This is a genomic window from Kitasatospora sp. NPDC097643, assembly GCF_040302625.1.
Classification (GTDB): domain Bacteria; phylum Actinomycetota; class Actinomycetes; order Streptomycetales; family Streptomycetaceae; genus Kitasatospora.
In genome coordinates, this window is record NZ_JBEOSA010000077.1 from 1 (window position 1) to 42,547 (window position 42,547).

The window sequence follows — 42,547 nt, forward strand, 5'->3', positions numbered from 1 at the left end:
TCCTTCACCGCCGCCGGGTCGAGGTCGAGGACGGCGACCCGCGCGCCGCGCTCGGCGAGCAGCGACGCGGCGGCCAGGCCGATCCCGGACGCGCCGCCGGTGACCAGGGCGGTCAGGCCGTGGAGGTCGGTGGTCATCGCTGCTCCTCCCTCGTGGCGGCGGAAAGGTCGGCGGAACGGTCGCCGGCCAGGTCGGCGGCCCAGAACGCGCCGTCGGGGTAACGGTAGCTGTCGATGCTCGCCCGGTGCATGGCGGCGGAGAACCCGGGCGCGGTGGGTGCCAGGTAGTGGCCGTCCCCGATCCTCACCGGGTCGAGGAAGTGCTGGTGCAGGTGGTCGACGTACTCGATGACGCGGTTCTCGGTGGTCCCGGAGAGCGCGACGTAGTCGAACATCGACAGGTGCTGCACCAGCTCGCACAGCCCCACCCCGCCCGCGTGCGGGCAGACCGGCACGCCGAACTTCGCGGCGAGCAGCAGGATCGCCAGGTTCTCGTTGACCCCGGCCACCCGCGCGGAGTCCAACTGGAGGACGTCGATGGCGCCGGCCTGGAGCAGCTGCTTGAAGACGATCCGGTTCTGCACGTGCTCGCCGGTGGCGACCTTGACCGGGTGGACGCCGCGGCGGACGGCGGCGTGCCCGAGGATGTCGTCCGGGCTGGTGGGCTCCTCGATCCAGTACGGGTCGAACTCCGCGAGCGCCTTCGTCCACTCGATCGCCTCGGCGACGTCCCAGCGCTGGTTGCTGTCGATCGCGATCCGGATGTCCGGCCCGACGGCCGCGCGGGCGGCCCGGCAGCGGCGGATGTCGTCGGCCAGGTCCGCGCCGACCTTGAGCTTGATCTGGGTGAAGCCCTCGGCCACCGCCTCCTTCGCCAGGCGGGTGAGCTTCTCGTCGGAGTAGCCGAGCCACCCGGGCGAGGTCGTGTAGGCCGGGTAGCCGCGCTGCATCAGCCGGGCGGCCCGGTCGTCGGCCCCCTGCTTGCCCTGGCGCAGCAGCTCCAGCGCCTCCTCGGGGGTCAGCGCGTCGCTGAGGTAGCGGAAGTCGACCTGGGAGACGAGCCATGCGGGGTCGGCGTCGGCGAGCAGCTGCCACAGCGGCTTGCCCTCGCGCTTGGCCGCCAGGTCCCAGACGGCGTTGACGACGGCACCGATGGCCATGTGCATCACGCCCTTCTCCGGCCCGAGCCAGCGCAGCTGGCTGTCGCCGATCAGGTCGCGGTAGAGCGAGCCCGGGTCCGCGCACAGCTCGGCGACCGGCCGTCCGACGACGTGCTCGCGCAGCGCGTCGATGGCGGCCACCTGGACGTCGTTGCCGCGCCCGATGGTGAAGGTGAAGCCATGGCCCTCGGGCCCGCCCGCCGAGGTGCGCAGCACGACGTAGGCGGCGGAGTAGTCGGGGTCCGGGTTCATCGCGTCGGAGCCGTCCAGCTCCCGCGAGGTGGGGAAGCGGATGTCGTAGGTGTCGATGGCGGTGATCCGCGCCGTGGTGGTGGACAACTCGTTCCCTCTCAGGCGTTGACGAAGGTCTGGCGCTGGACGCCGAGGCGGTCGATGGACAGCTCGACGGTGTCGCCTTCGCGCAGGTAGGGGGTGCCGGGCAGGCCGAGGGCCACTCCGGCGGGGGTGCCGGTGTTGATCACGTCACCCGGGCGCAGCACCATGTACTGGCTCAGGTACCAGACCAGGTGGTGGACGTCGAAGATCATGTTCTTGGTGTCGCCGTCCTGCCGGACCTCGCCGTTGACGGCCAGTTGCAGGCCCAGCGCCTGCGGGTCCCCGGCCTCGTCGGGCGTCACCAGCCAGGGCCCGAGCGGGTTGAAGCTCTCGCAGGACTTGCCCAGGTCCCACTGCGCGGAGTACTCCAGCTGGAACTCCCGCTCGGAGACGTCGTTGCTGATCGCGTAGCCGGCGATGTGTGCGGCCGCCTCGGCCGGGCTGTCCAGGTAGCGGGCCTCGCACCCGATGACGACGGCGAGCTCCACCTCCCAGTCGGTCTTCGTCGAACCGCGCGGGATCAGCACCTGGTCGTACGGCCCCACCACGGTGGACGGGTCCTTCATGAAGACCACCGGCCGCTCGGGGACGGCCGCGCCGGTCTCCGCCGCGTGGTCGCGGTAGTTGAGGCCGATGCACACCACCTTCCCCGGCCGCGCGACCGGAGCCCCCACCCGCAGGCCGTCGACCTCCACCACGGACAGCGCCCCGCTCGCGAGCGCCTCCCGCACCCGCTCGATCCCGCCCGAGGCCAGGAACGCCCCGTCGATCTCCTCGGTCACCCCCGACAGCCCGTACGCCCGCCCGTCCTCGGCGAGCACGACGGGGATCTCCGCCCCGGGCTCGCCGATCCGCATCAGCTTCATGTCCACCTCCGGTCGATGAGCACCGACTCCAGCACCGATGACCTCAGACATCGGATGAATCGATTGCGCCCCTGACCATACGGTCCGGCGCCACCGCAGCACAAGAAGTCATCCGATGCCCTCTCCCCGCGCCAGAGCTCCTGGCACTTGTCGAGAGCCCGAAGCAACCCTATGCTTCACAGCGACCAGTCATCCGATGTTTCCCCGACCGGGATGTACTGGTTCCCCGGCAGGTGTCGGCGGCCACCAGGGCTGAGGGTCCCTACCGGCCGCCGACACCGAGCCGCCGCGGCAGCTCTCGTCCGGAGGGTCGGCGGCCCCTCCGGACGGGGTGTCCGGAAGGGCCCCCGAGGTCAGGGGGTCATAACGTCAGCGGGTCAGCGGGTCAGCCGATCGACCACTGCTGCAACGGCGAGCCGGTGTCGGGCTGCTGCGTCACCAGGGCGCCCTCGGCCGTCGACGCCGTGGAGAGCAGGAGTCCGCTCGCGGCCGAGGCGACGGTGTAGGAGCCGTTGGCCAGCAGCTTGACGTTCCACCGCTGGTTGGTGCCCCCGCTGCACGGCCACTGGATCACCGCTGCGCCGGCGGTGGTGGATCCGCCGCTGACGTCGGCGCACATACCGGACTTGCCGTTGACGAGGGTGTAGGAGCCGTCCGGCTGCCGGAGGAACTGCCACAGCTGGTTGCTGCTGCCGCTGGCGGTCCAGGTGATCATCTGGTTCCCGGCGTCCACGCTGCCGTTGGCGTCGTCGAGCGCCTTGCCGCCGGTGATCAGCGAGTGGCTCCCGCTGAAGGCCGGGGTGACCGTCCAGGTGAGGGTGGCCGAGCTGGTCGCGGTCCCGGACGAGGCGGTGAGGGTGACCTTGCCGATCCCACCGGTGGTGGGAGTGCCGGAGACCAGGCCGGAGGCGCTGATCGACAGTCCGGCGGGCAGGCCGGTCGCCGAGAACGTCAGCGGCTTGCCGGCGTTGTCGGTCGCGGTCAGCTGGAGGGAGACCGCCGCGCCGGTGGTGCCGGCCTGGTCGCCGGGGCTGGTGAGGACGACGGTCTCGGGGGCGGTACCGGTCGGGGTGAAGCTCAGGGTCTGCTCGGCGGCGGTGCGTCCGCCGCCGACCGTGCCGCCGCCGGTGTCGGTCCAGGTCCGGCCGGGCGTGGTCTCGGCCAGCCGGCCGGAGGTGGCGGACATGCCGATCGCCAGGCCGCTGTAGCGGTTGACCAGCCGGAAGGTGCCCGGGGTGGAGGTGTTGGGGAGGATCCACCACTGCTGTCCGACGCTCGCGCCGCCGCTGCCGACCGTTGTGACGGTGGGGCTGGTGCCCCACGCCCGGTTGGCGGTGGAGGTCGAGTCGACGCCCAGCAGCCGGCCGCTGGCGGAGTTGACGATGCGGTAGGAGCCGTCGCCGTTGGCCAGGAACGTCCACGACTCCCGGGCCGAGCCGGTGGGGGATGCCGTCGAGGTGGTCGCCGAGCTGTTGGGGGCCGCCTGGGTCAGGACCCGGCCGTTGCCGTTGCCGATCCGGTACGTCCTGGTGAGGTCGAGCGGCGCGGCGGGGGTCGTCGAGTCCACGGTGACGTTGGCGTACTCGCCGCCGGAGGACGCGCACGCGATCGAGCAGTAGGACCGGAAGGTCCTGCCGACGACGGTGGAGTCGGTGCGGTTGCCGTTGTCCAGGAACCAGCGGTACCAGGAGCCGGAGGTGTAGCTGCCGGTGTCACCGGCCAGGGTCCACTTCTGGGTGGCGAGGTCGTCGGTGACGTAGAAGCGCTGCGGTGCGGTGCCGGAGACGACCTCGGGTTCGCCGATGTACTTGCCCAGGTGGGCGTCGTAGGCAATGTTCATGATGAACAGGTCGGACTTGGCGGGGAGTTTTCCTGCGGCGACCTGCTGGTCGACGGTGCCGGTGTTGGCCGGGTCGTAGTCGTCGGCGATCGGGGTCCAGCCGTTGGGGTTGGTCGACGTGGCCGGCACCATGTTGCTCTCCAAACCGCCGACGCCGGGCTGGGTCCAGGTGCCGCCGTACCACTTCTGCCACGAGTTGCCGGCCATCTTGGCGGAGATCGGGGCCCGTGCGACGTGCGCCAGACCGCCGTTGCTGCCTCCCACGCCGCCCTTGGGGATGATCCGGGAGCCGTAGTAGACGTAGAAGTAGCCGGAGGCGGTGTCGACGAACAGCCGGGGGTCGCCGTCGCCGTAGTCGTACGTCTGGTTGGGGAAGGCGGTGCTGTCGCCGCGGGTGGTGCTGTAGGGCGACGTGATCGCGTGGCCCTGGATGGTCCAGGTCCGGCCCTGGTCGGTGGAGACGGCGTAGTCGATCGCGTCGTAGTGCAGGCCGTCGCCGAAGGGTTGCGGGGTGAACTCGTTGTGGACCAGGCCGTACCAGTTGCCGGTGTCGGGGTCGACCCAGGTGCCGACCAGGTCGCAGAAGTTCTTCTGCGAGTAGCCGGAGCCGGCGGGTGCGGCGGTGGCCGCCAGGCCGGTGGGGCTGTTGTTGCAGCGCCAGGTGGTGTCGTTGTTCCGGTCGCTGCCGTTGGCCGGGTTGACCGCGTCGCTGACCGGCGACCTGGTGGCGGAGTCGAGGTCGGTGCCGGAGTAGAAGGACCAGGTCCGCGACTCGGTCGCGCCGTACAGGGCGACCGACTGCTGGAACCAGAACGTTCCGTCCTTGTCGATGTACGTGGCGGCCGGGGTGTCGGTCGGGTACGCGTAGGAGCCGGTCGACCCGACGGACACGGTGTAGGTGGGGGTGACGGCCGAGGCCGGCGGGGACACCAGCGCCGGACCGGCAACGGTGACGAGCGCGGCGGCCAGCAGCGCTGCGGTGGATCTTCTTCCAGGAGCTGACACGAGTACTCCTCATGGGGTGGGGGCCGAGGTGCGCGTCCCGCGCACCTCGGATGGTCGGCCCCCCGGAGTGGGGTCCGGGGGGCCGGGTCTCAGCCTTCCGACATGCGGAAGTCGTAGTGGGGCGGTACGGGTTGGCCCGGGTGGACGGCCAGCCACAGGGTGTCGAGCGAGACCTCGCCCTCGCGCATGTTGTCCACCCGGATCCCCTCGGCCAGGAGCTGCCGGACGCGGTCGTCGTCACCGAGCGCGTGCGCGGCCTTCGCCTCGGACAGTCGGATCCGGCCGTTGCCGCGGACCGCGGCGGGCAGCGCCTCGACGACGGCGAGGGCGTCCTTCGAGCGGTCGGCCCGCAGGAGCGCGTCGAGCACCTCGGTGGTCAACTCCCGCAGGTCGGGGCGCAGGAGGTGGGCCTCGGCCATCAGGTCCGCCGCTTGGTGCGGCGTGTCGGCCAGGAAGGCCAGCGCCCGCAGGGCCCACGGTGACCGCTGCTCGGCGAGCGAGCGCTGCCACGCCCGGCGTGCCGCGTCGGGTTCGCCGTCCGCGAGCCGGATCAGGCCGAGGTGGTAGAGGGCGTGCCAGTCGCTCGCGCTCTCCTCCAGCAGCGCGCGCCAGTGTGCGCCGGTGACGGGGGCGGCCGGCGGATCGCTGATCGGCAGGCTGCCGGTGGCGAGCAGGTGCTGCCAGGGCTCCTGTTCGGCGCCGGGCGCGCCGAACGGCAGCAGGGGCGACGGGGCGAACCGGCCCGCCTCGATCTCCAGGGCGGCCCAGCCGCTCCCCTGCGCCAGGACCTGCTCCGGTGCGCCGAACTCGCCGGCCAGGGCCAGCGCGCGGTCCAGCTGCTCGGCCGGGACCAGCAGGTCGAGGGCGTCGGCGGCGGCCGACCGGGCTTCGTCCCAGGGACCGTGCACGGCAGCGGGATCGGCTTCGAGCATCCCGTAGGCCTCGACCCAGGACCAGGTCGCACCGGCGGGCATGGGGAGGTGCTCCAGCTGGGTGCGGGCGAGTCCGGCCTGGATCTCCAGGTACGCGGAGTCCGGGCCGGACAGCCACTCCTGCCAGTGCTTCCCGCCGGTGCCCGTGCCCCAGCAGAAGAGCTTGCGCCCGCGCAACCGGTCGGTGGACGTCTGGACCAGGCCGGTGCCGGTCCCGTCCAGGGCCGCAATCCAGCGGCGCTCGCCGGCCGGGACGTCGAGGAAGTAGTCGGCGGCGCCGGCGGCCCGGCCGGGGTAGCTGCGGTCGTCGCCCTCGACGACCGGGAACTCCACCCGCTTCAGGTCGCTGACGTAGTCGCAGTGGAAGGCGTGGTCGGCCGGGGCGAGCACCCGTACCTGCGCGTGCTCCGGCGCGGCGATGTTCGACCACCAGTAGACCGGGGTCTCCTCGGCCGACGGATTGTGGATGCCGACGTGGACGTACAGCACCGGGGAGCCGGCGGGCAGCCAGGTGTCCATCCGCAGGACCAGGCCGCGCAGGCGCTCGTAGGCGAACATCCGCAGCACCGGGGTGCCGTCCGGCGCGCTCGCCCGCACCGCGTGGAGCGGCTCGCAGGTCAGCGGCCAGTGGCCGGTGGTGCCGAGGTTCCACTCCACACCGCCGGCCAGCCAGGCGTCGCGCAGCGCGAGGTTGGCCGGTTGCAGGATTGGGTTGCGGTGGAGCAGTTCACGGCCGGTCGGCCGGTGGACCAGCGACCAGAGGCGGCCGCCGTACCCGGGCAGGAAGGTGGCGGTGAGGACGTCGTTCTCCAGCACCTCGGTGGGCAGTTCGCGCTCCGTGCGGGTGCGGTCGTAGTCGTCCTGCCGGGTGTAGGGCAGCAGCGAGTGCGGCGCCCCGTAGGAGAGGTTGCGACGCATCTCGTCGTCGATGCCGACGCCGTCCGCGGTGTACAGGGAGATGCCGTGCAGGATGGGAAGGGTGCCGACCGGGTCGGCGGCTCCCTCGATCCGCAGGACGTCGGTGCGCAGTGTCGAGGTCATTTGCCGATTCCCACGGTCATGCCCTGGATGATCCGCGTTCCCAGCCAGGAGAAGAGCGCGATCATCGGGGCGAGGATGATGCAGACTCCGGCGAACATCGTGCCGTAGTCCATTCCGTTGAGCTGCGCGGCGGCGACGAACTGGGAGAGTGCCACCGGCAGGGTGATCTGGTCCTGGCTGTGCGTCAGGACCAGGGCGAACAGCGTCTCGTTCCAGGAGCTGATGAACTGCAGCAGGAACGCGGTGATCAGCCCGCCGCGGGCGACCGGGAGCACGACCTGCACGAAGGTCCGGAAGGGCCCGGCGCCGTCCAGGGCCGCGGCCTCCTCCAGCACCGTCGGGATCCCGCTGAAGAATCCCGTCAGCATGAAGACGGTGAAGGGCATGGCCAGTCCGATGTAGACCAGGATCAGGCCGAACTGACTGTCCGTCAGGTTCGCCTGGGCCAGACCCACGAACAGCGGCACCACCAGTACCTGCCCGGGGACGCCGAGGCCCATCGCGAAGGACACCGTCAGCGCGGAGGAGACCCGCGAGCGGCGGCGTGCCAGCGCGTAGGCGCAGGGTGCCGCGACGGCGACGGCGAGGAGGGAGGAGACCACCGCGACGACGACGCTGTTGAGCGCCGCGGGCCCGAATCCGCCGTCGTCGAAGGCCCTGGCGTAGTTGTCGAACCGGGGCGGTGCCGGCAGCGCGAACGCCTGCTTGAGGATGTCCGAGCTGCCGCGCAGCGACGTCAGCGCGATCCAGAGGATCAGCAGGAGGTCCGCGGCCACCACGCACCAGACCAGCGTCGTGGCGATCAGTCTCACCGGGCCGGCCGACCCGCGTTGGGTTTGCACGAGCTGTGACCTTTCTCAGTACTCGAGGGGCTCGCGGCGCATCAGCCGGCGCAGCACCAGCGTCACCACGGTGACCATCAGCAGGCTGACGATCGCGGCCGCCGTGGCCATCCCGAGCCGCGGCGTCGTGGCCTGGGGGAACGCCTCCGTGTACACGTACAGGGCGGTGTTCCAGCTGTCGGCCGGCGGGTAGGTGCTGCTGGTGCCGCCGAACAGCAGGATCAGCTCGAAGATCTTCACCGAGCTGACCGTCCACAGCACCGCGCACACCGAGATGACGTCCCACGCGCAGGGCAGGGTCACGTGGCGGAAGCGCTGGAAGGCGTTCGCGCCGTCGAGTTCGGCCGCCTCGTAGAGGTACTGCGGGATCTGGTCGACGGCGGCCATGATGATGGAGGTGTAGTAGCCGGTCGCCGTCCAGATCAGCGTGGACAGGATCATCGGCAGCAGGTTGTCCGTCGACAGCCACTTCGGCGGCGTGGTGACCCCGAGCAGGTGCAGCGCCTGGTTGACCGGTCCGGTCGGCGAGAACAGGAAGCCCGCCGCGATGCCGAAGACCATGCCGTTGACCAGGCAGGGGAAGAACAGCACGGACCTGGCGAACAGCCTGGCCCGCATCTCGCGCAGCACCAGGGTCAGCGCGAAGCTGATGGCGAAGGTGACCGCGCCGCCGATGACCATCAGTTTCAGGGTGTTGACCAGCGCGGTCCGGAAGAACGGGTCCTGGAAGAGCAGTTGGTAGTTGCGCAGGCCGCGCCACTGCATCGGCCCCATGCCGTCCCACTTGTAGAGGCTGGTCCAGATCGCGTATCCGACCGGGGCGAGGAACAGCACACCGTAGGCGAGGAGGGCGGGGGCGGCGAACGGCCAGAACATCCGGCGCTGCCGGGCCTGCGGACCGGCGCCGCGGCGGGCCGAGGCCCGCGCGGCTGCCCGGACCGGGTCCGTCCGCGGGCTGTCACGGAGCAGAGCGGGCACGGCTCAGCCCTGGGTCTTCCAGTAGGTGGCCTGGTCGGCCTTGCACTTCGCGACGAACTGCTCGGCGCTGGTCTTGCCGTGCCACAGGTCCAGGTAGTTCTTGTAGAGGACCTTCGGCGACCAGTCGCCGGCCACCCCATCGAAGGCCAGGCGGACGGTCGCGCCGCTCAACGCCTTCTGGGCGTCGGCGAGTTCGGCCGGGGCCGGGACGTCCTCGCGCGGGGTGATGTTGAGCGCGGTGGTCGCGATGCCGGAGATCTGCTTCTTCTGCAGGAAGAAGGCGATGAATTTCTCGGCCGCCTCCGCGTGCTTGGCCTTCTTCGGGATCGAGAAGCCGAACAGCGCGGCGTCCGGGGTCTTCGCGCCGGGCGGCAGGATCGAGCCGAACTTCCAGCCGGCCGGGATCTGCTTGGCGACCTCGGAGGTGACCCAGCTGCCGTTCATGTAGAACGCCGCCTTGCCGGCCGTCCAGTTGGTCTCCTGCGCCGGGTACTTGGTCGCGTCGTAGCCGGGGATGAGGTAGCCGCCCTTGACCAGCTGCTCGACCTGCTGCGCCGCCTTCAGCACCGCGGGGTCGTCCCACAGCGCACCGGACGTGTCCGCGGAGAGCTTGCGGACGTCGATGCCGCCCGCGTTCAGCAGGTAGTCGAAGTACAGGCTGTTGGTCCAGGGGTCCTCGCCCTCGGAGGCGACACAGGGCTTGTTCCTGGCCTTGAGCGCGTCACAGACCTTGAGCAGGCCCGCCCAGTCGGCGGGGGCCTCGGGCAGTGCGGCGGCGACGTCCGGGTCGGCCGCGTTGTAGTAGATACCGGTGGTGGCGACCTCGTAGGGGATGACGTAGTGGTTGGACCCGGCCGGGTCCTTCGGCAGCATCTCGAAGTACTTGGCCGGGATGACCTGGGAGACCGGGACGTTCTCACCGGGGACCTGCATGGACAGCACCGAGGACAGATCGCGGGCCTGGCCGGCCGAGGCGACGGCACCGAAGATCGCGTCGTTGGCCTGGTCCCAGACGTCGGGCGCCTGGTTCGCGGCGATCGCCGGGCCGATCTTCTTCGAGACGTCGCGGCCGGCCCAGGTGACCTCGACCTTGGTGCCGGTCGAGGCGGTGAAGTCGGCGATCGCGGCCTTCAGCACCTGCGCCTGCGGCTCGTCGGCCCGCCACATCGACCAGTAGGTGAAGCTCGCCCCGGCCTTGGCGTCGCCGCCGGAGCCGCTGCTGCACGCGCTGACCCCGAGGGCGAGCGCGGTGGCGGCTGCGGCTCCCACGACGCGGGTGACGGCGGGCACGGTGGATCTACGCATGGGGGTGTTGTCCTCTCGGGGGGCGCGACGGCCGCACGGACTCACGGCGGACGTCGGGGAGGAGGCAGCGAGGCTCCGGACCTGGACCCGCTGGATGGTTGGGAACCGTATAGCCCACTTGACCGGTAAAACAAGGGACCGGGCAAACATTCGTGGATCGATCGAGGTTTGACCCGCCGCCTCCGACTCCTAGCTGCAAGTCACTGCCGATCAGAACGGCTTGACTCCCCCGGGCCTCGAGTCTTACGTTCGAGACATCATTATTGACCGGTCAAATTCGGGGGCACTGATGGTGACGATGCAGGACGTGGCCGAACGGGCCGGCGTCACGAAGCAGACGGTCTCGAACGTCATCAGCGGCCGGGTGGCGGTCCGTCCCGCGACCGCGGCCCGGGTCCGCGCCGCGATCGCGGAACTCGGGTACACGCCCAACCTGGTGGCCCGCTCGCTGGCGACCGGCAGCACCAGGACGGTGGGGCTGTTCGTGCCCACCGTGGCCGGGGAGTTCTACTCCGGGGTCGTCGAGGCGGTGGAGGACGTCCTGGAGGAGCACGGCTACCACCTGTTGCTGTGCACCACCCGCCTGGACGGTGAGCGCGCCCGCCGGCACCTCGCCAGTCTCACCAGCCGCGCGGTCGACGCACTGCTGATCGCCGGGGACCGCGACCTGATCGACCACCTGCCGCTGCTGGCCGACGCCCGGTTCCCAGTCGCCCTGTGCGCCTGGGAGAGCGATGCGCCGGACGCCTTCCCGGTGGTCACCATCGACTACGAGCACGCGGGCTTCCTGGCCGGACGCCACCTGCGCGAGCTCGGCCACGAGCGGGTGGCCGTCCTGGCCAGCCCCGCCCACGCCCCCCGTCTGGCCGGGTTCCGGCGGGCCTTCGCCGCCGACGGTCTGACCGTCCCCAACAGCGCGGTCCACCTGGCGACCGAGCCGACCGCCGCGGGCGGCTTCGCCGCGGCGAACCAGGCGTTCGCCGCGGACCCCGGGCTGACCGCGGTCTTCGCCACCCACGACATCCTCGCCCTCGGCGCCCTGGAGGCGGCCCGGGCCACCGGCCGCTCCGTGCCGGGGGACCTGTCCATCGTCGGCCACGACGACAACCCCGAGGTCCGGCTCACCCGGCCGCCGCTCACCAGCGTCGCCATCCCCAAGCAGGAGATGGCCCGCCTGGCGGTCGAACTGCTGCTGCGCGCCGTCGCCAAGTCGGGCACCGTGGTCAACTCGCTCCAGCTGCTGCGGCCCGAGCTGGTCGTCCGGGACAGCACCTGCCCGCCCGGGACGACCGCGGTCTGACCCGTCGCAACTCCCCACAGCGCGGCATCCGTTCGTTCCGAAAGGACACCCCAGTTGTCGATCGACCACGCCCCCGCCCCGGACCGCCTGTGGTACCGGCAACCGGCCGCCTCCTTCCTGGAGGCGCTGCCGCTGGGCAACGGGCGGCTCGGCGCGATGTTCCACGGTGGCGGAGCCGACGGACGTGCGGGAGAAACCGTCCACCTCAACGCCGACACCCTGTGGTCCGGCGGCCCCGGTCCGCACGACCGCGCGGGCTCGGCCGCCCACCTGGAGGCGCTGCGCGCGGCCGTCCTCACCGATCGCGACTACGCCGCCGCGGAGGAACTGGCCCGGCGCATGCAGGGCCCCTACCTGGAGGCCTACCAGCCGCTCGCCACGCTCGACCTGGCCTTCGCCGACAGCCGGGCGAACGACTACATGCGCGCGCTGGACCTGGACAGCGCGATCCACCGGGTCGTGCACCGGACCGGAGGGACGGAGATCGTCCGCGAGTCCTTCCTGTCGGCGCCGGCGGGCGTGCTCGTCACCCGGATCACCTCCACCGGCGGCGGGCCGATCGACCTCAGCGCGCGGCTGCACACACCGCACCCGGACGCCCGACACACCGGCACGGCCCCGGGCCGGTGCGTGCTCTCGGGCCGAGCACCCGCACACGTCGCCTTCGGCGAGGCGAACCCCGCGCGCTACAGCCCGGACGAGGGCATGGGCTTCGCGGCCGGGCTCCGCGTGCTCGCCACCGGCGGCGAACTCCGGTACGCCGACGGCACGGTGACGGTCACCGGGGCCGACGAGGTGCTCCTCCTCCTCGCGGCCGAAACCGGCTACCGCGGCCACGCCGAACACCCCGTCGGCCCGGAGGACGGACCGATCGCCGAGGTCCACCGAGTGCTGGACGCCGCCGCGGCCCAGCCCTACGAGCGGCTGCTCGCCGACCACGTCGCCGATCACCGGCAGCTGTACCGCAGCGCGGGACTGCGCCTGGGACACCACGGGCCCGCAGCGGACCTGCCCACCGACGAACGGCTCGCCGCGGTGCGGGCCGGCCAGGACGACCCGGCACTCGCGGCCCTCCTGTTCGCCTACGGCCGCTACCTGCTGATCTCCTCCTCCCGTCCGGGCAGCCAGCCCGCCAACCTGCAAGGCATCTGGAACACCGAGGTCGCCCCGCCGTGGCACTCCAACTGGACGACCAACATCAACCTGCAGATGAACTACTGGCACGCCGAGACCACCGGCCTCGCCTCCTGCCACGAACCGCTCCTCGACCTGATCGCGGACCTCGCGGAGACCGGCGCCCACACGGCGGCCACCTACTACGGCACCCACGGCTGGACCGTCCACCACAACGTCGACCTGTGGCGCAGCACCAACCCGGTGGCCGGTTCACCGGTCTGGGCGAACTGGCCGATGGCGGGCGTCTGGCTGTGCGCGCACCTGTGGGAGCGACACCTCTTCGACGGCGACCCCGCCTTCCTGGCCGAGCGCGCCTACCCGCTGATGCGGGGTGCGGCCCGGTTCCTGCTCGACTTCCTCACCGAGGACGGTGAGCGCCGACTGGTCACCTGCCCGTCCACCTCGCCCGAGCACCGTTTCCGGCTGCCCGACGGCGATCTGGTCGCGGTGTCCGCCGGCGCCACCATGGACTACTGGCTCGCCGCCGAACTCTTCGCCCACACCGCCGCGGCCGCCCGTCTCCTGGGGGTCGACCGCACCTTCGCCGACACCCTCGACGCGGCCCGCGCCCGGCTGCGCCCGCCGCGCACCGACGATCGGGGGCGCCTGCTCGAATGGTGGGAGGACCTCCCCGAGGAGGACCCCGGCCACCGGCACCTGTCCCACCTCTACGGCCTGTACCCCGGCTGCGCCATCGACCCGCTCACCGCACCCGCACTCACCGGACCGGCGCGGCTGGCCCTCGCCCGCCGGCTGGAGCACGGCGGCGGAAGCACCGGCTGGAGCCGGGCCTGGGTCTGCGCACTCGCCGCCCGGCTGGGCGACGCGGACCTCGCCCACGACAGCGTCCGGGCGTCGCTGGCGGAGTTCACCGCACCCAATCTCCTCGGCCTGCACCCGCCGGACATCTTCCAGATCGACGGGAACTTCGGGATCACGGCCGCGATCACCGAGATGCTGATGCAGAGCCACAACGGAATCCTGCGCCTGCTGCCCGCGCTGCCGTCGTCCTGGCCCACCGGCTCGGTCACGGGTCTTCGCGCCAGGGGCGGCGTCGGCGTCGACCTCACCTGGGACGCCGGACTCCTGGTCGAAGCCGAGCTGGCCGTGACCCGCACTCGCACCCTCACCGTTCAGCTACCGGCCGGCACCTCGGGACCGGCGGTGACCGACCACTCCGGGACCGCCGTCGAGGCCACGCTCGTCCAGACCGGGCCCGGACCGCAGCTGAGGATCAAGGCCCGGGCGGGTACGACGTACCGCCTGACCGCCGTTCGTTGACCGCCATCGGCTGACCGCCATCCGCTGACTCGGCCGGGAGCGCCGGGCTACTGTCTCCCCATGCGACCTCCGCTGCTGCACCGGCGCTGTCCCGAACTGGCCGACTCGCTGCCGTTCCTGCGGCTGGGCGGGGCACCCACGCCGGTGCGGGCGCTACCCGGGCTGGGCACCCGGGCCGAGCTGTGGCTCAAGGACGAGAGCGGGTACGGCGACGGCGGTTGGGGCGGCAACAAGGTCCGCAAGCTGGAGTGGCTGCTGCCGGAGGCCCGCCGCCGCGGCGCGAGGACCGTCCTCACCGTCGGCGGCCTCGGCACCAACTGGGGCCTCGCCGCCGCCTGTTACGCACGGGAGCACGGGCTGGACGTCGCCCTCGGCCTGATCGACCACCCGGTCGACGAGCACGTGCGGGCCCAGCTGGAACGGCTGCACGCCTCCGGCGCGACCCTGCACTTCCTGCACACCAGGACCAGGCTGATCCTGGCCGCACCCTGGCTCTTCGCCCGGCACACCCACGGCCGCACCCCGCCGTACTACCTCCCGGCCGGCGGCTCCTCGCCACTCGGCGCGCTCGGCGCCGTCGAGATCGCCCTGGAGCTGGGCGGACAGGTCGAAGCCGGGGAACTGCCGGAACCGGCGTGGCTGGTGACCGCCGTCGGCTCCGGCGGCACGGCCGCGGGGCTGGCCCTCGGGCTGCGCCTCGCCGGGCTGCGCACCCGCGTCCTCGGCGTCGTGGTCAACGACACCCTGCGGCTGGACACCCGCTCCCTCCTCGCACTGGCCCGCCGCTCCGCCGCCCTGCTCCGGGCCCGGGGCGCCGACCTGAGCGGCGCCGAGCCCGCCCCCGACGCGATCCGCGTCGAGACGGCCTGGCTGGGGGACGGCTACGCCCACCCCACCCGGGCCGGCGACCGGGCCCTCGCACGCGCCACCGCGCAGGCCGACCTGACCCTGGAACGCACCTACACCGCCAAGGCGCTCGCCGCCCTGCTCGACCTGGACGCGACCGGCCGCCTGGACGGCGGCCCGGTGGTCTTCCTGCACACCCACGGACCGCGCTGACGCGGCCTCACGGCGCAGGCCGGGTCGGCTTCCTGCGCCACCACGGAGCAGCGGGGAGCACGGGGAGTGTCATCGCCGCCGCGCGGACGCGGCCGTCACAACCCCGGCCGGGTCAGCGACGCAGACAGGCGGAGGTTCCAGCGGGCGGCGCGGCCGGTCAGTTCGGTGGTGGAGAGCGGCGGTACGTCGAGCCGCCAGAAGGCCTGTTCGGGCGCGCCGAGGGCGTGCAGGGCGGCGGCCCGGATCACGTCCGGCTCGGCGACGACGAGCAGACGTCCGGTCAGTTCGGCGGCGCCGTCCAGCCATTCAGCCACCCGGGCGCACAACTGCCGTACGGATTCGCCACCGTGCGGGGCGGCGGCCGGGTCGGTGAGCCAGGCCAGCACCGCCTCGGGTTCCTCGGCGGACACCTCGTCGAGCGTCCGGCCGCGCCAGCGGCCCATCGCGCAGCCGCGCAGCGCGGGGGCCTCCTCGGCGGCGGCGAGCCCGAGGGCGTCGGCGGTCTGGCGGCAGCGGGTGGACGGCGAGACGAGGGCACGGTCGGCGGCCGGAAGGGCCGGTGCGGCCGCCTGGGCGGAGCGCAGGCCGCCCTCGTCCAGCGGGCCGTCATCGTCGAAGCGGGCCTGCCGCAGGGCGGCCCCGATCGCCGGAGAGATGAAGATCACCCGAACCGTCACACACATCCCCTTCGCACACTCGCCATCCCCTTGCCCGTTCGGCCCACGGCCCGAAGGCCTGCCGAGGACGCGCCCGTCCCGCCCCGCCCCGAGCCGATCCACCGGCGCACACCCTCGGCTGAGTCCACCCACGGCGAGACGGAAGTCCGGTGGGAATCCGGCACGGTCGCGCCACTGTATGCCGACAACCGGCCGCCTCGTGCGGCGGCGGGCAGGTCGGCAGGTCAGACCCGATGGCCGGCCGCGCTGCTGTGGGGCTTCCGGCTCGCCTCGGTCGGCATCCAGGCCGCGCTCTGGACGGCCTTCGGGCAGGTCTTCGGCGCTCTGGCCCAGCGGCTCCTGGTCCCGCCGACCGCAGCCGTCGACACCGCGACTGCCGAGGAGCCGGCCCCGGCCGCCACGGTCTGATCCCCGCTCAGCACCGGTTCGACCCCGCCGCAGGCGCGCCGGCGGGGTCGACTGCTGTCCCGGCCCGGCCCGGCGATCGTCCGGCCTCTGGTTCAGCAAGTCCGGCGGGCGTACGGTGAGGACATGGCCGTGGACCCTCCGGGCCCGCCCGGCACCGCCGGGACAGGCGAGGTGCCACCGCGTCCGGGCGGCGAGTCAGGCCGCGTCCCCCACGTGCCCGGTGCGGGCCGCGTGGTGGGCTCGGCCGGAGTGGGCGGCGGGGTCGGTGTGGACGGTCGCGGCGGTCAGCCGGGGGACGGCGTGGACGAGGGCGTGTTCGGCGTCGACGGCGATGTCGTGGGCCTGGCCGACGGTGAGGGTGTCGTCGACGACGACGTCGGCCTCGGCGCGCAGGCGGTGGCCGATCCAGCGCATGCGGACCTGCCCGACCTCCAGGACGCCGTCCACCGCCCGGAGTCCGGCTTCGGCCGCATCGACGAGGACGGGGTCGACCGAGTCCATGATGCGCCGGTAGACCTCGCGGGCCGCGTCGCGCAGGACGGCCAGGATCGCGACGGTGATCAGCAGGCCGACGATCGGGTCGGCCAGCTGCCAGCCGAGCGCGGCTCCGCCCGCGCCGAGCAGGACGGCGAGCGAGGTGAAGCCGTCGGTGCGGGCGTGCAGGCCGTCGGCGGCCAGGGCGGCGGAGCCGATCCGGCGGCCGGTGGTGATGCGGTAGCGGGCGACCCACTCGTTGCCGAGGAAGCCGACGACGGCCGCCCCGGCGACCGCCCACAGGTGGGTGACGTCGCGCGGGTCGACCAGCCGTTGGACGGCCTCGTAGGCGGCCAGCGCCGCGGAGGCGGCGATGGTGAGGACGATGGCGATGCCGGCCAGGTCCTCTGCCCGGCCGTAGCCGTAGGTGTAGCGGCGGGAGGCGGCCCGGCGGCCGAGGACGAAGGCGATGCCCAGCGGGACGGCGGTCAGGGCGTCGGCGAAGTTGTGGATGGTGTCGCCGAGCAGGGCGATCGAGCCGGAGAGCGCGACCACCGCGAGCTGGATCAGGGCCGTCCCGCCGAGGATCGCCAGCGAGATCCACAGGGTCCGGATGCCCTCGGCGGTGGCCTCCATGGCGGAGTCGACCTTGTCGCCGCTGTCGTGCGAGTGCGGGGTGAGCAGGTGCGGGAGCCGGTGGCGCCACCGCGACGCCCGGGTGTCCGCGTGACCGTGCGGAGGGCCGTGGTCGTGTCCGTGGTCGAGCTCGCCCATGGCTGCCTCCCGGTGGTTCGGCGCGGCGGGCGGCCTACCACCACAACGTATCGTCGCGCGCCTGCTTGCGCACTGAACGAGCGGCCGATGCTGCCGGGCCTAGGATGTCGCCATGGCGAAAGGCGCAGAGGTTCCAGTTGCGACCAGTGGGCATCAGCGCTCCCCCGGCGAGAGCCAGCTGGCCGCAGCCGCGACGGTCTTCGCCCTGCTCGCCGACCCCACCCGACTGCATCTGTTGTGGCAGCTCACCCAGGGCGAGGCCGACGTGACCGCGCTGGCGAGCGCCTGCGGGGCGGCCCGCCCCGCGGTGAGCCAGCACCTGGCGAAGCTCCGCCTGGCCGGGCTGGTCGACACCCGACGGGACGGACGGCACGTGGTCTACGCCCTGCGGGACGGACACCTGCGCCGCCTGGTCACCGAGGCGCTGAGCCACGCCGACCACCTGGTCACCGGCGAGCCCTGGCACGCCTGACCCCTGCCGCGGCCCGGCTTGCGGGCCGCGGGAACAGCACGCCCTCACCCCGACCCGGGACCGGTCTCCGCGCAGCGCGTGCCGGGGGCCGGGCGTCATCCGGACATCCCACCATCAAACGTGTGCGCATGTGCGCACACGTCCGCTAGCCTGAGCGTGCTCCCGCCTCCGACCTCGAGGACGCGCCCGCATGCTCGCCGTACTGCGCAACCGCACCTACCGGCACCTGTTCACCGCCCAGGTCGTGGCCCTGGTCGGCACCGGCCTGGCCACCGTGGCGCTGAGCCTGCTCGCGTACAAGATCGCCGGCGACGACGCCTCCGCCGTCCTCGGCACCGCGCTGGCGATCAAGATGATCGCCTACGTCGGCATCGCCCCCGTGCTGGGCGCCGTAGCCGACCGAATACCGCGCCGGGCGGTCATGGTGGCGATGGACCTCGCCCGCGCCGGGGTCGCGCTCACCCTGCCGTTCGTCACCCAGGTGTGGCAGATCTACGTCCTGATCTTCCTGCTCCAGTCCGCCTCGGCCGCGTTCACCCCGACCTTAACCGCGACCGTCCCCGAGGTGCTCCCGGACGAACGCGACTACACCCAGGCCCTGTCGATGACCCGCATCGCCTACGACCTGGAAAGCCTGTTCAGTCCGGCCCTCGCCGCCGCCCTGCTGACCGTCGTCTCCTACCACTGGCTGTTCACCGGCACCGCGATCGGCTTCCTGGCCTCCGCCGCCCTGGTCGTCTCGGTCGTCCTGCCCAGGGCCAAGCCCGTCGAGCGCACCGGCGGCGTCTACGCCAAGGCCGCCTTCGGCACCCGCCTCTACTGGGCCACCCCGCGCCTGCTCGCCCTGCTCGCCCTGGACCTCGCGGTGGCCGCCGCCGGGGCCATCGTCTTCGTCGACACCGTCGTCATCGTCCAGGGGCACTTCCACAGGGCCGCCGGGTACGTCTCGCTCGCCCTCGGCGCCTACGGCGTCGGCTCCGTCCTGGCCGCCCTCGCCCTGCCCCGGCTGCTGCGCAGGCTCGGCGACCGCGCCGTCATGCTGCCCGCCGCCTACGCCCTGCCGCTGATCCTGGCCGGCGTCGCGGGCGTCACCGCCGCCTCGGCCGGCACCTGGACGTGGGTCGGGCTCCTGGTGGCCTGGGCCGCGATCGGTGCCGCCTGCTCCGCCGTCCTCACCCCCGGCGGGCGGGTGATCCGCCGCTCGGCCGCCGACGCCGACCTGCCCGCCGCCTTCGCCGCCCAGTTCTCCCTCTCGCACAGCTGCTGGCTGCTCACCTACCCGCTCGCCGGCTGGCTCGCCGCCGGCGCCGGACTGCCCGTCACCGCCGTCGTCCTCGGCGGTATCGCACTGGCCGCGACCCTCGCCGCCACCGCGATCTGGCCCCGCCGCGACCCGGCCCACCTCGGCCACGTCCACCACGACCTGCCCGCGGGCCACCCGCACCTCGCCGACGCCCACCGCACCCCGGACGGCTGGAACCACGGCCACGACTTCGTCATCGACCACCTGCACAACCACTGGCCCCGCCCGGTCGCGCGGGCCTGAGCCGCGGGCGGGCGGGGCACCGGCGCTGATCCGACCCACCGCCCCGATCACCGATCGCATCGGCGATGATGTGTCCGCCATGAGTCCCCAGCCCGCCGCCGGCGCCGAGCCCGGCCGAGCGCCGCAGCCGCGACCGCTGCCGGCCGGCCGCGCCGCACTGTTCGCCGGCGCCGGGACGGCCCTGGGGACGGCCGGGCACCACCTGGCCACCGACGCGCCGTTCCGCGCCGGGCCGGTGCTGCTCGGCGCGACCCTGCTGTTCGCCGCCGCGCTGCCCGCCGCCCGCCGGCCGCGGTCCCAGCCGTTCTGGCTGGCCTGGACGCTGGCCGCGCAGGGGCTCCTCCACCTCCTCCTGCCGGCGGCCCCGGCCGTGCACACCGCCGCCGGCCACGTCCACCACCTGGCCGCCGCCGGGACGCGACCGGCCGGCGGGCCGCACGGCGGGACGGCGATGACCGCCGCCCACCTGCTCGGCGCGCTGCTGGTCGCCGTCCTGGTCCACCGGGCCGACCGCGTCTGGTGGACCCTCCCGGCCACCCTCGCCCGCGCCGCCCGGCGGCTCTGCCACCGCACCGTCCGCCCCCTGAGCGCACTGCGGCCGGTCAGCGCGAAGCGGCGCCGGCCACACTTCGGCCCGCCGCCTGCCCTGCCGCGCGGCCGACTGCTCCTCGACGCCCTCCCCCGCAGGGGCCCTCCGGCCGGTCACGCCTTCGCCTGACCGTCCACGTCCCCGCTCCGTACGGCGCCGCCCTCGGCCCCGCCGGCGGACACCCCTGCTCCGGGAGCACTCATGAACCGCACCCGCACCGCCCTGCGTGCCGCCGTCGGCACCACCGTCCTGGCCGGCGCGCTCGCGCTCGCCACCCCGGCCTTCGCCCACGTCGAGGTCAAGGCCGACAACGCGCAGGCGCTCGCCACCAACGTCACCCTCGACTTCAGCGCCGAGGCCGAGTCCACCACCGCGGGCATCACCTCGGTGCGCGTCGTCCTCCCCGCCGGCATCGCCCCGGCCGACGTCGCCCTCGCCGAGGGCCCGGCCGGCTGGAAGCTCACCCCCGGCGAGGACGGCTACACGCTGGCCGGCCCCGCCCTCGCGACCGGCAAGGACCTCGACTACAAGATCACCGTCAAGCAGCTGCCGGACGCCAAGGAACTCGCCTTCAAGACCCTCGAGTCCTACAGCGACAACCACACCGACCGCTGGATCGAGATCCCCGAGAACGGCGCCAAGCCCGACAAACCCGCCCCGGTGCTCGCCCTCAAGCCCGCCGCCCCCGGCGCGACCCCGCTCGCCCCCAGCACCGCGCCCAGCACCGCGCCCACCACCGCGCCCACCACCCCGGCCGCCCCGGCCACCGCGACGGCCACGCCCTCGGTTGCCGCCACCACCTCGGCCGCCGCCCCGGCACCGGCCCCGACCACCACCGCCCCGGCCCAGGCCGCCGCCAAGAGCAGCGACGACAACTCCTCCACCACCCCGATCGTGGTCGGCGTCGTCGCCGTCCTCGCCCTCGCGGCCGGCGGCGCCCTGTGGTGGCGCCGCCGCAACACCGGCAACTGACCCCGGACAGACCGAGGCCCCGGCGGGCCACGTACTCCGTGGCCCGCCGGGGCCGTCCCGTCCCGTCGTCGGCAGGTCAGGCGGCTCCCGCGCTCAGCCGACCAGCCCCAGGCCCAGCAGGGCGCCGACCGCGCCCAGGGCCATGAAGACCGGCGTCAGCACCTTGATCTCGACCCAGCTGCCGGCCCGGAAGCGCATCGCCTTCGGCGGGCCGATCGGGTACCAGCGCTTGCGGCCGATCGGGATCGGCCACAGGATCGGGCAACCCGAGACGGTCAGCGCGTCGCCGACGCAGTGCACCAGCGCACCCAGGGCGATCGGCAGCCCGATCCACAGGTAGGACTGTCCCGGCTGGTCGAACAGCCACTGCGAGCCGTTGCCCGGCCGGTCGAGGACGTCCGCCAGCATCCAGGCGCTGGTCGCTCCCAGCAGCCAGACCAGCACGTCGCTGGAGACCCGGGCGTGCCGCCACAGCAGCCCCTCGATGGCCAGCACCATGTGCACGAACAGCACCGCCAGCACGCCCCAGCGCCCGCCGTACACCGCGATGCCCGCGGCCAGTGCCCCGCACATCACCGCCCACAGCCAGGTGTGGGTCAGCGTCCGGTGCCCGCCGGAGCGACGTGCGTCGCCCTTGCCGCGCGTCGACTTGTAGACGGCGTACGAGAGCTTGTCGATCACCTCGCACATCCAGCGCGACACCGGCCCGAAGGCCCGCGATATCGTCGCCGCCTTGTGGTCCAGATCCGGGGCGAGCGCCGCGCCCGCACAGATCAGGGCACCTGCCACCAGCACCGGCCACGGCATCGGCTCCCCCATGCCGGCCGCGACCGCACCGACCCCCAGCCACGCCGCCGCACCCGACAGCGCGTGCGCCGGTCCCATCATGACGATCCCGCCCTCCTGCTCGGATCAGGGCCGGACGGCACCTGACGGGAAGGCAGCATATCCAGCGATGATCATCATCCGACCAGGTGCACCGGCAGCACCGCTGGTCAGCCGGCCGGTGCCGGTCGGTGAGCGGCGCGGGGCGGGTGTGGGTCCCGGCCCACCCCCGTTCGGATCCGATCCCAGGGTGCGGACCCGAACGGACCGGGGTCAGGCCGGGCCGGGGCCGGGCGGGACGGGCATGGTGCGCCAGGTGTCCGCGGTGATCTCCATGGTCACCAGGCGCATGGTGGTGTCGGCCTCGGAGAAGTAGCGCTCGGTCTCACCGGTGGGGGCGAAGCCGAAGCGGGTGATCGCGCGGATCGCGTCGGTGTTCTCCAGGGACGCCATGCTCCACACCCGGGTGAGGCCGAGTTCGGCGAAGGCGAGCTTGAGCATCAGCCAGCCGATGTCGGGGGCGCACCCGGAGCCGCGGAGGTGCCGGGCCATGGTGAAGACACCGGAGTACCCGGTGGTGTCGTCCTCGACGTCCAGGCGGATGCCGCCGACGGGGCGGTCGTCGCCCTGGAGGCAGGCGGCCAGCTGGTAGTGCCGGCGCGGCACCTCCGCGGCGGTCGCCACCGCCTCGTCGAGCCTGCGCCGGATCCGGGTGTCGTCCATGACGCCGGTCGAGAGGTGGCGCATCCCGGCGGCATCGCCCCAGACCAGGCGCATGGCCGCCAGGTCATCGGCTCGGTGGTCCCGCAGTCGGACGTTGCCGGTCTCCAGGACCGGCAACGTCGCGGGCGGATGTACGGACGTGCGATCCATGCCGATCCAGGCATCGACGGACGCCACGTCGACCACTGCTCGCTTGCCCACTGTTGGTCCTCCAGAGGTCTCGAAGGGGTCAGCGCGTGCAGTAGATCAGCCGTGAGTAGACGTCCGATCAACGTCGACCGTGGTGGGCGTCCACCCGACCCCGTCGCACACACACCGCCGACCCGGGTTTGGCGGCGCGGAACCCGGCAAGCCGCCCGGTATGAACACTTCTGCTCTGCACACCTCGGCCCTGCACACCTCGGCTCTGCACACCCGCCCGTGGTCCCGACGCCTGCGCGGTCTGCTGGACGCACCGGCGCACTGGCAGTTCCTCGACACCCCGGCCGAACCGCTGAGCGACGCGGTGGAAGCCCTCCCGCTCGGGCCGTACCGCGACGCCCTGCACGGCGTGTGGCTCGGCCACCCGCTCCACCCGGCGCTGGTCCAACTGCCGCTCGGTTGCTGGACCTCGGCAGGCCTGCTCGACTTCGCCCCGGGCGGTGAGCGGTCTGCCGACACCCTCGTGGCGGCCGGTCTGCTGACCGCCGGGCCCGCCGCGCTCGCGGGCTGGGTGGACTGGGCCCGGCTCGACCCGCCCCGGAAGCGCACCGGCCTGGTGCACGCGCTCGCCAACACCACCGGTGTGCTGCTGTACGCCGGCTCGCTGCTGGCCCGTAGCCGCGGGCGCCGAGCCGGGGGCCGGCTGCTCGGCCTGGCCGGGCTGACCGCCGTGTCGGCCGGCGCCGCGCTCGGCGGGCATCTGACCTACCGGCTGGCCGCCGGACCGGACCGGGCCGCTGCCGTGCCACGGCTGGCCCCGACGGACTGGGTGGGGCTCGGCCCGGTCGACGACTTCCCGCCCGGGCAGCCCGTCCGCAGGACGGCCGGCGAACTGTCCGTGGTCGTGGTCCGCACCGGCGAGCGCTGCCACGTGCTCGCCGAGCGCTGCGCCCACCTGTCCGGTCCGCTCTCCGAGGGCACCGTGGTGGACGGCTGCCTGCGCTGCCCCTGGCACGGCAGCGAGTACCGGCTGCGGGACGGCGAGGTGACCCACGGCCCGGCCACCGCGCCGCAGCCGGTGTTCGAGACCCGGGTGCTCTCGGGGCACCTGGAGGTACGACTGCCCGAAGCGGGCTGACGGCGAGGACCACCGGGGGCCGCTTTCCGCGAAATGCGATATTCAGGACGTGTTCGGGATGGTTCCTGCTCATTTCCGGGTACACGCGATCAGGCCACGACCGACCCATGACCGGCCCATCACCTCCGACGAAGGTGCCACCATGACGATTCCGACACCCCCGGACCCGGACACCGAACCGTTCCCCCACCCGAATCCGGCGCCACGCCCCGGCGAGGGCCCCGATCCGGTGCCGCCACCGATTCCGCCGTTCCCGACTCCGGTGCCGTTTCCGGACCCCGATCCGGCACCGCCCCCGGAGCCGCATCCCGGGCAGCCGTGAGGCCCGCCCGTCGTAGCCCCGGCCGACGCCGGGGAGGCGTCGCGTGCGCGTGAACGGCACCGGACCGGGCCGACGGCACCGGCCGCTCGGCAGCCGTCGGCCCAGGGTGACGCCGCCCCGGGCCCGCCCCGGCGCAGGCACGGACCGGGTTCCGCCGGGGCTGCGGACCGCCGCCGGGTACACCTGGCGGCTGGTCCTGCTCGGCGTGGCCGCCTACCTGGTGGTCGCGGTCCTGGACCGGCTCCAACTGCCGGTCGTCGCCGTGTTCGTGGCGCTGGTCATCACCTCGGTCCTGCGGCCCTTCGTCGACCTGCTCGACCGGGCGCTGCCGCGCTCGCTCGCCGTCCTGATCGCCCTCCTCTGCGCCATCGCGCTCGTCGGCGGGATCCTGGCGCTGGTCGGGACGACGGTGGCCGACGAGTGGAGCCGACTCGGCACGGAACTGCGCGGCGGCCTCGGCCGGATCGACCACTGGCTCACCGGCAGCCCCTTCCACCTGCGGCCCGGCACCGCCACCGACCTGCGGGCGAAGATCGGCGAGTTCGTCGCCGCCCACCGCTCCGCGCTGCTCAGCACCGCGCTCAGCGGCGCGAGCCGGGCCGTGGAACTGCTCACCGCGCTGGCGCTGGCCGTGTTCTGCTCGGTGTTCTTCCTGCACTCCGGTGACCGGATGTGGCACTGGGCGCGGCGCCAGCTGCCCGCCCGGGCCAGGCCCGTCTGGAGCCGCGCCGGCCGCGCCGCATGGCACACCTTCGCGGGCTACACCCGCGGTGTGCTGATCGTGGCAGCGACCAACGCCGTCCTGGTGGGCATCGCGCTGGCCGTACTGCGGGTGCCGCTGGTCCTGCCACTGATGGTGCTGGAGTTCGTCGCCGCGCTCGTCCCGCTGATCGGCTCGCCGATCGCGCTGGCGATCGCCTCGCTGGTCGCCCTGGCCGCCCGTGGCCCGGTGGTCGCCCTGCTCGTACTCGGGCTGATCGTGGTCATCGGCCAGATCGAGGGGCATCTGCTGCACCCGCTGGTGCTGGGTTGGTCGGTGCGGATCCACCCGGTGGCGGTGGCCCTGTCGGTGACCGGCGGCGCCGTCCTGGCCGGCGTCCTGGGCGCGGTCGTCGCCGTGCCGGTGGTGTCCGTGGCCTGGGCCGTGATCACCGAACTGCGCGACCACGGCCCGGCACCGGAGGATTCCGGCTGACGAACCCGAACGGACCCGACCGTCGAGGGGCGGCCCGGACGGGCCGCCCCTCGACGTGGGTGGTGCGTGGGCCGGTGTGGATCAGGAGTAGCTTTCGACGGCCTCGGCCTCCGTGTCGAAGACCTCGAAGATCGTGATCAGCCGGGTGATCGTCAGCAGGTCGCGCGTCTTCATCGAAGGCTTGAGCAGCTTGAGCTTGCCGCCCTGCTGGCTGGTGGCGGTGTAGGAGGCGACCATCTCGCCGATTCCGCTGCTGTCGACGGAGGTGACCTGCTCCAGGTTGAGCACGATGTTCTTAGAGCCGTCCGAGAGTGCGCGGCGCACGTTCTCGCGCAGGACGACGTCGCCGTCGCCGATGGTGAGCCGGCCGGTGATGTCGAGGATGGTCACTTCCCCGTCGTAGCGGGTGTCGATCTTCGCCATGCGGTATCAGTCCTCACTTGATCAGCTTGAGCACCAGGGCCAGATCGGTCCCCGGCGGGTCGTCGCGGCGCACGATCTGGTAGCCGTCGGTGAGCCGGTCGATCATGACCAGGCCGCGGCCGGAGGGCTTCAGGCTGGGCCCGTCGGACGGCTCCGGGGGCGTGAAGCCCTCGCCCTCGTCGCCGACCGTCACGTACAGCCGGCCGGCCCGTCGCTCCCAGCTCAGCCGGACGCGCTTGGCCGGGTCCTGCCGGTTGCCGTGGAGGACGGCATTGACAACGGCCTCGTGCACGGCGAGCCCGAGCCGGTACTGCTCGCCCTCGCCCAGCCCGCAGGCCTCGCACACCTCCGCCACCCACGCCTCGGCGGCCGCCACGCTCGCCACCTCGGACGGTAACTCCACTGCCTCCGGCACGACTTGACCCCCACGCATCCGTACACCGTCAACGACCTCGGCGAGCGTATGGCGGTGACGTGAAGATCCCGCGGATGGCACGACCCCCTTCACTCGATCGAATGAAGGGGGTCGTGCGGATGTTCAGTTCACGGTCTGCGGCACGGAGACGGCCCGGTCACCCGGTCGTGTGAGTTTCCGGGCGAAGCTGACCCGGAGTGAGTGGCGGTGACACGGCGGCCAGCCCGTGATCACTAGCTTCCGGTGTGCCCGACACCCGGTTCCGTCAGGGTTCGATCGCCGGCGGACGGCGATGGCAGGACGACGTCACGGCACCGCGGGGGCCGGCCCGGCCGGGCAGGGACCCGCGGGCCGTCACCCGCCGCTGTCGGCTGGAACCTCGTCACAGGAGGTATGTGCATGGCGCTCATGGACACCCGGCCCGCTGCGCCGGGCTCGCTGCCGCTGCCGCCGAAGGTGCGGGCCCACACCTGGAGGGGGTACCACTGCGAGTCCCGGCTGGTGCGCACCACCGCCCCGGAGCTGCCGCCGCTGCTGGTGATCGGGGGTGCCTTCCAGAGCAAGGAGAGCTGGGGCCGGCTCGAACGGGAGGCCCTGCGGCGGATGGACGTGGTCACCGTCGATCCGCCCGGCTGGGGCGCCGGCAGCGTGCTGCCGCCGCACCACGGGGCCGACCTGCTCGCGGACGCGATCTGCCACATGCTCTCGGAGATCGGCATCGACCGGGTCAACATCGCCGGCGGGTCCTACGGCACCGCACTCGCGTACCGCATCGCCCAGACCCACCCGGAGCGGGTCGGCCGGATGGTGCTCTGCGGAACGATGACCTCGATCCCCGTCCACGCCCGGGCCGGCATCCGCAGCGCGCTCGACCACCTGCGGGCCGGCCGGGCGGAGGAGTTCACCGAGGAGACCCTCGCCATCCTGATGAACGGGGAGCAGCAGGACCAGGTGGTCACGGGCGCCCGGGTCCGGCGCTTCCTGCGCCGGCGGCTGAGCGGCCTCTCCGCGACGGAACGCGAGCAGGCCCTCACCAACACCGAGCGCCTGCTCGCCCACGACACGCTGGACCTCACCCAGCCGCCGGCCGCGCCGACGCTGGCCGTGACCGGTGAGCACGACACCTTCACCCCGCCGGAGCGCTGCCGCCAGCTGGCCGGGACCTGCCTGGACGGCCACTTCGCCGTCGTGGCCGGCGCCGACCACATGCTCCTGCTCGAACGCCCGGTGGAGATGGCCGACTTGACGACGCGCTTCCTGGCCGGGGAAGCCCTGGACGGGCTCGACTACCTCAAGCACGTCGAACGCGTCCGCACCCCGGAGGCGGACGGCGGCGCCGGACCGGCGCGCCACCCCGTCCACCAGCGCGGTCCGTTCGGCGGCGCCCTGCCGCAGGCGAACGAGGCACCGGCCCCGGCGCGGCGCTGACGGGGTCGGTCATCCGACGGTTCACGGCAGGAACGCGACCTCGGGGAAGGCGCGGGACGGGCCGTCGAGCAGGTGGCCCCCGCGGTGGCGCAGGTGCAGGTCGAAGAAGGCCGGCGGGTACGCCTGCTGGATGCGCACCGCGCGGGCCGGGTCGAGGGTGCCGATCCAGCCGCGGAGGTCCTCGTCGCTCATGCCGGTCAGCGTCGCCAGCTGCGGGAGCAGGGCCTGGTGGTCGCCGTACGAGACGTGGACCGCGCCGGCGGCCTGGACGTCGAGTCGCCAGCCCCGCAGGTGCGACCAGAACTGGGCGACGGCGGGCGCCTGGGCCCGGGTGAACTCGGCGGTCATCATCATGAACGGCCGGTCCAGGTCGGTGGTGATCAGCGGCTCCATCGGGGCGTCGAGGCTCAGCCCGGCCCGGATCCGCCGGTCCGCGATCATGGCGTGGGCGGTGGCCGTCCCGCCCTTGGACCAGCCGAACGCGCCGATGCGGTCCGGGTCGAGGGCGCCGCAGAGGCCGTCCGGCAGCGGCCGCCGGTCGGCGTCGGGGTTGCGCCCGGCGGCGAGGTCCTCGATGCGGTCGAGCACGAAGCGGATGTCCGCGGCGAAGTCCACCGGCGTCAGCCCGTACTGCGGGTCCCGGAGCGGGGTGATGATCCGGCCGTCGGGGAACCGGCTGAACGCGTCCTGGGTGTGGTCCACGGTGATCACCACGTAGCCGTGGCTGGCGAGCTCCTGGACCATGATCGTGTGGTCGCCGCGGTGGCTGTGCGCGCCGTGCGAGTACACCAGGACGGGCAGCCGCCGGCCCGTCCGCCGCACCGGGGCACCCTCGTGGCCGGCCGTGAGCGGGGCCGCCGCGGTGTCGGCGCCGAACCCGGTGGCGGTGAGGAAGACCCGCGCGAGGTCGGCGGGCATCCACGGCACCAGGGGGTACCGGTCGCCGTCCGGCGGGACGTCCCGGGCCGGGTACCAGACGCCGACCATCAGCTCGCGCTGGTGTCCCGGGCCCGCCACGGGATCCGGGCGGGAGGCGTCGACCAGGCGCAGCGGCACGGTGCCCACCGGGTGCGGACCGGTCGGCCCGGGCAGGGTGAGCCGTGGCGGGGCCGACGGGGTGTCCGCGGCCGGGGTGGCCCGTGCCGGGCGGGCGAGGCCGAGCGGGAGGACGGCCCCGGCCGCCAGCGCGGTGCCCAGTAACCGGCGGCGCGTCATCGCGTCACGCCTGGTGAACGGGGTGCTCGGTGTCATGGGCCCTCCCTGGGTCTCCGGCCTGAGCCGGTCGCCGCCCGTGTGCGGCGCCTGGACGGAACGCTGTCACCCGGCGGATCCGGGCCGCATCCCACCACCGGATGACTCGCGGCCCGGGTCGGCCCACGGGTGTACATCCACGGGCTGACCCGGCCCGGCGGCCCGGCTCCGGCGTTCGGCGCCGCCGCCCGGCGGAGCGGGCCGTTGCGTGGAACCCTGGAGGTGATGATCTCGGCCGGTCGGGCCGGCCCGCGTCGTCTGCGAGTCGGCGGTGGCACCGGGGTCGGCAAAGGAGAAATGCATGTCGGACGAAGCATTGATGGGCGACCAGGTGTACCAACCCGATGGATCGGAGGTCCAGGACGACATCGGGCCTCTGGAACCGGAGGACACCCTGGAGGACCGCGGTCTCGACTCGGCGCTCGACGAGGGCTACGCACCCCCGGAGCGCCCGCTCGCCGTGCAACGCCACGGGGTCACCGCGGCGGAGCAGCGGACCCGGCAGAGCCTCGCGCAGCGCCTGGCCGAGGAGCTGCCGGAGGTCGCCGAGCCCGAGGGGGACGGGATCGGCGACACCTGGGGCACCGACGGGGAGCCGATCGACACCGAGGCGGGCGAGACCCGCACGGGCCGGCTGACCGCGTCCTCCGGGACGCGCAGCGGCGTGTTCGCCGAGGACGTCGGCATCTCCGGCGGCGCCGCGTCGGCGGAGGAGGCGGCCATGCACACCACCGACGACCCCGAGGCGCTCATCGAGTGAGGGTGACGGCGTCCGGCCCGCGCGGCCGGACGCGAGCCGACCGGCCGGGGCGCCGCGGGCGTCGGCGGCGGGCGGGTCGGGTTCGCGCCGGTGGCCGCCCAGCCGGGGCGACCGCGGGGGTCAACCCTGCGGCCACCGGCGCGAGTTCACGGGGTGGCGGGTCCTGATTCGGCAGGATCCGCCGGGCGGCTACCGGCGGCTGACCGTGATGGTGTCGGTCAGCGGGCCCCGCTGGCGGATGTCGATCCGGACGCCGGTGTCGGGGTCGGTGAAGGACTGGCCGGGCCGGTACGCCGCCAGGTCGAGCGGCCGGCAGCCCTCGGGTGCGGTGGCAGTGGGGTTGCCGTTGACGACCCGGACCGGGCCGTAGCCGGTCTGGACGGAGGTGTCGACGCGGTAGATCAGCACACCGGTCGAGCACGCGGACGCGTCGCCGCCGACGGCGCGGCGGGACTCGGCGACGTACGCGGTGGTCTCGCCGGTGCGGATCACCGCGATCTTGGTGCCGCCGGGGCGTTCGATCGCGTCCAGCCGGACGGTGCGGCTGCCGGTGGTGGGCAGACAGGCGACCTGACGGTCGTCGATCCAGCCCAGCTTCCAGCGCTCCCACCCGAGGTGCTGCGGCGCCGGGCCCGAGATGAGGCCCATCACGTCCCAGCCGCCCACGTGGCGGTGGGTGTCCGGGCCGTCGAAGGCGTAGAGGTCGGGCAGGCCGAAGGTGTGCGAGGTCTCGTGGTCGGCCACCTTGGGGCCCCAGCGGTACATGTCCTGGCCGAAGGTGACCGCCCACTTGATCCGGGTGCCGCCCGCCACGATGCCGGTGGCGGCCGGGTCGTACAGGTAGGTGGGCGAGAAGCTGATGGCGGAGGCGTTCCTGGTCGGGACGATGTAGAGCAGGTCGTACCGGGAGAAGTCGACGTCCGGGCCGGCGGCCTCGACGGCCTGCCGGACGTACGCCTCGTGCTGTTCGAAGCTGATGCCGCGCTGGAAGCCGTAGGAGCCGGAGTCCTGCGGCAGGTGGAGCCAGCGGTCGAGCGGGGTGATGTCGAGGCGGGTGCGCCCGTAGGAGTCCTGCCGCATCCAGTCGGCGGCCGGGGCGAGCTGGTCGTAGTAGTCGGCGAGGTCGCCGGTGCCGGGGGCGTCGGGGAAGTCGACGAAGAGCATCAGGACGTGCTTGGTGCCCAGCGGCTGCTGGAACTGGGTGGTGTCGGTGGTGTGGCCCTCGTCGGTCCAGCCGGTCCGGCCGGGCAGCGCGCAGGCGGAGGCCGAGGCAGACGCGGAGGCGGACGACGGCTCGGCGACGGAGGCCGGGACCGGGCCGGCGAGCAGCAACGGGAGGGCCAGGGCGGTCGCGCCGGCGAGGAGGCGGGGGTTCAGGGTGCGGGGGTTCAGGGTGCGGGGGTTCAGGGTGTGGGGGTTCAACGGGTTTCTCCTTTCGGGGGGGATGGTCAGGACCGGCCGGCGGCCAGGTCCATCAGCCGGGCGAGGACCCGCCCGCCGGAGGCGGTGACTCCGTCGTGCTCCCACTCGTTGGTGACCCAGGCCCGCAGGCCGCCCACCGCGCGGGCGGTGCGCAGCGAGAGGCCGGCGTCCACGTACATGTCGTCGTGGTAGACGGCGGCGGCCACCGGGACCTGGTTGGCGGCGAGCCGGGCCGGGTCGTACAGGGCGGGCCAGTCGGCGCGGGCGGCGAGCAGCTCGGCGGCCTCGGCGAACGGGCGCAGGCCGGTGATCTCCCGGAACATCCAGGGGTAGATCATCTCGCCGGTCAGCAGCAGCGGGTCGGCGTCCTCGGCGAACGCGGGGTGGGCCGCGAGGGCGCGTTCGGCGGCCCAGCCGGTGGCGCTGCCGGCGTGGCCGTAGATGGACTCCTGGAGGACGGCGAAGAGCGGGTTGTCGGTGAACGAGGTGAGCTGCACGACCTGCTGGAGGAAGGTGGCGGTGGGTGCGCCGTCGGCGCCGAGGGCCTCGTCGAGCAGCCAGTGCAGGCGGGCGGAGCCGTCGCCCATGCCGAGCATCAGGCCGAGGGTGCGCAGCCGCCGTACGGTGAGTCGGTCGCCGTCCGGGAGGTGCACCGGGTGGCGGTCGAGCAGGTCCGCGAGGCGGCGCAGCAGCGCCCGGTCGCCGGGGTGGCGGTGGTAGTGGGCGGTGACCCGCTCGTGCACCCGGGGGTAGGTGGCGGCGTAGACCTCGTCCGCGGTGGCGTCGAGGCCGGGCAGGCCGCCCGTGACGTAGCAGGCGCGCAGCCCCTCGGGGGCGAAGGAGAGGTAGCTGAGGGTGACGAAGCCGCCGTAGCTCTGGCCGAGCGTCTCCCATGGTTCGACACCGCAGAGTTGACGGCGGATCAGTTCGGCGTCGGCGACGATCGAGTCGGCCCGGTGCAGGGCCAGGTGGTCGGCCAGTCGGCGGGCCGGGCCGAGGCGGGCCGCCGCGCGGGCGGTGACGGGGGTGGAGCGGCCGGTGCCGCGCTGATCGAGCAGCAGCACCCGGTGGGTCTTCAGGGCGTGGCCGAGCCAGCCGCCGGTGTTCAGCGGGCGCGGTGACTTCCCGCCCGGTCCGCCCTGGAGGTAGAGCAGCCAGGGCAGTTGGGCCCGGTCGGCGCGGGCCGGGTCGGCGAGTTCCCGGGCGAAGAGCTGGATGGTGGCGCCGGCGGGCCGGGCGTGGTCGAGCGGGACGGTGAACTCGTGGTCGGTCACCGCGAGTCCGGGCAGGCGGTAGCTGGTGCGGATCACGCGGCTCCCTCCGCGCGGCGGTCCTGGTACGGAAGGTGCGGGAAGTGGCAGGCGACCTCGTGCCCGGGGGCGATCGCCCGCAGGGCGGGCCGTTCGGCGGCGCAGCGGTCGGCCGCCCCGGGGCAGCGGGTGCGGAAGCGGCAGCCGCTGGGCGGGTCGAGCGGGCTGGGCAGGTCGCCGCCGAGCACGATCCTCGCGCGGCCGCGTTCGGCGTCCGGGTCGGGCAGCGGCACCGCGGACAGCAGGGCGCGGGTGTAAGGGTGAGCAGGTGCGGTGAAGAGGGTGTCGCGGTCGGTGGTCTCGACGACGGCGCCGAGGTACATGACGGCGATCCGGGTGCTGATCTGCCGGACGGCGCCGAGGTCGTGGGCGATGAAGAGGTAGGCGAGGCCGTACTCGTCCTGGAGGTCCTTGAGCAGGTTGAGGATCTGGGCCTGCACCGAGACGTCGAGGGCGGAGACCGGCTCGTCGCACACCACCAGCTTCGGTCGCAGGGCCAACGCCCGGGCGATGCCGAGGCGTTGGGCCTGGCCGCCGGAGAACTCGTGCGGGTGGCGGTCGGCGTGTTCGGCTTTCAGCCCGACCCGTTCCAGCAGCCGCTCCACCGGTTCGTCGGGGGCCAGCCCCTGGTAGGCGAAGGGCGAGGCGAGCAGCCGGCGGACGGTCTGGCGGGGGTTGAGCGAGGAGAACGGGTCCTGGAAGACCATCTGGAGGTCGCGGCGGACCGGGCGCAGCCGGGTCTCGTCGAGGTCCGTGAGGTCCTGCCCGGCGAAGTGGACGGTGCCGGAGGTCGGCCGCTCCAGCCGGGTGAGCAGGCGGGCCACCGTGGACTTGCCGCAACCGGACTCGCCCACCAGGCCGAGGGTTTCGCCCGGGTCGACCCGGAGCGAGACGCCGTCGACGGCGGTGACGTGTCCGGCCAGGCGCCGGGTGAGGCCGTGCCGGACCGGGAAGCGCTTCACCAGGTCGCGGGTTTCGAGCAGCGCGGTCATGAACCCGCCTCCAGGGTGGGCAGCCGGTGGGGCAGCGGCCCGTCGATGCGTGGCACGCAGGCGAGCAGGCCCCGGGTGTAGGCCTCCTGCGGGCGGTGGAAGACGTCGTGGACGGTGCCGCGTTCGACCGCCCGGCCGTCGCGCATCACGACGACCCGGTCGGCGAGTCCGGCGACCACGCCCATGTCGTGGGTGATCAGCATGATCGCGGTGCCGGCCTGCCGGCGCAGCTCGCGCAGCAGGTCGAGGATCTGGGCCTGGACGGTGACGTCGAGCGCGGTGGTCGGCTCGTCCGCGATCAGCAGGTCGGGCTCCAGGCACAGTGCCATCGCGATCATCACCCGCTGCCGCATCCCGCCGGAGAACTCGTGCGGGTAGCAGCGGGCGCGCCGTTCGGGCTCGGGGATGCCGACCCGTTCCAGCATCCGCACGGCGATCCGGTGGGCCGCCTTCCGGCCGGCCCGGTGGTGGGCCCGGTAGGCCTCGGCGATCTGGAAGGCCACCGGGTAGTAGGGGTTGAGGCAGGACAGCGGGTCCTGGAAGACCATGGCGATCCGGTTGCCGCGCAGGCGGCGCAGCGAGCGCTGGTCCAGGGCGGTCAACTCGCGCCCGTCGAAGTGGATTTCGCCGCCGACCCGGGCCTCGCGGGGCAGCAGCCCGAGCACCGCGAGGCTGGTGACGGACTTGCCGCTGCCGGACTCACCGACCACGCCGAGCACCTGTCCGGCGGCCAGGTCGAGGTCGAGCCCGGAGACAGCGGGGGCGGGGGCGCCGAAGTCGACGGTGAGACCGCGTACGGAAAGCAAGGTCATCCGACGGCCCTCACTCTCGGGTCGAGGACGGCGTAGACGAGGTCGACCACCAGGTTGGCGAGCACCACGAAGCCGGCGGCGAACAGCGTCACGCCGAGGATCACCGGCTGGTCGGCGCCCGCGATCGCGTCCGCGGCGAGCTTGCCGACACCGGGCAGGCCGAAGACCGACTCGGTGATGAGCGCGCCGCCGAGCAGGGCACCGAGGTCCATCCCGAAGATCGTCACGATCGGCATCAGAGCGGGCCGCAACGCGTGCCGGCGTACCACGGTGACCTCGGCCAGGCCCTTGGCGCGCGCGGTGCGGACGTAGTTCCGGCCGAGGCTCTCCAGCAGTTCGCCGCGGGTGACCCGGGCGTACACGCCGGCGTAGAGCATGGCCAGGGTGATCCAGGGCATCACCATCGACTGCGCCCAGCCGACCGGGTCCTCGGTGAGGGGGACGGCGGTGGGGTAGGGCAGCAGGTTGAGCTTGACCACCAGGAGGTACTGGAGCACCAGCGCGGTGAAGTAGACCGGCAGCGAGACCCCGCCGAGGGCGGCCGTCATCGCGGCGCGGTCCCAGAGGCTGCCGCGCCGCAGCGCGGACACCACGCCCGCCGCCACGCCGACGGCCAGCCAGAGCACGGCCGCGCCGACGGCGATGGACAGACTGACCGGCAGTCGGCTGGTGAGCATCCCCCAGACCGGCCGGTTCGTCTGGAAGCTGAAGCCCAGGCAGGGGAACGGGCACTGGACGGCCTGGGCGCCGGTGCCGTAGGTGCGGCCGGTGAGCACACCGCCCAGGTAGTCCCCGAACTGGGCGAACGGGGAGCGGTCCAGTCCGAGGGTGGCGCGGATGCCGGCCAGCCGTTCCGGGGTGCAGGCCTTGCCGCAGGCGCCCTGGGCGGGGTCGGCGGGCATCAGGTAGAAGATCGCGAAAGTGGCGGCGCAGATCACCAGCAGGATGAGCGCGGTGACGGCCAGTCTTCGCAGCAGGTAGAGGATCATCGCGGTTTGCTCCGGGGGTCGAGCGCGTCGCGCACGGCGTCGCCCAGCACGTTGAAGGCGAGCACGGTGACGAACAGGAGGACGCCGGGGACGAGGAAGTAGGCCGGGTCGGCGGCGTACCAGGGCACGGCGGTGGCGATCATCTGCCCCCAGGAGGGCGTCGGCGGCTGGACGCCGACGCCGAGGAAGGACAGTCCGGCCTCGGTGGCGATGCAGGCCGGGATCGACATCGTCGCCACCACCAGCACCGGCCCGGTCAGGTTGGGCAGGACCTCGCGCAGCAGCAACGTCCGCCGGGACGCGCCGAGCAACCGGGCCGCCGCCACGAACTCGCCGCGGGCCAGCACCATGGCCTGCCCGCGCACGATCCGCCCGACGTACGGCCAGCCGAAGAAGCCGAGCACGACGACCAGGAGCAGCCGGCGGTCGGCCCCGGGCGCGGCCGAGATCAGGGCGATCATGAAGATCAGGCTGGGGAAGGACATCAGCAGGTCCATCAGCCGGCCGATGACGGTGTCGGTCCAGCCGCCGACGAAGCCGGCGAGCAGGCCGAGCGCGGTGCCGAGAAGCACCGACACCGCGGTGGCCAGGACGGCGATCAGCAGCGAGACCCGCGCCCCGTACACCACCCGGGCGAGCACGTCCCGGCCGTTGACCGGCTCCACGCCCAGCCAGTGCTCGGCGCTCATCCCGCCCGCCGCCCCGCGCGGCAGACCGCCGAGGGCCGGGTCCACCGCCTCGCCGTGGAAGGCGGTCGGGGAGCTGCCGGTCAGCCAGGTGATCAGCGGGGCGGCGAGTGCGGTGAGCACCAGCAGGGCGATGGCGGCCAGCGCCAGGGCGGCGGCGCGCCGGGCCGCCAGGGCGCGCAGCAGGCTCCGCGCGCCCGGGCCGCTCGTTTCGCTCCGGCCGCTCGGGCCCCTCCGGGCGCTCGGGTCGCCCGGGCCGCTCGTTTCGCTCCGGCCGCTCGGGTCGCTCCGGGCGCCGGTGGTCCGGGGTCGGCGCGCCGTGGCGCTCACTTCCGCAGCCCCAGCGAGACGAGGTCCAGCCGGCCGACGAAGGCGGTGTGCCCGTACGCGCCGGCCACGTTCGGCCCGACCAGGACGGCGGCCCGGTCCCAGAGGAACGGCACGACCGGGGCGTCGCGCATGATGCGTTTGGCGAGCTCGCCGTAGGCCTGCTGCGCGGCGGCCGGGTCGCTCACGGCGGCGGTCTCGTCCAGCCGCGCGTCGACCTCGGGAGAGTCGTACTGGGCGCGGTTGTTGTTGCCCTCGGGGGTGATCAGCCGGCCGTCGAACAGGATCGGCAGGTAGGTGGAGGCGCCCGGCCAGTCCGGGGTCCAGCCGTCGATCACCAGGTCGTGCTGTCGGGCCGGGCTGCCGACGGTGCTGTAGAAGGCGGAGGAGCTGATCTCGTTGATCTTCACGGTGATACCGGCCCGGGCGAGCGAGGCCTGCACGGCCTCCCCCTGGGCCTTGCCGCCGGCGGTGGCCGGGGTGTCCAGGGTGAGCTCCAGGCCGGTGGCGTGACCGGCCTCGGCGAGCAGGGCCCTGGCCCTGTCCGGGTCGCCCTTGCCGTCCTTGCTCGGGTACGGGTCCTCGGGGGCGGCACCGGGCAGGGTCGGCGGCAGCAGGGTGGTGGCGAGGTCGCCCGCGATCGGACCGCCGCGGGTGGTGCGCAGGGCGTCCTTGTCGAGCGCGTACGCGACGGCCTGCCGCACCCGGACGTCGTCCAGCGGCCGGTGCCGGGTGTTCAGGCTGAGGAAGCGGGTGTTGATGGACTCTCCGGTGACCAGGCGCTTCTTGAGCTGCGGGTCGTTCACCACCCGCCCGACCGAGGCCGGTCCGATCGGCTCGAGCGCGACGGCGTCCGCGTCCTCGCCCTGACCGGCGATCAGCCGCTGGTCGACCACCGCCGGGTCCAGGTTGAGGTCGATGACGACCTTGTCCGGCAGCCCCTTGCGGACGGTGTCGGTGGCCCGGTCCCAGTGGGGGTTGCGCACCAGGGTGAGCTGCTTCCTGGGCTCGAAGGCGTCGATCCGGTACGGGCCGGAGGAGAACGGGCGGTTGTCGTAGCCCACGCCGGTGTCCTTGTCCTGCGGCACCGGGGCGAACATCGGCAGGGACACCGCGGAGCCGAAGTCGGCCACCGGGCGATTGAGCCGGAAGACCACCGTCCGCTCGTCCGGGGTCTCGATCGACGCGAGCCCGGCCTTGTCCTGGTACGGCCCCTTGTACGCCTCACCGCCCGCCAGCCAGAGCCGGGCGTACGGCGGGCCCTCGGGCAGTTCGGCGGCGAAGGTGCGCTCGACGCCGTACTTGACGTCCTTGCTGGTGACGGGGCGTCCGTCCTCGAACTTCACGCCGTCCTTGAGGGTGAAGGTCCAGGTCCGCGCGCCGTCGGAGGGGCGGCCGGTATCGGTGGCCAGGTCCGGGACGATCTGCCCGCCGGCCGGGCCGGGGGCGGGCGCGAAGGTGGTGAGCGTCCGGTAGATCAGCCGGCCGACGTCCTGGGTGGAGGTGACGTAGGCGCGGGCCGGGTCCAGGTGCTCCAGGTCGATGCTGGACAGGACGTGCAGGGTGCCGCCCGCGGCCGGGGTGGCGTCCGCGGTGGAGCGGCCGCTGTCCGGCCCGCCGCAGGCCGCCGCCGACAGCAGACCGAGGGTCGCGACCAGCGCGCAGGCGGCTCTTCGGGTCCTCATTCGTCCCCCTTCTATGCGATATGACATTTCACATGTGGGACAAGATTGGGCGGCACCGACCCCTTCCGGGAGCTCTCAGCTGCTCATAACATCCGGTTATGGAGCTCGAGATACGGCACCTCCGGATGATCTGCGCCATCGCCGAAACCGGCAGCCTGACCCGGGCCGCCGCCTCGCTCCGACTCACCCAACCCGGCCTCAGCGCCCAACTCCGCAGGATCGAGAGCCTGTTGGGCGGCCCGTTGTTCGAGCGCGGGCGCACCGGCGCCGTCCCGACCGCCTTCGGCGAGACCGTGCTCACCCGCGCCCGCGCCGTCCTGCCCACCGTCGACGAGCTGCTGAGCACCTCCGCCCTGGCCGCCCACGCCGGCAGCCCGACGCCCCGCTTCCGGCTCGGCTCCGTCAACGCCCCGCTGCTCGGCGGGCTGATCACCGCGCTGCGCGCCCATCACCCGGAGGCGCGGATCGTCTCCCGTGCCCAGGGCTCATCCGTCCCCCTGGTCGACGACCTCACCCACGGGCGGCTCGACGCCGCGGTGGTTGGCGACTGCCCCGGCTACGAGCTGCCCGCGCGCCCGGGCGTGGTGCTGCGACCGGTCGTCACCGAGCCGGTGTTCGTCGCCCTGCCGGCCGGGCACCGGCTCGCCGCCCGGGCGGAGGTCCGGCTGGACGACCTGGAGGACGAGGACTGGGTCTCACCGCGCCCCGACGACGACCGGGTCCGCGAGTACTGGTCCACCACCTTCCACGCGACCGGCCACCGGATGCGGACCGTCCACGAGGCGGAGGGGCGGCTGCTGCTGGAACTGGTCCGCGACGGGCACGCGGTCAGCCTGTGCCAGGCCACGTTCGAGGAGGTCCCGGGCATCGCCGTACGGCCCATCGCCGGCGACCCGCTCTGGTACCGGCACCTGGTCGCCTGGCACCAGGCGGGTCGGCTGGCGGCCCTGGGGGCGGCGCTGGTCGAGCACGCCCGTACGGCCCACCGGGCCGCGGCCGGGCGCAGCCCCGCGTACCAGCGGTGGCTGCGCGCAGGCGGGGGGCGGCGCGGGGACGGGGACGGGCTCGGGGAGCAGCGCGGGGAGGTGCGCACGATCGAGCCTTGACTCCGGCCGGTGAGCGATGGACCCTGGGTGACACGTGTCATCGCCTGATTTGCACGTTCTGTCCGGATCCCTCCACGCCCCACCGGGAGCCCGACCTTGTGCGTCGTCCCTCTCCTCGCCACTCCCCCGCCCCGCCCCTCTCCCTCGCCCGCTTCCCCGGCCTCGCCCCCGGCCTCGCCCCCGACCGACCAGCACCCCGGCCCGCGGTGCGCCGAGGTCTACCGGCTGGTCTGGTGGACGCTCGACCCGGCCGCGGCCGCCGTCCCCGAGGTCCGTCGCCTGCTCGCCGAGGTGCTGCCGACCTGGCGCATCGCCGCCGAGCTCGCGGACACCCTCCTGCTGGCCGCCAGCGAACTGGTCACCAACGCGGTGACCCACGCCGCGGGCGTGACCGCGCAGATCGGGGTCACGCTCGGCCTCGGCCGCGGCCGCCTCCAGCTGGAGGTCAGCGACAGCCACCCGCACTGCCCACCGCTCCCGCCCCGGGGCGGCACCCACGCGCTCGACGACGCCGAGGCGGAGGGCGGCCGCGGGCTGTGGATCGTCCACACCGCGGTGACCGCCGCCGACGGCCGGCTGGACGTCCTGCCCGGGCGGGTCGGCAAGACCCTCCGGATCCGCGTGCCCGTCTGAGCACGGACGCTCAGGACGACTCCCGCACCACCACCTCGAACCGCACCGGCGGCAGCGGCTCCGCAGCGCCCGTCGTCACCAGCGCGTGCAGGGTCTCGGCCAGCACGCCGGGGGCCGGCGGGTGGAAGCGGACGGTGGTCAGCCTCGGCCGGACCACCCGGCCGAGCAGCAGGTCGTCCGCCCCCGCGACGGCGATCTGCCCGGGCACCGCCACGCCCAGGTCGCCCAGGGCCGCACAGAGCAGCGCCGCGTACTCGTCGTTGCAGCCGAACACCGCGTCCAGCCCCAGCTCCCGGCAGAGCACCGCCAGCGCGGCCGCCGCCTCCTCGGAGCAGCGCATCGGCAGCTGGACGATCTCCGCCCCGTACGCCGCGGCCGCGCGCCGGGCGCCGGCCAGGCGCGGCTCGGCGAACGTGGCCAGGCCGCGCTCGGTCGGCATCACCACGCCGATCGTCCGGCAGCCCCGCTCCAGAAGGTGGCGGACGGCGGCCTCCCCGAGCTCGGCGTGGTCCACGATGAGCGTGTAGACGCCCTCGACCGGCGCGGGCGCCGAGGCGATCACCGCGCGTACCCCGGCCCGGTGCAGCACCCGCGCGGCATCGGCGGTCAGCCTGGGGTCGTCCGACGCCACCACGGCCGCCGGGCGCAGCCGCGCCCAGGCCCGGGCGGCCGCCAGCGGCTCCGGCACCCGGTCGCCGTGCAGCACGACCGTGTAGCCGAGCTCGCCGACCGCGCTCTCGAAGCGGTCGACCCACTCGGCGGCCAGCCCGCCGATCGCGGCCACCGCGAACGGCAGCAGGACCAGGTCGCTCTGCCCGGCCCGCAACGAGCGGGCCGCCGCGTGCGGGACGTACCCGAGCTGTTCGGCCGCCGCGCGCACCCGCTCGCGCGTCCGTTCGCTGATCCGCGCGGACGGCGTGTCGTTGAGCACCAGGGAGACCGTCGTGCGCGACACCTTCGCGGCGCGGGCCACGTCGGCGCTGGTCACCTGATGCGCGGGGCCCTGCTGCGCAGGATCGGGGGACTCCGACGACTCCGATGACATGGCACCACCTCCCGCCGAACCGTGACCGTGACAGCGCGCTCACTCCCCATGGTGGCACCGATGGTGACACGAGTCAGCTCGGCGCTGCCGGACAGGGAACGGCCCCGGCCCGTGCGGGCCGGGGCCGCCGTCCGCCCGGTGGCGGCGTCACGGTCGCGGCGGCAGCGGCACCGCGTAGAGGCACGGGTGCTGCGGGCCGCTCGCGGGGGCGGCCAGGACGGTGGCCACCTCGCCGGTGATCTCCACTTGCAGATCGCCCTCGGCGTTCTCCCAGACCAGGCTCCCGCCTGGTCCGACGACCTCGGTGACGCGGACCACGACCACCTGCGGAGGGCGGTGCGCGCCGATCGGCCCGGGCAGGGTCACCGCGTAGCGGCGGTTGAGGCTCCTCATAGCCAGCCTCCTCGTTGTCAATCCCTCCCCGTGCGGCCGATTCTCCTCCCGGCCCGGGCGCTTGTACACAAGCCTCCGATGGGCCCGGGGCGAGCTCGGCCCCGACAACCGGCGGCTTCCCCCGGAGCCGGGGCGGAAACGCCGTCGGCGGCCTTCGGTGCCCCACTCGGGTAGGCCAACCCGGGTACCCCACCGCCCGTTCCGCCGCGGGCGGTTGCCGGGCCGCTCACCGGGTAGCGGCCGGGTAGGAACCGGGGGCGCGGCCCGGCCCGTGAGCGGCCGGTGACGGCGCTCCGCAGCCCGGGCTGGAGAGGAGGCCCGCGATGACACGCGCGGTGGGCATCGACCTGGGAACGACGAACTCGGTGGTCTCCGTCCTGGAGGGCGGTGAACCGACGGTGGTCGTCAACACCGAGGGGGCGCGGACGACGCCGTCGGTGGTGGCGTTCGCCAAGGGCGGCGAGGTGCTGGTCGGCGAGGTGGCCAAGCGGCAGGCGGTCACCAACGTGGACCGCACCGCCCGCTCGGTGAAACGGCACATCGGCGAGCCGGACTGGCGGTTCCCCGAGCGGGGGGAGGTCGAGGGGAAGCGGTTCACCGCACAGGAGATCTCGTCCCGGATCCTGCAGAAGCTGAAGCGGGACGCCGAGGCCTACCTGGGCGAGACCGTGACGGACGCCGTCATCACCGTCCCCGCGTACTTCAACGACTCCCAGCGGACCGCCACCAAGGAGGCGGGCGAGATCGCCGGTCTCAAGGTGCTGCGGATCGTCAACGAGCCGACCTCCGCCGCCCTGGCCTACGGGCTGGACAAGGAGGCCGAGCAGACGGTGCTGGTCTTCGACCTCGGCGGCGGCACCTTCGACGTGTCCCTGCTGGACATCGGAGAGGGCGTGGTGGAGGTGCGGTCGACCTCGGGCGACACCCACCTCGGCGGCGACGACTGGGACCAGCGCATCGTGGAGCACCTGATCAAGCGGTTCAAGGCCGGCTACGGGGTGGACCTCGGCCAGGACAAGATGGCGCTGCAACGCCTGCGCGAGGCCGCGGAGAAGGCGAAGATCGAGCTGTCCGCCGCCAGCGAGACGACGATCAACCTGCCGTACGTCAGCGCCTCCGCCGAGGGCCCGCTGCACCTGGACGAGAAGCTCACCCGGGCCCAGTTCCAACAGCTCACCGCCGACCTGCTGGAGCGCTGCGAGGGCCCGTTCCACCAGGCGGTGCGGGACGCGAAGATCGAGGTCTCCGCCATCGACCACGTCGTCCTGGTCGGCGGCTCCACCCGGATGCCGGCGGTGACGGAGCTGGTCCGCGAGCTCACCGGCAAGGACCCGCACAAGGGCGTCAACCCGGACGAGGTCGTCGCCATCGGTGCCTCGCTCCAGGCCGGCGTGCTCCGGGGCGAGGTCAAGGACGTCCTGCTGCTCGACGTCACCCCGCTGTCCCTCGGCATCGAGACCAAGGGCGGCATCATGACCAAGCTGATCGAGCGCA

General features: G+C 73.6%; 39 protein-coding genes. 15 read left to right on the plus strand and 24 right to left on the minus strand.

Going from position 1 to position 42,547, the window contains the following annotated elements:
* The 8 genes from ABTY15_RS34050 to ABTY15_RS34085 all read right to left on the minus strand — a co-directional run.
* On the minus strand, nucleotides 1–137 hold a 137-nt coding region (locus ABTY15_RS34050), incomplete at its 3' end, for an SDR family NAD(P)-dependent oxidoreductase (protein ID WP_350604518.1).
* Entirely contained in the window at nucleotides 134–1,498 is a 1,365-nt protein-coding gene (locus ABTY15_RS34055; protein ID WP_350604453.1) for an L-fuconate dehydratase, read from the minus strand. The genes ABTY15_RS34050 and ABTY15_RS34055, both read right to left, overlap by 4 nt.
* 11 nt (nucleotides 1,499–1,509) lie before the next feature.
* Entirely contained in the window at nucleotides 1,510–2,361 is an 852-nt protein-coding gene (locus tag ABTY15_RS34060; RefSeq protein WP_350604456.1) for a fumarylacetoacetate hydrolase family protein, read from the minus strand.
* 385 nt (nucleotides 2,362–2,746) lie between these two features.
* Complete coding sequence (locus tag ABTY15_RS34065; protein WP_350604458.1) at nucleotides 2,747–5,206, minus strand: RICIN domain-containing protein; 2,460 nt, start codon at nucleotides 5,204–5,206, stop codon at nucleotides 2,747–2,749.
* A gap of 89 nt (nucleotides 5,207–5,295) precedes the next feature.
* Complete coding sequence (locus tag ABTY15_RS34070; RefSeq protein WP_350604460.1) at nucleotides 5,296–7,179, minus strand: DUF5107 domain-containing protein; 1,884 nt, start codon at nucleotides 7,177–7,179, stop codon at nucleotides 5,296–5,298.
* Nucleotides 7,176–8,021 (minus strand): carbohydrate ABC transporter permease, encoded by an 846-nt coding sequence (locus tag ABTY15_RS34075; RefSeq protein WP_350604462.1) that lies wholly within the window; start codon nucleotides 8,019–8,021, stop codon nucleotides 7,176–7,178. The genes ABTY15_RS34070 and ABTY15_RS34075 overlap by 4 nt, the downstream gene beginning before the upstream one ends.
* Nucleotides 8,022–8,036: 15 nt before the next feature.
* A complete protein-coding gene (locus tag ABTY15_RS34080) occupies nucleotides 8,037–8,999 on the minus strand; it encodes a carbohydrate ABC transporter permease (RefSeq protein ID WP_350604464.1) in 963 nt (320 codons plus the stop codon).
* A 3-nt stretch (nucleotides 9,000–9,002) separates the two neighbouring features.
* A complete protein-coding gene (locus tag ABTY15_RS34085; RefSeq protein WP_350604466.1) occupies nucleotides 9,003–10,304 on the minus strand; it encodes an ABC transporter substrate-binding protein in 1,302 nt (433 codons plus the stop codon).
* A gap of 289 nt (nucleotides 10,305–10,593) precedes the next feature.
* On the opposite strand from ABTY15_RS34085, the gene ABTY15_RS34090 reads away from it, so the two are divergent.
* From ABTY15_RS34090 to ABTY15_RS34100, 3 genes are read left to right on the plus strand one after another with little or no spacing between them, the layout of a single operon-like run.
* Nucleotides 10,594–11,604, plus strand: coding sequence for a LacI family DNA-binding transcriptional regulator (locus tag ABTY15_RS34090; protein ID WP_350604467.1), 1,011 nt, complete (start codon nucleotides 10,594–10,596; stop codon nucleotides 11,602–11,604).
* A 54-nt stretch (nucleotides 11,605–11,658) separates the two neighbouring features.
* The gene (locus ABTY15_RS34095; protein WP_350604469.1) at nucleotides 11,659–14,061 is read left to right on the plus strand and encodes a glycoside hydrolase family 95 protein; all 2,403 of its coding nucleotides are present in this window, start codon (nucleotides 11,659–11,661) and stop codon (nucleotides 14,059–14,061) included.
* Nucleotides 14,062–14,121: 60 nt separating this feature from the next.
* Nucleotides 14,122–15,120, plus strand: a complete 999-nt coding sequence (locus ABTY15_RS34100; protein ID WP_350604471.1) for a 1-aminocyclopropane-1-carboxylate deaminase/D-cysteine desulfhydrase — start codon at nucleotides 14,122–14,124, stop codon at nucleotides 15,118–15,120.
* A gap of 95 nt (nucleotides 15,121–15,215) precedes the next feature.
* Here the strand turns inward: ABTY15_RS34100 and ABTY15_RS34105 are convergent, their stop codons facing one another.
* A complete protein-coding gene (locus ABTY15_RS34105) occupies nucleotides 15,216–15,797 on the minus strand; it encodes a histidine phosphatase family protein (RefSeq protein WP_350604472.1) in 582 nt (193 codons plus the stop codon).
* 30 nt (nucleotides 15,798–15,827) lie between these two features.
* Between ABTY15_RS34105 and ABTY15_RS39915 the strand changes: the two genes are divergently transcribed.
* Nucleotides 15,828–16,205 (plus strand): CbtA family protein, encoded by a 378-nt coding sequence (locus ABTY15_RS39915; RefSeq protein WP_502893655.1) that lies wholly within the window; start codon nucleotides 15,828–15,830, stop codon nucleotides 16,203–16,205.
* Between the two features lie 195 nt (nucleotides 16,206–16,400).
* Here the strand turns inward: ABTY15_RS39915 and ABTY15_RS34110 are convergent, their stop codons facing one another.
* Nucleotides 16,401–17,453, minus strand: a complete 1,053-nt coding sequence (locus tag ABTY15_RS34110; RefSeq protein WP_350604474.1) for a cation diffusion facilitator family transporter — start codon at nucleotides 17,451–17,453, stop codon at nucleotides 16,401–16,403.
* 112 nt (nucleotides 17,454–17,565) lie between these two features.
* Here ABTY15_RS34110 and ABTY15_RS34115 point away from each other — a divergent pair, with 112 nt between their 5' ends.
* From ABTY15_RS34115 to ABTY15_RS34130, 4 genes are all read left to right on the plus strand, one after another.
* Nucleotides 17,566–17,925 carry an ArsR/SmtB family transcription factor gene (locus tag ABTY15_RS34115; RefSeq protein ID WP_350604475.1) on the plus strand — a complete coding sequence of 120 codons (360 nt, stop codon included), beginning with the start codon at nucleotides 17,566–17,568 and terminating at the stop codon, nucleotides 17,923–17,925.
* 190 nt (nucleotides 17,926–18,115) lie between these two features.
* Nucleotides 18,116–19,471 carry an MFS transporter gene (locus ABTY15_RS34120; protein ID WP_350604477.1) on the plus strand — a complete coding sequence of 452 codons (1,356 nt, stop codon included), beginning with the start codon at nucleotides 18,116–18,118 and terminating at the stop codon, nucleotides 19,469–19,471.
* Between the two features lie 79 nt (nucleotides 19,472–19,550).
* Nucleotides 19,551–20,189 carry a hypothetical protein gene (locus tag ABTY15_RS34125; RefSeq protein WP_350604480.1) on the plus strand — a complete coding sequence of 213 codons (639 nt, stop codon included), beginning with the start codon at nucleotides 19,551–19,553 and terminating at the stop codon, nucleotides 20,187–20,189.
* 72 nt (nucleotides 20,190–20,261) lie between these two features.
* Complete coding sequence (locus ABTY15_RS34130) at nucleotides 20,262–21,032, plus strand: DUF1775 domain-containing protein (RefSeq protein ID WP_350604482.1); 771 nt, start codon at nucleotides 20,262–20,264, stop codon at nucleotides 21,030–21,032.
* 93 nt (nucleotides 21,033–21,125) lie between these two features.
* Here ABTY15_RS34130 and ABTY15_RS34135 read toward each other — a convergent pair whose 3' ends face one another.
* Nucleotides 21,126–21,920: a metal-dependent hydrolase gene (locus tag ABTY15_RS34135; RefSeq protein WP_350604485.1), complete on the minus strand. Its 795-nt coding sequence runs from the start codon at nucleotides 21,918–21,920 to the stop codon at nucleotides 21,126–21,128.
* A gap of 210 nt (nucleotides 21,921–22,130) precedes the next feature.
* Nucleotides 22,131–22,781, minus strand: coding sequence for a GNAT family N-acetyltransferase (locus ABTY15_RS34140; RefSeq protein ID WP_350604488.1), 651 nt, complete (start codon nucleotides 22,779–22,781; stop codon nucleotides 22,131–22,133).
* Between the two features lie 160 nt (nucleotides 22,782–22,941).
* Between ABTY15_RS34140 and ABTY15_RS34145 the strand changes: the two genes are divergently transcribed.
* Both ABTY15_RS34145 and ABTY15_RS34150 read left to right on the plus strand, forming a co-directional pair.
* Nucleotides 22,942–23,859: a Rieske (2Fe-2S) protein gene (locus ABTY15_RS34145; protein WP_350604490.1), complete on the plus strand. Its 918-nt coding sequence runs from the start codon at nucleotides 22,942–22,944 to the stop codon at nucleotides 23,857–23,859.
* A 371-nt stretch (nucleotides 23,860–24,230) separates the two neighbouring features.
* Complete coding sequence (locus ABTY15_RS34150) at nucleotides 24,231–25,376, plus strand: AI-2E family transporter (protein WP_502893657.1); 1,146 nt, start codon at nucleotides 24,231–24,233, stop codon at nucleotides 25,374–25,376.
* A gap of 81 nt (nucleotides 25,377–25,457) precedes the next feature.
* Here ABTY15_RS34150 and ABTY15_RS34155 read toward each other — a convergent pair whose 3' ends face one another.
* Together ABTY15_RS34155 and ABTY15_RS34160 are read right to left on the minus strand one after the other, a co-directional pair.
* Entirely contained in the window at nucleotides 25,458–25,799 is a 342-nt protein-coding gene (locus tag ABTY15_RS34155; RefSeq protein ID WP_350604492.1) for an STAS domain-containing protein, read from the minus strand.
* A 13-nt stretch (nucleotides 25,800–25,812) separates the two neighbouring features.
* Entirely contained in the window at nucleotides 25,813–26,202 is a 390-nt protein-coding gene (locus ABTY15_RS34160; RefSeq protein ID WP_350604493.1) for an ATP-binding protein, read from the minus strand.
* Nucleotides 26,203–26,613: 411 nt separating this feature from the next.
* On the opposite strand from ABTY15_RS34160, the gene ABTY15_RS34165 reads away from it, so the two are divergent.
* The gene (locus tag ABTY15_RS34165; RefSeq protein WP_350604495.1) at nucleotides 26,614–27,642 is read left to right on the plus strand and encodes an alpha/beta fold hydrolase; all 1,029 of its coding nucleotides are present in this window, start codon (nucleotides 26,614–26,616) and stop codon (nucleotides 27,640–27,642) included.
* Nucleotides 27,643–27,663: 21 nt separating this feature from the next.
* Here the strand turns inward: ABTY15_RS34165 and ABTY15_RS34170 are convergent, their stop codons facing one another.
* Nucleotides 27,664–28,893, minus strand: coding sequence for an alpha/beta hydrolase family protein (locus ABTY15_RS34170; protein ID WP_350604496.1), 1,230 nt, complete (start codon nucleotides 28,891–28,893; stop codon nucleotides 27,664–27,666).
* 301 nt (nucleotides 28,894–29,194) lie between these two features.
* On the opposite strand from ABTY15_RS34170, the gene ABTY15_RS34175 reads away from it, so the two are divergent.
* On the plus strand, nucleotides 29,195–29,653 hold the full coding sequence (locus ABTY15_RS34175; RefSeq protein ID WP_350604498.1) for a DUF5709 domain-containing protein: 459 nt from the start codon (nucleotides 29,195–29,197) through the stop codon (nucleotides 29,651–29,653).
* 189 nt (nucleotides 29,654–29,842) lie between these two features.
* Here the strand turns inward: ABTY15_RS34175 and ABTY15_RS34180 are convergent, their stop codons facing one another.
* From ABTY15_RS34180 to ABTY15_RS34210, 7 genes are read right to left on the minus strand one after another with little or no spacing between them, the layout of a single operon-like run.
* Nucleotides 29,843–31,075, minus strand: a complete 1,233-nt coding sequence (locus ABTY15_RS34180) for a M6 family metalloprotease domain-containing protein (protein WP_350604500.1) — start codon at nucleotides 31,073–31,075, stop codon at nucleotides 29,843–29,845.
* Between the two features lie 26 nt (nucleotides 31,076–31,101).
* Nucleotides 31,102–32,382, minus strand: coding sequence for an alpha/beta fold hydrolase (locus ABTY15_RS34185; RefSeq protein ID WP_350604523.1), 1,281 nt, complete (start codon nucleotides 32,380–32,382; stop codon nucleotides 31,102–31,104).
* Nucleotides 32,382–33,377, minus strand: a complete 996-nt coding sequence (locus ABTY15_RS34190) for an ABC transporter ATP-binding protein (protein WP_350604501.1) — start codon at nucleotides 33,375–33,377, stop codon at nucleotides 32,382–32,384. Before ABTY15_RS34190 ends, ABTY15_RS34185 begins: the two co-directional genes overlap by 1 nt.
* On the minus strand, nucleotides 33,374–34,189 hold the full coding sequence (locus ABTY15_RS34195) for an ABC transporter ATP-binding protein (protein ID WP_502893656.1): 816 nt from the start codon (nucleotides 34,187–34,189) through the stop codon (nucleotides 33,374–33,376). The genes ABTY15_RS34190 and ABTY15_RS34195 overlap by 4 nt, the downstream gene beginning before the upstream one ends.
* Nucleotides 34,186–35,178: an ABC transporter permease gene (locus tag ABTY15_RS34200; RefSeq protein WP_350604503.1), complete on the minus strand. Its 993-nt coding sequence runs from the start codon at nucleotides 35,176–35,178 to the stop codon at nucleotides 34,186–34,188. The genes ABTY15_RS34195 and ABTY15_RS34200 overlap by 4 nt, the downstream gene beginning before the upstream one ends.
* Nucleotides 35,175–36,194, minus strand: coding sequence for an ABC transporter permease (locus ABTY15_RS34205; RefSeq protein ID WP_350604505.1), 1,020 nt, complete (start codon nucleotides 36,192–36,194; stop codon nucleotides 35,175–35,177). The genes ABTY15_RS34200 and ABTY15_RS34205 overlap by 4 nt, the downstream gene beginning before the upstream one ends.
* Nucleotides 36,191–37,876 carry an ABC transporter substrate-binding protein gene (locus ABTY15_RS34210; RefSeq protein WP_350604506.1) on the minus strand — a complete coding sequence of 562 codons (1,686 nt, stop codon included), beginning with the start codon at nucleotides 37,874–37,876 and terminating at the stop codon, nucleotides 36,191–36,193. Before ABTY15_RS34210 ends, ABTY15_RS34205 begins: the two co-directional genes overlap by 4 nt.
* A gap of 98 nt (nucleotides 37,877–37,974) precedes the next feature.
* Here ABTY15_RS34210 and ABTY15_RS34215 point away from each other — a divergent pair, with 98 nt between their 5' ends.
* Nucleotides 37,975–38,982 (plus strand): LysR family transcriptional regulator, encoded by a 1,008-nt coding sequence (locus ABTY15_RS34215; RefSeq protein WP_350604507.1) that lies wholly within the window; start codon nucleotides 37,975–37,977, stop codon nucleotides 38,980–38,982.
* Nucleotides 38,983–39,078: 96 nt separating this feature from the next.
* The gene (locus ABTY15_RS34220) at nucleotides 39,079–39,615 is read left to right on the plus strand and encodes an ATP-binding protein (RefSeq protein ID WP_350604508.1); all 537 of its coding nucleotides are present in this window, start codon (nucleotides 39,079–39,081) and stop codon (nucleotides 39,613–39,615) included.
* A 10-nt stretch (nucleotides 39,616–39,625) separates the two neighbouring features.
* Here the strand turns inward: ABTY15_RS34220 and ABTY15_RS34225 are convergent, their stop codons facing one another.
* Nucleotides 39,626–40,660 (minus strand): LacI family DNA-binding transcriptional regulator, encoded by a 1,035-nt coding sequence (locus ABTY15_RS34225; RefSeq protein WP_350604511.1) that lies wholly within the window; start codon nucleotides 40,658–40,660, stop codon nucleotides 39,626–39,628.
* Between the two features lie 147 nt (nucleotides 40,661–40,807).
* The gene (locus ABTY15_RS34230; RefSeq protein ID WP_350604513.1) at nucleotides 40,808–41,053 is read right to left on the minus strand and encodes a DUF6296 family protein; all 246 of its coding nucleotides are present in this window, start codon (nucleotides 41,051–41,053) and stop codon (nucleotides 40,808–40,810) included.
* A gap of 323 nt (nucleotides 41,054–41,376) precedes the next feature.
* Between ABTY15_RS34230 and dnaK the strand changes: the two genes are divergently transcribed.
* Nucleotides 41,377–42,547: molecular chaperone DnaK (dnaK, locus tag ABTY15_RS34235; RefSeq protein ID WP_350604516.1), on the plus strand; the 1,171-nt coding region annotated here is incomplete at its 3' end.

Bases quoted from the DNA above. Each gene is read 5' to 3' on its own strand.
- ABTY15_RS34060 (WP_350604456.1), bottom strand. From the start codon at position 2,361: ATGAAGCTGATGCGGATCGGCGAGCCCGGGGCGGAGATCCCCGTCGTG.
- ABTY15_RS34070 (WP_350604460.1), bottom strand. From the start codon at position 7,179: ATGACCTCGACACTGCGCACCGACGTCCTGCGGATCGAGGGAGCCGCC.
- ABTY15_RS34085 (WP_350604466.1), bottom strand. From the start codon at position 10,304: ATGCGTAGATCCACCGTGCCCGCCGTCACCCGCGTCGTGGGAGCCGCA.
- ABTY15_RS34090 (WP_350604467.1), top strand. From the start codon at position 10,594: ATGGTGACGATGCAGGACGTGGCCGAACGGGCCGGCGTCACGAAGCAG.
- ABTY15_RS34100 (WP_350604471.1), top strand. From the start codon at position 14,122: ATGCGACCTCCGCTGCTGCACCGGCGCTGTCCCGAACTGGCCGACTCG.
- ABTY15_RS34110 (WP_350604474.1), bottom strand. From the start codon at position 17,453: ATGGGCGAGCTCGACCACGGACACGACCACGGCCCTCCGCACGGTCAC.
- ABTY15_RS34115 (WP_350604475.1), top strand. From the start codon at position 17,566: ATGGCGAAAGGCGCAGAGGTTCCAGTTGCGACCAGTGGGCATCAGCGC.
- ABTY15_RS34120 (WP_350604477.1), top strand. From the start codon at position 18,116: ATGCTCGCCGTACTGCGCAACCGCACCTACCGGCACCTGTTCACCGCC.
- ABTY15_RS34125 (WP_350604480.1), top strand. From the start codon at position 19,551: ATGAGTCCCCAGCCCGCCGCCGGCGCCGAGCCCGGCCGAGCGCCGCAG.
- ABTY15_RS34130 (WP_350604482.1), top strand. From the start codon at position 20,262: ATGAACCGCACCCGCACCGCCCTGCGTGCCGCCGTCGGCACCACCGTC.
- ABTY15_RS34135 (WP_350604485.1), bottom strand. From the start codon at position 21,920: ATGATGGGACCGGCGCACGCGCTGTCGGGTGCGGCGGCGTGGCTGGGG.
- ABTY15_RS34145 (WP_350604490.1), top strand. From the start codon at position 22,942: ATGAACACTTCTGCTCTGCACACCTCGGCCCTGCACACCTCGGCTCTG.
- ABTY15_RS34155 (WP_350604492.1), bottom strand. From the start codon at position 25,799: ATGGCGAAGATCGACACCCGCTACGACGGGGAAGTGACCATCCTCGAC.
- ABTY15_RS34165 (WP_350604495.1), top strand. From the start codon at position 26,614: ATGGCGCTCATGGACACCCGGCCCGCTGCGCCGGGCTCGCTGCCGCTG.
- ABTY15_RS34170 (WP_350604496.1), bottom strand. From the start codon at position 28,893: ATGACACCGAGCACCCCGTTCACCAGGCGTGACGCGATGACGCGCCGC.
- ABTY15_RS34175 (WP_350604498.1), top strand. From the start codon at position 29,195: ATGTCGGACGAAGCATTGATGGGCGACCAGGTGTACCAACCCGATGGA.
- ABTY15_RS34190 (WP_350604501.1), bottom strand. From the start codon at position 33,377: ATGACCGCGCTGCTCGAAACCCGCGACCTGGTGAAGCGCTTCCCGGTC.
- ABTY15_RS34195 (WP_502893656.1), bottom strand. From the start codon at position 34,189: ATGACCTTGCTTTCCGTACGCGGTCTCACCGTCGACTTCGGCGCCCCC.
- ABTY15_RS34200 (WP_350604503.1), bottom strand. From the start codon at position 35,178: ATGATCCTCTACCTGCTGCGAAGACTGGCCGTCACCGCGCTCATCCTG.
- ABTY15_RS34210 (WP_350604506.1), bottom strand. From the start codon at position 37,876: ATGAGGACCCGAAGAGCCGCCTGCGCGCTGGTCGCGACCCTCGGTCTG.
- ABTY15_RS34215 (WP_350604507.1), top strand. From the start codon at position 37,975: ATGGAGCTCGAGATACGGCACCTCCGGATGATCTGCGCCATCGCCGAA.
- ABTY15_RS34225 (WP_350604511.1), bottom strand. From the start codon at position 40,660: ATGTCATCGGAGTCGTCGGAGTCCCCCGATCCTGCGCAGCAGGGCCCC.
- ABTY15_RS34230 (WP_350604513.1), bottom strand. From the start codon at position 41,053: ATGAGGAGCCTCAACCGCCGCTACGCGGTGACCCTGCCCGGGCCGATC.